The following is a 57,671-nucleotide window of genomic DNA, read 5'->3' on the forward strand; positions in this document are numbered from 1 at the left end:
CGTGACCGCGCACGGTATATGCAGAAAAGAGTTGAAGGGGGTCACCAGATCCGGGGAATGGCCATTGTAAACCCCGAATCACCATGAGGGAACAGGTTCACAGGCCTGAATGGAATGCCTTGCGCAACAGGCTGTGGCATCAGTGGCCGAGAGTTTCTACTCCCGAACAACTCATCGCCGCGAGGCGTGCGCTCAGCGTCGGACGACGCGACGGAAGAATGCACGCCGAAGGGGATCCGTGGGCACGGTCGTAGTGCTGACAGAATTCAAAGCAGGACCCGAAGCTTCGCCGAGTGTTCTGAACATTGCATCAAGTGCGGCCATGGCGGCGGCGCGCGCGGCGGCCTGGGAGGCGATCTGGCTGGGAGGAGCGAACAACGGACAATACTGGTAGGAGGGAATCACTGCTGATGGGCTGTAATCCGCTATGAACTCCAGCGGACCAATTGGGAAATTAATCTGGCAGCGCTCGCCGGAACGTCGGTCGGACCACAGGTTGCCGCCGCCGGGCAGGACAAAAAGATTGATGAACCAAGGTGTAATCACCGCGCCCACCCAGTCACCCAATGCACAGCCCACATCACTGGTACTCGCTGCCAGAAGCGGCGGGTCGACCACGGACGCTTTGCTGGAATTCCAGCGGCGAAAGCCGACCGCCTCAACCGACAAGGCGGCGTTGACAAAAGGCAGATCGCGCATGCTGGTAGTCCAGATATGCAGAAACATCGACTCCAGGCACACTGCCGGGTTCTCGCTGATGGGTGCCGCAGGGGGAGGTTGCGGTGCCTGAAAGGCTGCATTGCGGGAACGCGGGCTCATGGCCGGCTGTTCCAATCGTCTAATCTGCTGCTCAGGTCGGTAAAATGCTGCGATGAGTCGTAGCTGCCTGCCCATGAGGAGGTGAGCGCCGCCAGTGCATCTTCAATCAGCACCCGCTCCTGATCGTCAAGAACTTCCCTGGCCAAGCCGAGGGCGACCAGAATCCATGTCCCTGGCGGCTGCGGGCCAATCAGCATCAGATTGACCTGCTCCCGTAGCAACGAGGTTCCTTGGCGGCGCTCGACAATCGCCAGGTCGGGTCCCTCCAGGGCGACGATCTGCATCGGAATCGACAGACACATCAGGCAGCCTCGGGGGCAAGTGGATGGACGCTGATTCCAAGCTTTGCCAGTTGCGCGACAAGCATTTGCATCAGTGCAGGCATGCTGGCCTCGATTTCGCTGCTGAGTTCCATGCCCAGCGCCAGGGAATACGGTTGCAGGCCCATGATGGTGGTGTCCTTGGGCGCCCGCCCAAGGAACTCGAGCGTTGCCAGGACATCGCATAGCCCGACCTGGTGCGGTGACAATTTGGTCTTGAAGAACACCGGTATGGCGTCGCCGGTGAGCAGGATCGGCGTCCCCGGCGCCTTGCCGGCACGGATTGCATCCACCATGATCAGCGCATCAAGACCCTCGATATCCTCGAGCAATTCCATGCCGCAGGTGCCGCCGTCGATCAACTTCACTTCCGGTGGCAAGGAATAGGAGCGCAGCAGGCGCTCGACCGCACGCACACCCAGCCCCTCATCGCTCAACAGGATGTTGCCAACGCCCAGCACGACGATGCGCACGGTGGTCTACCCGGATGGGAAAGAATGGCCAGGAGAGCATCCTGGCCTTGGTGAATAGAGTGCGAGACCCAGCTCAAGTCTACGCCACTTTGACTTTGACCACCGGATGATTCTTCTCATCGACGACATGCACTGCGCAGGCGATGCAGGGGTCGAAGGAGTGAACCGTGCGCAACACTTCGAGCGGCTGCTCGGCAATCGCTACCGGTGTTCCGGCGAGGCTCGCCTCGTAGGCGCCCGGTTCATCCTTCTCGTTGCGTGGTGCAGCATTCCAGGTGGTGGGAACGACGCACTGATAGTTCCTGATTTTCCCGTCGTTGATTACCAGCCAGTGCGAGAGTACACCGCGCGGTGCCTCGTGTACGCCGACGCCTGAGATTTCGCCCTTCGGAAATACCGGCTTGTTAAAGGTTTTCAGATCACCCTTGGCCATGTTGGCAAGCAACAGATCCCATTGGCGAGCCAGTTCATCGACCTGTACCGCACAGCCGACGGCACGTGCCGCGTGTCTACCAATCGTCGAGTGCAGCGCATCGAGGCCAACCTTGGTCTTGGCGACCGTCGACACCAGTTCAAGTGTATGAGTTGCGTAGTCGATGGCCGGCTGGTATTTGGCGGCAACCATGGCCAGTACGGACGGCAGCGGACCGACCTGCATCGGTTTGCCATAAAAGGTGGGAGACTTCAGCCACGAGTATTTGCCGTTTTCCTGGAAATCGGTGTACTGCGGCCGAGTTTCGCCCTTGTAGGGATGCAGGGGGCCCTTGCCACCTTCGTACCAGGAATGCTTGACCGATTCTTCGACTCCCTCCTTGAAGTATGCGTCGTTATGCGTCTTGATTTCCTTGAAGCTGCTCATGTCGCCACCGGCGATATGACCGCCAGGCAGGGCAAATTGGGTGTTCTTGCCATCGAGCGGAATATCCGGCACCGAGATGTAATCGACAATGCCACGCCCGATCGTCGTCCACTCGGGATAAAAGCCACCGACCACCGCGACGTCGATCAGGTAGACGTTCTTCACGAAGTCACCGAGCCGATCGATCCAGTCCTTCACTGCCAGCAGGCGTTCGACGGTCAGTACCGATTGCGAGTCAATGGACAGTGCGTTGGCGACGCCACCGACGGCGACGTTCTGAATATGAGGTGTCTTTCCTCCGAGAATGCTGACCACCTTGTTGGCATGCCGCTGCACTTCCAGCGCTTGCAGATAGTGCGCCACCGCGATCAGATTGACCTCAGGTGGCAGCCTCATCGCCGGATGACCCCAGTAACCATTGGTGAAGATACCGAGTTGTCCAGTTCCGATAAAGCCGCTTAGGCGTTCCTTGACCTTGGTGAATTCGGCCTTGCTGTTGCCGGACCAGTTCGAAAGGCTTTCGGCGAGGCTGGCTGCCTGACCGGGGTCGGCCTTGAGGGCACTGGTCACGTCCACCCAGTCGAGCGCCGAGAGGTGATAGAAGTGCACGATATGATCGTGCACGGCATGCGCCAGAATGATCATGTTGCGGATGTATTGGGCGTTGACCGGCAGTTCGAGCTGTAGTGCGTTTTCCACGGCGCGGACCGAAGCCAGCGCATGTACCGTCGTACATACGCCACAGATGCGTTGGGTGATCGCCCAGGCATCACGCGGGTCGCGACCGATCAGGATGTTCTCCACACCGCGCCACATCTGGCCTGATGCCCACGCTTTCTTGACCTTGCCGCCGTCGACTTCGACATCAACGCGCAGGTGACCCTCTATGCGAGTGACCGGATCAATGGTGACTCTTTGCGACATCTTGTTGTCTCCTGAAAAGAGCGTTAATTTGAAAGTCGCATCAGCGACTCACGAATCCCTCCTCCCCACTTGCGAGGGAGGACAACGGTCAGGACTGTCATGATGGGGGGTGCCTGGTAAAGTCATGACCGTTGGCTGCGTGCTGGCTGGGCGTACGTTTCTTCACGCGGCAGGACCGGGAATCGGCGGGTGATGTAAATATAGCCGAACACCTCGGCGGCGAAGATCCCGATGGTGACCAGCAGTTCCGGTACGGACGGGAAATAGTTCCAGCCCGGCCCGGTGTCGAAAGCGATCAGGAAGCCGTTGAGTCGCAACATGATACCGCTGAGCATGACCGCAATGCCGGCGAGGAACAAGCGGGCCGGATTACGGCGTGCCTCGGTGGTGCCGATGAGAAGGAATGTGCCCAGCAGACACGCGTTTTCGACCCAGAAAGTCAGCGCGACGTAGGTCGGTGCGAACGCCTGGCCGATGACACCGCGCACGACGAGATCAGTAAAACGCACGACCAGAAACAGGGCCATGATGCCGAGCATTACCCTCGCCATCGGGTTGAGAAGGGAGACCTCGATTTCGCGCCGGTACGCTGAAGCGGCTACGCAGGATTCGAAGAGGATCACTCCGTAACCGAGCATGATTGCCGAAAGCAGGTAGATCAGTGGTTGAATCGGTGTCTGCCAGAGCGGGTTGACCTGGCCGCCCATGACGACCAGCATCGTTCCTAGCGAAGCCTGGTGCATCATCGGCAGGACGACGCCGAGGGCAATGAAGATGAACAGGACCTTCTCGAGTTTCCGGCGGGCATCGCGCAGGCCCAGGCGTTCGAGAAAAACCGGCGAGAACTCGATCCACATGACAATGATGTACAAGGTGATGCAGGCCGCAACCTCGAACATCACCGAGTTGACGTTGAAGTATCCCGGCCAGAAGATATGCCAGAAATTCCACCAGCGACCCAGATCAAAGGTAATGGCCGCTCCGGCCAAGGTGTAACCAAAGAGACTGCCGAGCAAGGCTGGACGTACCAGCGGATGGTACTTGCCTTTGTTGAAGATATAGACCAGCAGCGCCATCGAGAAGCCGCCACAGGCGAGAGCCGAACCGATGAAAACGTCGACCACCACCCATATGCCCCAGGAGTAGCCATCGTTGACGTTGGTCGTCGAACTCAGGCCGAAGAACAAACGGACGAGGATGATGGTTGCGGTGACGGCAATCAGCATGCAGCAGACCAGCGTCGTGGCATTGAACATGCTGCCGCCGATCGGTGCCGGTCTGGCGTGTTGCAGAGTGCTCATGATCACTCCTTCCCGGGTTCGTCCGCCGGCGCATCGTCCTCGTGATGGACGTTGCGCTTGGCGACATAGGTCATCACGCCGAGTACGGCGAACGGTGCCAGCAGTCCACCGTAGAGCGTGTGCTGAATCGTTTCCGAGGTCGACGCCGACGAATTGGGGGACAGATAGGGCATACCGACCTTCTCGAAATCAACGGCCGAGAGCTTGAGCACCTGGGTGCCGCCGTATTCGGTTTCACCATAGATATGCTGTTTGTAGTTGCCGACGTAGCCTTCATAGCTCTGATCTGGTCCGCCGCTCAGGTTGCCGCGCGGATAGGTGGTCACGCTGCCAGGTTTTAGCGCCAGACGTCGTTTGGCTTCGGACAACAGGTCGCTGGTTCGCCCGTAGAGCGTAGCGCCGGTTGGGCAGACCTCGGCGCACGCCGAGTAGTGACCATCCTTGTAGCGATGCCGACAGAGCTCGCACTTGCCTATCTTGCCGGTCGGCGAGTCGTATTGGTATTTGGGAATGCCGAACGGACAGGCGACGACACAATACCGGCAACCAACACAGGCCTCGGCGTCGTAGGCGACGATACCCGTCTTCGGATCCTTGGTCATTGCAGTGACTGGGCAGGCCGAAACGCAGGATGGGTCAGCGCAATGCATGCACGATGTCTTCATGAAAGCATAACCGTTCGTCTCATCGTCCTTGGTCGCCATCGTTCCGCTGCGATACATCTTGATGATGTTGAAGGTATAGCCACTGGTATCGAGCGGGGTATCCCACAGCTTGTCGGTCGTTGAAAATTCGGCCGGGTTGTCGTTGGCTTGCTTGCAGGCGGCGACGCAGGCCTTGCAACCGATGCACAGGGTGGCATCGTAGAGCAGACCGAGTGCTTCGGGTGGGCGCTGGTAGGTATCGCGTGCCTCGACCCGGACGCTGACGGCACTCGCAACCAGTGCGGTGCCGGCGGCACCCAGGCAGCCTTCAAGGAATTTTCGGCGGCAGTTCACCTCGGTTCGGGTATCGGGACTGTTGGCAGGCATCTCACACCTCCATTTTTTCACTCGCGGCCTGGGCCTTGGCAGCCTCCTCGGCCTTGTGGGAAAGCCCAAGATTACGCGCCACCATGGCCGCTCCACCAGCCGCCGCACCCGCCACGGCGGCCAGTACCGCGGCCGACCCCAGTGTCGCGCCTGTTCCTTTTTCTTCGACGATGCGCGGGTACTGCTGCGGAGGTTCGACGTTCTTTACTTTCGCCAGCATGTGAATCGGCTTGCTGAAGCCGACGCCCTGCTCGGTACAGCCAATGCACGGGCAACCGCAGCCAACCGGCCAGGTGCCGGCGCCGGCGTCGCCGAACAGGATGGTCGGGCAATTGGCGTAGGTTTCCGGCCCCTTGCAACCCAGCTTGTAGAGGCAATAGCCCTTGCGGTGGCCTTCATCACCGAATTCGATGGCAAAACGGCCAGCATCAAAGTGGGCGCGGCGCTCGCAGTTTTCATGGATAAGGCGCGAGTACGCAAATTTTGGTCGACCCAGATCATCGACCGCAGGTAAGCTGCCAAATGCCAGAAAGTGCACTACTGCGGACAGGAAGTTATAAGGATTGGGTGGGCAACCAGGAATCGTCACGACCGGCTTGCCTAGGACCGTGGCGACGCCTGAAGAACCCGTCGGGTTGGGATCGGTCGATGGCATGCCACCCCAGCTCGCACAGGAACCAATGGCGATGACAGCAGCCGCATCGGCGGCGCATGCCTGGGTCAGCTCGACCGCAGTCTGGCCGCCGACCTTGCAATAGATGCCGCCATCGCGCGTCGGAATGGCTCCTTCGATGACCAGCAGGTAGCTGTTCTTGTTCTCGGCCATGGCTGTCCTGCGTGCCTGTTCCGCCTGGTGGCCAGCCGCTGCAAACAGCGTTTCATGATAATCGAGCGAAATCACATCGAGAATCAGCTTTTCTAGCGTCGGATGCTCGGAGCGCAGCATGGATTCCGTACAGCCGGTACATTCCTGGAATTGCAGCCAGATGACCGACGGCCGTTTCTTGTCGGCTATCGCCTCGGCAACGGCTGCGTCAGCACCCTGCGGCAAGCCCAGGCTGGCCGCGACGGTTGTGCAGAACTGCAGAAACTCCCGTCGCGACAGGTCAAGTCGTTTGCTCGCCGCGGCGATACGCGAATCACCTTCCAGCTTCAGCAGACCGGTATTTGCCATCTCACTGCCCCCTATCTCGTCGTCCGACCGCTGGCCGGGAGGTTTACATCTGCGCTAATCAGGGGCGATGCAGTCAAAAACCGTGCCAGGGAAGAATAAATATAAAAAACATCGACGTAAGCTTTCCCAATGAGCTCTGCAGGCGAATTTTTCTTTGCATTAATTTTACGAAATGGATACTTTCTTACCGGCCCCATCGATGGAGACCGGTCAAGTCTGTAAACTAATGTAAATAGGGTGACTAACAGGCTGACGGACTTTTAGGCTGCTGAACATTGAGCCGATGTCTTCGCCGCTCGCATGGCCGAACAGATCTTCCCAGATCGAGAACTTACGCCTGGAAATGTTGCGCAGCGCAGGACGGTGGCTCGCGCGCAGATGGGGAAGAAAGATTCGTGAGTCGCTAACGCGACTTCCACATTAATAATAGGACGGTCGCCAGCCTCCATGATCCCTCGGCTTCTTCTCTGCCGATGGCGCAGCGTCCGGGGTCGCCAGGGCAGCGCCGGCAGCGTAGTCGGCCAGTTCGATCCGTTCGCCTCCGATCACCGATCCGCCCTTGCGAACCAGATTTTCCATTGCCAGAAAGCCGCGCATCCTCTCGGGAGCAACCCAGGCCGTGCGGTCGAGCTGAACACCCCTGCCCAGGTCGACGCCGCGAGCTTCGATACGGTAGCTGTCGAAAGTTCCGGCAGGCAAGGTGATCCGCTCGCGTGCAGCGACACGCAACTCGAAGCGCACATTGGCCTTCGTGCCATCCGCTCGGGTGACGATGAACTGTGCCGGCCAGCGCTTGCCGAGCGCGTAGTCGTTGATGAAAAACTGATAGGGCGTCCAGCTTGTACCGTCAGGCGCGCGGACGTTGTTGCCGAACAGATCGCTCACCTTGCTGCCGTCGTTGTACAACACCTCGTCGCCAGCGATCCTGAGAACGGTATCCGTGCTGCGTGCGGTTTCGGTCTGGCTGACGAGATCGACGGTACGATACGTATAACGCTCGCCAGGGCGGAACGAAACCACCTTGCCGCTGTAGGAGGCGGCCTTGCCGTCGGCAGCGCCCGGTACGCACATTTCCGGCCCGAGCGGCGGCGGGGGCGCTGCCTGGACAGGCTTTTCGCCGCGCTCGCGCAGGACCGCGTCGAGTCGATGCTGCGCAAGCTCGGCAAACTTGCCACTTGGCCGCTGCCGGATGAAGGCCTCCAGTGGCTCGGGATCCTTCGCTTCGCGCAGGCTGTTCCAGGTCGCCAGATCGGCTTCGAACTCTTTCTGCTCACGGCTCAGGTCACGACCGCTACCACCGACGAAGGCGAAATCACCTTCCAGCGAGGTGCTCTCCCAAGGAATCTGCGCACCTTCGGATGCCCGTCGCACCGCCAGCCGCACGCGCTTGAAGACATCTTCGACCGGTGCGCCCGGCACTTTCATTTCCTTCAACAGGTTCTCGGTGTACAGCCCGTGCGCACCGTCCCCGTCATCGGCGGTGTTGCCGGGTGCGGTGGCATAGGCCAGCAGCGTGCCGGGCGGCGCGTCGAGCTGCGAGAGCCCCCGGTCATCGGTGCGAAAATCGCTGCCAAAAGGGTTGTTGCGGCAGGCGTCGAGAATCACCAGATTGAGCGGATTGCGCGCACGGCCGAGACTTTCGAGCAAGAGACCGACGTCGACGCCCTGCGCAGCGATATCCGACGGACGGGTGATGCGTACATCCACCGGCAGCATGAAATTTCGCCAGTTGAGCTGGACTCCATGGCCCGCGTAGTAAAAGACACCGACCGCCCGGTTGTCGCGCGCGAGCGCATCGCCGAAGCCGCGGATGGCTTCCTGCAATTCGCGGCGCGGCGAGTCCACCTTCAGCGTCACGCGAAACCCCGCCTCGCGCAGGCGTTCGGCGACTGCGCGCGCATCGCGCGCAGGGTTGACGAGCGGTGAGGCGACATAGGCGCCGTTGCCGATCACCAGGGCAATCCGTCCCGCTGCCGGTTCAGGCGCGACAGCCGAGGCGCTCAGGGGTGCGAGGAGCGCCAAACAGGTATAGAGCGCGGTGGCTTTTTGGGCAGGGCGTGATGGCTTCATGGCAGTCTGGTTTCCTTGGGTTGATGGGCACGCACAGATGGTCAAACGCTGTGGGACCGATTATGCCAGATGCCGCCCGTCACCAACTGCCACTGCGCTCACGCCGATGGCAGACGATAGTCCTTGAACATCTCCCGCAGCCTCAGCTTGTGCAGTTTGCCGGTCGCGGTATGCGGCAGTTCGTCGACAAAGGCGACATCGTCCGGAATCCACCAGTTTGCCACCCTGCCCTGCAGGAACTCGAGCATCGTCTCGCGAGTCAGCGCCTCGCCGGGTTTTCTGACGACCACCAGCAGCGGCCTTTCCTGCCATTTGTCGTGCGCCGCGCCGATCACCGCAGCTTCGGCGACCGCCGGGTGTGCCACCGCGGCATTCTCGAGGGCGATCGACGAAATCCACTCGCCGCCGGACTTGATCACGTCCTTCGAACGGTCGGTGATCTGCAGGTAGCCATCGAGGTCGATGGTCGCGACGTCGCCGGTGTCGAAGAAACCATCGGCATCGACGATGCCGCCGCCCTCGTCCCGGTAGTAGCCGCTGGTGATCCACGGCCCGCGCACCAGCAGGTGGCCGGCGGCCTGTCCGTCCTGCGGCAGGCGCTCGCCCTGATCGTCGACGATCTTCATCTCGACGCCATAGACCGCCCGCCCCTGCTTCTCCTGGATGTCCAGTCGCTGTTCGAAGGTGTAGTCCTCGTGCTTGGGCAACAGATTGCAGACCGTTCCGACCGGCGACATCTCTGTCATTCCCCAGGCATGAACGACGAAAGCCCCGAAGGTGTTCGCAAAGGCTTCGGTCATCGCGCGCGGAGCCGATGAACCGCCGATCACGACGCGGCGCAGGCACAGTTCGTCCCGTGGCTTCAGACCGGCGCCATCGACATGCTGCAGGAGCATTCGCCAGACCGTGGGTACGCCAAGGGCCAGCGTCACCTGCTCGTCGCGCAGCAGTTCATAGACACTCTTGCCGTCGAGTGCCGGGCCGGGCATCACCAGCCGGGCACCGCTCATGGCACCAGCGTAGGGCATTCCCCAGGCGTTGACATGGAACATCGGAACCACCAGCAAAAGGGTTTCCGCAACTCCGATAGCCAGGCCGTCGACCGCGCAGGCGGCCCATGCATGCAGCACCGACGAGCGATGCGAGTAGAGAACGCCTTTCGGGTTGCCGGTGGTTCCGGAGGTATAGCACAGCGACGAGGCGGTATGTTCGTCGAACTGCGGCCAGTCGTAGGCATCGGATGCGGCGCCGAGCAGATCCTCGTAGCAGAGCAGGCCGGGAATGTCGCATACCGGCAGATGCGCCCGGTCAGTCATGACCACGAAACCGCGAACGCCGGGAACCGCCTGCGCCAGCTTTTCGACCAGCGGTATGAAACCGAGGTCGAAGAACAGGAACTGGTCTTCGGCATGCCTGACAATGTATTCGATCTGTTCCGGGAACAGGCGCGGGTTGATGGTGTGCAGAACCGCTCCCATCCCCGACACGCCATAATACAACTCCATATGCCGGTAGCCATTCCACGCCAGGGTGGCGATCCGCTCGCCCGGAACAACCCCTAGTGCGGTCAGTGCGTTCGCCACCTGTCTGGAACGGCGGCAGATGTCGGCATAGGTACAACGATGCAGCGGCCCCTCGCTGGTACGCGAAACGATCTCGGCCTGTGGATGGCAACGTGCCGCGTGTTCGATCAGTGACGAGACCAACAACGGCCGCTCCTGCATGAGTCCCCTGAGCATGAGGTATCCCCCTTGTATCGGTTGGAGTTAATGTAACAGTCGCGTCAACGACTCACGATCTCCCCTCCCCCTCATGGGTCGGGAAAAGTAAACTGTCATGACTTTGATGATGATCCGAAGTGCCTGAAAAAGCCATGACCGTCAAAGTGCTTGCAGTGCCCCAAGAAGTTCCTCAGTGTAGGCGCTGAAGCGATGGACGTCGGCGTGTGCCGCCGCCGGGAGTCGCAGCAGGCGCGCCTGCGATGCGACGGACAACAGTCGTTCGCTATGCGTGACCGGAATTAGCCGATCCTGCTCGCCATGCACCAGCAGCAATGGACCATGCAAAAGCGAGGCATCCTGGCAGGTCGCCAGCGGGTAGCGCAACAGCCAGGTCGGCAGCAGCGGATAATTCGAATGCATGAGCTGGGCCATGCTGCAATACGGAGAGACCAGGATCGTCAGGTCGGGTTGAACCGCTGCCGCCAAGCCCGCAGCCAGCCCCGTGCCGAGAGAGCGCCCAAATATGACCTTGCGCTTGCCGGCGTATTGCGGCGCAACAAAACGCCAGGCGGCCAGCACGTCGGCGCGAAGCTGTGCTTCGCTCTCGATGCGGCCACTACTCTTGCCATAGCCGCGATAGTCCAACATGAACAGATCGTAGTTGGCCTCCCGGTAGAATTCGACATTACTGAACCAGGTCGCCAGATTACCGTTGTTGCCATGCAGATAGAAAACCACTCCGCGTGGATTCGGCAATTGCAAGTGCAACGCCGAGAGCGTCGCGCCGGCGACCGGGATATCCACCTCATGAACATCGGCAAGCGCGAAGCGGTATGTCGCCGGCAGCGGATCGGGTTGAAAGATCAGGGTCTCCTGGTAGCAGTAGACCCATGCCAGCGCTGCCAGGTAAGAACTGCCGGCCAATGCGGCGACAAGCGCCAGCGCGCGCCGCCACAGCGCGCCAATGTCGGCAGCAACCCGGACATTGGCCATGCTCAGCCCGACCATGTCAATCGATCGAGCTGAAGCGATGGATCAGGGGAGGCTGCGCCAGCAGTTCAGCCGCCAGCGTGATCGCCTTGGCCACATGGGCGCTCGCCAGATGGGCGTCAGCGACTGCCTGATCGGTCCACTGCTCGACGGTCACGAACTCAAGCGGATCGTCCTGATTCTGAAACAGCTCGTAGCTCACGCAGCCGCTTTCCTGGCGACTTGGGCCTAGCAAATCCTGCAATACCGACCGCAGTTCGTCCTCTCTACCGGATCGGGCGGTAATTCGGGCCATGATTCTGATCATCGTTTCTTCCTTGTATGGGTGGTCTTGAGAATAGGCACCCGTAGTGCCTCAGTTTTACAGGGGTCGCCGTCCAGTCAGCCCGGCGGGGGCGGCCCGAGCGATTCGATGCGGTAGCCCTGCGGATAATCCGTCCGCGGAATCTGCGTGCGCAGTTTCGGACGCCGGCGGCGTGGCAGCCAGCGCAGGACCCTGGCCCGAAAACGCAGCGCATGTTCGGCAGCCCAGACCAGCCAGCGCGGTGCCGGTTGCAAACCAAAGGCGCTGAGCAGCGGCGGATCGAGCAACGCGTGAATGCTGCTGCGAACGAGCGGGCGCAAAACGGCGGGAAACCAGCCGGCAAAGAGTTCGCGCGTGGCCAGCGCCACCTGTTGATTGGCACTGCTAAAGCCAAAGTTGGCCGCTTCATAGGCGCGGCTGGTGCGCTCGAAGTCGCCGAGATGGTCGGGCAGGTCGCGGATCGACATCCGTTCGCCGAGGTTCCGCCAGAACCAGAACCATGCCTGTTGCTCGAATTCGGTCATGCGACGCCAGCCGAAGCGTCGATTCCAGCGAATCGGCTCGAAGACGAAGGTCGACAGCACGTACAGGAAGTCTTCGTTGGCAATCCTGAAACGCCCATGCAGGGCGTTCATGCGCGCGATGGCGCTGGCACCGCGCGGACTGTCGAAACCGTTTTCGATGATTTCACTGATGATCAGGTCGGTATCATCGTAGCGTTTCCCGGTGCGCTTCTCGAATTCGCCGGTGGCATGCAGCAGACCGCCGATCCGCGCCGACGCGAAGGTGCGGAACAGCGCAAGTTCGAGCGAGCGTGTGGTATCCCAGGGAAAGACCAGCGTCGCCAGATGGCGAACGATCTCCTGGCAATCGCGTCGCGGGTCAGGTGCCAGGCGGCTATTCATCGATTTCCTTTCGGTGGTTCGTATTCATTCGTATTCATCATCCCTTCATACGTGCCGCGCGGGCGATTGGATGCAGCGACATCGTCGATCAGGCGTCGCAAGGGCAAGACGATCCTGCCGGCAAGCTCAGAGGTTGTGAATAAATCTACTGCGCGACCGATCTGCTGCGTTGCTCAGTCGCTCACTCCTCGCCTATCCACTTGATATGTCTCGTCGTTCGCTCCATCGCGCCTTGCATCTCGGCCTGCTCGCGACGATTTCTTCACAACCTCTCAGCGGAACGTGCGCCCGCTTCCTGCCAGAGGTTCAGCGTTCAGCACACCAGCGCCGCCAGACCTCGCGATACGAGGCTTCCAGTTCGCGCGTGAAACCCGCCTGCTCCATCAGCGGCGACTGCAGCAGGCGCGCGCGCATCGTCATGCGTAGGCGGCGCAGGCGATCGGCGTCGTTGGCGAGTGCCAGCGCGGTTTCGACATAATGCTCGGCCGAATCAGCGACCAGGTCGCCGAGGCCGACCTGGTTCAGGATGCTCAGACCCAGTCGCGCGACCTGCCGGCCACCGCAACGCGAGACCACCGGCACGCCCATCCACAGGGCCTCGCAGGTGGTGGTGCCGCCGTTGTAGGGAAAACTGTCGAGCGCGATGTCGACGTCGTGGTAGGTCTGCAGATAGCCTGGGGCCTTGCCGAACGGCCGGAATTCCAGACGGGCGCGGTCGATGCCGAGTTGCTCGAAGAGCGCGATCGCGTGCCCACTGGCTGGACCGGCGTGCATGGCGGCGTTCTGGATCAACAGCCGGGATGCCGGCAGACGGCGCAGAATCTCGGCCCACGCTTCAAGCAGCGGCCGGTTCAGCTTGGGCGCCTGGTTGAGCGATCCGAACATGACCTGGCCGCTACGGTCGAGCGGCAGCGTGCCCACCGGCGGCGAATCCGGCAAGGGTGCGTAGCAGTAGTAGCCATGCGCGAGCCGTAGCGGCACCTCCGACGAGGCGACTGGAGGTGCCGGTGGATCGGGGTCGATCCATTGGTCGCTGATGCGGTAATCGAGCGTGCGAATGCCGGTGCTTGCCGGATAACCAAGGTAGGCGATCTGCACCGGCGCAGGCTTGCGGCCGACCACGAGCAGACGATTGCGATCGGTGTAGCCGGCCAGATCGACGAGGATGTCGATGCCATCCCGACGAATGCGCGTGGCCAGTTCGTCGTCGTCGAGATCGTGGCAATCGACCCAGCGGTCGGCATGCCGGCGGAAAAGCTCGGTCACCTCGTCGGCGCGGTCACGGAAATAGTAGCAGCAGATCTCGAAGGCCTGGTGGTCATGGTGCTCGATGACCGGCAGCAGGAAGTAGCGCACGGCGTGGCGGCAGAAATCACGCGACAGATAGCCGATGCGCAGTCGCCGTCCGGGGTCGGGTGGGTTGAGCGGAGCAACGATCAGGCCGGCCAGCGGCGCGATCATCCGCTCGTCGAACTCGCGATGTGCGGCGAAAACCTCGTCATCCGAGGGTTCGACCGAAAAATTCAACAGCATGGGCCAGTTGCTCTGTACGTAAGGATCGTCGATTGCCCGCGTCGCCGCGCGGTAATGCGGCAAACCCTCGGGGCTGCGCCATTGCGCCAGCAGTACATTGCCGAGGTTCAGGCGCGCCAGCTGGTGATCAGGATCGAGATGCAGCACCGCACGGTAGCTGCGTTCGGCGGCAGCGACCTCGCCCTGCTCCTGCAAGGCCTTGCCGAGGTTGTAATGCGCCTCGACTGCCTGTGGATCGAGTTCGACGGCGCGCTGCAGGTGCGGTAGCGCCGCCATTGGCTGGCCGCTGATGCCAAGAAAGGCGCCGAGCGTCGCCTGCGTGCGTGCGAAGTTCGGTTCGATGGCCAGCGCTTGCCGAACGTGGGCCAGGGCGGCATCACGCCGCTTTAGCGCCCAGCAGACGATGCCACGTTCGAGCCATGCCGGCCAATGTCCAGGCGAGCGCGCAACGACTTCGCCGTAGAGCGCCTCGGCATCGGCCCAGCGGCCGGCGGTGTGCGCCTGCCGTGCGCTCTCGAAAAGTGTCTCGATCGCCGCAGGTCCTGCAGCCGAAGCAAACAGCTCAAATGCCTGTGGCCGCCGTTCCACCGACACCGGATCGAAGCCGGCCTCGGTCAGCCGGCGTTGCAGGGTAGCGGCGCTGAAGCCGGTACGGTGCCCCATGTAGTGTCGTCCGGCAGCGATCGACGCGCGGTGGCCCCAGAGCACGTCGAGCACCGCGATCGACCCGATCGGCGAGCGGTACAATTCGCCCTCCAGGTCGCCACTGGCGATCTTTTCGGCCAGGCTCTGCACATCGGGCACGACGACATACGCCATCCCGCCGGGCCGCAACACGCGCCGGAACTCGGCAAGAGCGGTCGGCACCTCGTGCGGCAGCAGATGCTCGAGGTTGTGGCTCGACCAGATGGCGTCGACGCTGGCGTCACGCAGCTCGGCCATGTCGGTCATGCTGCCGACGAGATCCGGCTGGACGGCGGGATCGATGTCGTAGCGGATCTCGCGCCACTCGGGCGATCGGAAATATGCGGGCAGTGGCGCCCGGCCGCAGCCGACGTGCAGAATGGTTTTCGGCATCAGGGCTTCGCTCATCTATTTCCTCCGCACTTGCATGCCGACATCACCGACCGGACCGGATCGGCTCAGCAAACGCCATAACCAGCCCTGTGCATCCTGGCCGGTCAGGACGTAGTCAAGGACATTACGATTGTCGACAACGAGGTTCTGCGCCATTTTGGCTGCGCGCGTCCCGGCAAACAGCAATTGGTCGCCGGGTTGCAGAAGCATTTCGTCTGCGGGTTGCTGGTGGTCACGACCGTCGCGCAGCAGCAGCAAGGGCATCAGCGGCAGTGTCTCGGTACGCGCCGCCGGATCGTGGCGCAAGCGGCCAAGCGCCATCGGCTTCTGCTCCATCATCAGCCACTGATGCACCGCCGGCGCCTCGGCGGCATTCAGCCTGACTCCCCAGACCAGCGGCACGCGCCGGCCACAAAGCGCTTCGAGTTGCCCGGCGAGTGCCGCCGCACGCGCATCCGGCCAGCCGCGAAGCAGGCCGAAAAAACGGCTCAGCAAGGGTGAGGTAATCAGCGCCAGGCATTCGCGCGCGACGATCTTCGACGGCACCATCGTGAAATCGGCATCGTAAGCGTCGAACAGCACCTGATTGGCCATCCGGTTCTGGCGCAGGACGACGAACAGGTCCGGGTTGAGCTCCTTGGCGGTCATCGCGATCGAAAGGTTGTTGGTATCGTGGTCGCTGCCGGCGACGATTCCGACCGCCGTTTCGATCCCTGCCCGGCGCAGTGGCTCAGCCTCGGTACCCTGACCCACGATGTGATGGACGCTGCTCGACAGGTTCGGATCGGGGTCGATCACCGTCAGGCTCACCCCCTGCCGCTCCAGATTGCGAACCACCGCCTGCCCGAAACGACCATAACCGCAGATCACCCAGTTGCCGGCTGGAGGATCGTGTCGTTCGGAAACTTCCTGACCCGGCAGGCCGGTCAGCAGATCGACGAGACGGTACCAGTTCGGAGAATGGATCGCCTGCGCCAGATAGTCGGCGAATTTCTCGAAGTGATTGACCACGTAATGCGTTCCGAACGACATCATGTTGGCCTCGATCGACGGGCTCGCGACGCGCGCGATGACCATCAGGCTCGGATTCATCAGCCGACTGGCTATCGCCACGGAAAGATTCGCCGCGTCGTCGTCGGTGATCGCCAGCACGCCGCGACAACTGCGGTGCTTGAGGCCGGCCATCAGCAAGTGTTGCGGCTGCGCCGCATCGCCGCAGAGAGCAAGAACGTCGGCAGAGAAGTCTTCGATTTCGAGTTCCTGGATGCGCCCCTCATTGCGTTCGATGGTCACTACCCGGATGCCGTCGCGGTCGAGCGCGCGCGCAATCAGCAGGCCGGTCTCGCCGCAGCCACAGAGGATGTAGAAGGGTTCGCCAAGCTGCCTGACCCGGCGAACGAATCGACCAGTCAGCAACACCTGCTGCAAGCCCCGGTCCTGGACCAGGGCCAGCAGGCTGATGATCGAGTACGACCAGCCAATCACCGAGAGGAAGATCACCACCGTCACCCACATCCGCTGCGCTTCGGAAAACGCGCCGGGCAGTTCGCCGAAGCCGATCGTGCTGGCGGTGTAGCTGACGAAGTAGAAAGCGTGAAAGAAGCTCATCGGTGGCGCTGGCCGCCCTTCTGCGTCGATGCCGGGAATCAGCGTCAGGCCGAGCGTCGACAACGCATAGATGACGATCAGCACGATCAGTGGCGCCCGCATCCGCCGCAGGGCGATGAAAAAGACGCTGGCGTTCATCGTGGAATGCCGTTCAACGCCGCAGCATCACGGTTTCGGCGATCAGCAGGATCACCGAGACGATGTTGGCAAAGAGCGCGCCGCCGCTCAGCGAAACCACACTGATGGTGACATCCGGCGACATGCCTTCGCCGGTGACATGCGCCGCGACGCCCCAGACGCAGGCCGCCGCCACCAGTTGCAGGTCGGCAACCAGGCTGGTCGACAGGTGCACCGCACCGATCTGTGTGCGATCACCGAATTTCAGGACCGTGGCCACCAGGTTGACGGCGATAGCGGCGAACAGCTCGTAGATATGATGGTGATTGGGTTGATCGATGTCGCCGATGAAGAAACCGAAGTTCAGCGTTGCGGCCAGAACGATGAAGAAACCGAAAACCACTTTCTCGAGATTCATGAATCCCCCCAGGTCGGCTACCGTCGCGCCATCGACGATGGTATGGCGCGAGAGGATACGCGCGTGCGCGGGGAATGAAAACCGGCCGCGGCGGTCGGAATGTCAATGAGATTGCCAGAACGCTGTCGCCAAGCGACGTGCGCTCTCGACGAAGACGATGTACTCCTCGTGGCAGGTAAGGCAACGCCGGCCTTGTCAAGCCAGTTGACAGGCCCGACCGGGCTGCCGATACTTTCGGCAGTCCCGTTGGATTCCCGATCCTCCTCAGCCTGCCCCCTGCATCGGTCGGCGCCGTCTGGACGGTGACGATACTGGCCAAAAACTGGCTGCGGCCATGGTGCACGCGCAGGCCCAAACCGCGGGTGGCGGCCGACCGACTCAATCCACGTTCCTGGAGGGCATCACTCCCATGATTCATCGACCATCGATCGTCGCCGGACTGATCGCTGCCCTGTTGGCGGCAGAACCATTCTCGACGGCGGCAGCACCCATTCCGTCACCTGATTCCCCGCGGGGGCAGCCCCCCGGCGCGTCTCCCGCACAAAGCAAGGTGGACGCCGGCTTGAAGGCATTGAACGCTGGCGAACTGGTGGCCGCCGAGACCGCATTCACGGAAGCGGCCCGGGTCGATCCCAAGCTGTCGGCAGCCTACATCGGTCTGGCGGAAGTCGCCGCCCGGCAAAACAAGCCCGCCCGCGTCGAACACTGGCTGAAGCAGGCGCTGACGGCCGATCCGAACGGCGCGCTGACGCAGCGCACCTGGGGCCGCTACCAGTTTCAGCAAGGGCGCTTCGTCGATGCCGAAGCCACTTTCAAGAAAGCAGTCGCGCTCGACCCACGCTCGGTGGATGCGCAGCTCAACCTCGCCGAGAACTATCTGCTCGGCCTCAAGAAGGCAAAACCGGCAGAAGACGCTTACCGTGCGGCCATCGCGCTCGACGCCGGCAATCCGCAGGCACATGCGGGTCTGGCCGCGACGCTGGCGGCGCAAGGCCACCCGGATGCGGCACTCGCCGAGTATGAGCAGGCGGTCAGGCTCGCGCCTGCCGACCCGAAGTTCGCGCACGCCCTCGCCCGCTTCCTGGCGTCACAGGGCAAATTCGATCAGGCTATGGCCGCACAGCAGAAGATCATCGCCATGGCGCCGGATTTTTTCCCCGCCTACATCGATCTGGGTGACCTGTATCTGGCCAAGGGCAACCTCGACCAGGCAGCCAACACCTATCGCTCTGCTACCAAGGTGACCAAAAACCCGGCGCTGGCCTTTTTCAAACTCGGGACCGTGCTCGAAGGTCAACAGCGCTGGGCCGAAGCCGAACAGGCCTATCTCGAGGCCGTGCAGAACGATCCGATGATGTATGGCGCGTACAACAATCTCGCCTTCATGGCCGCGGTGCGCAAGGAGCGTCTCGACGATGCGCTGGTTTGGGCCAGGAAGGCGGTTGAACTGGCGCCCAAGGTGACGACGATCCAGGACACGCTTGGCTGGGTCCACCGGGCCCGCGGTGAACTCGGCCCCGCCGCGCAGGCGATCGAGAAGGCGGTTGCCGCCAACCCCAAGAAGGCCGGTTTCCGCTACCACCTCGGGGTGGTCTATGCCGAACAGGGCAAGAAGAAGGAAGCGGTCGCCGCGCTGCAGAAAGCACTCGAACTCGACCCGAATTTCAACCAAGCGGCCGACGCCAGACAACGCCTGCAGCAACTCTCGGCGAAGTAGCGAGGGCGGGCGGCCAGTGGGGTGGCTGCTCCACAAAAGAAAAGCGGCCCGAAGGCCGCTTTTTTGCCCTACCGATTCGTCCAATCTGCAAGTCGCGTCGGCGACTCACGAATCTCCCCTCTCCACTCGCTGGAGAGGGGTCGGGGTAAAAGTAAAACTTAGACTGAACGACGGCGCGCTGCCCCCAGGCCAAGCAGGCCCATGCCCATCAGGACCAGTGTGGCCGGCTCGGGAGTCTTGAAGCTGTCAAGTTCGCGGGCCACGATCTTGTCGTCGACCAGTGCGAAGGTGACGAAGTCCTTGTCGCCAGCGGCCACACGCGTGAAGGTATAGTCGAAGGTAAACACGCGGTCAACCGAACGGTCGTACGAACCGACCGCGTCGGCACCTGAGCAGGAACCGATGTCGGCGCCCGTGCAGACGGTGGAGACCGCGATCTCGGGCAGCCCGCCGCCGAGATCATCGACCGTCACCTTGCTGTAGGTGGCGAAGCTGGCGGTGATGCCGGCGGTGATCGCCGCGGCGATCGCGTCTGGTGTGGTCGAAGAAGCAAAGACCGAGCCGCCGAGGCCGGTGATGCTGCTGGCGAAGGTCGGAGCCAAGGCGCAGGTGCCGGATGAAGAGCAGAAGTCGATACCGATCACATCGGCACTGATGCCGCCAACTGCCGCCAACGTGCTGGCAAGAGTAGCGGCGCCCGCCTTGAAGCCGGCATCACCGAGCGCGATGATGAAGCGGTTCGAACCGGCACGCCATCCACCGCCAGCCGCCGCAGCGCTGATGCCGTCGTAACCCAGTTCGGCGTAATCACCGCCGCCACTGGCGCCCAGTCCGGTAATGGCGGCCACGGTGGTCGCGGCAGTCGTGTCGACCGGGGCCTTCACTGTACCTGCGCCAGGGTCATTGTAAAAAGCGACTCCACTCGCGACGCTGCCGAATGAACCGAGGCTGGCGAGCAGCCCCCCCGCCATCGTTTTCGCGCCGGCAATCGCGCTACCCATGCTGCCGGTGGTATCGAAAACGAACATCACGTCGATCAGGGCATCCGTCGGTGGCGCTGCGGTGACGGTGACGGTCTTGGTGATGGTCACCGACTCGCCGACGCCAAGGCTGGCGCTGAAGCTGGTGGGCGCAATCGAATCGGCGTAAACGGCGCCGGAGGCCAGGATTCCCAGGGCACCGACTGCAGCGGCGCCGGCTCTTTTAAGGGCTGGAAGAACCGAAGTAAATTGCATTTGATATCTCCTTTGAGAAAGGTTGAAGGGCCTGTCCTGGAGGACTCAAAGGCACCTGCAGAACACGGAGCAAGAGCCGTGCCAGATCACGCCAATAATTTATTAAGTTATTAAAATTAATGATGAAAATAGTCATTTCGGCGGTCACGAAGCATTCTGGCCGGTTTCCTTTGGTTCAAACTGTAAAATTAATCGACACTTACCGCCATAAGGGAGAATGCCGGAAAGCTGCCATTCAGCCCAGCTCACCAGCCGCCCTGCTCACCGCGTGCGCCCCGGCCTGGCGTCTGGCCAGCAGCGTATACACCGTCGGCACGACGAACAGCGTCAGGAAGGTACCGAGCAGCAGCCCGCCGACGATGACCCAGCCGATCTGTTGGCGGCTTTCGGCGCCGGCACCGCTGCCGATCGCCAGCGGAATCGCGCCCAGCACCATCGCGCCGGTGGTCATCAGGATCGGTCGCAGGCGCAGTTCGGAAGCCTCGATCACCGCCTGCCGGACCCCGCGCCCCTGCGCCTGCAACTGATTGGCGAACTCGACGATCAGGATGCCGTGCTTGGTAATCAGGCCCACCAGCGTGACCAGTCCGATCTGGCTGTACACATTGAGCGTCCCGCCGCTCAGAAGCAGCGCCAGCAATGCGCCGGTCATCGACAGCGGCACCGTCAGCATGATGATGAACGGGTCGCGGAAACTCTCGAACTGGGCGGCGAGCACCAGGTAGATGAACGCCAGCGCGAGCAGGAAGGTCAGCGCCAGCGACGATGACGAGAGCTTGAACTCGCGCGACTGGCCCGCATAGTCGATGGCATAACCGGCTGGCAGGAGGAGCCCGGCGGTGCTGTCGAGAAACCGCAGTGCTTCGCCCATGGCGTAGCCTGGGGTCAGGTTGGCGGTCAGGGTGACCGCGCGGCGCTGCCCGAAATGGTTGAGTTCGCGCGGGCTGACCGTTTCGTCGACGCTGAGCAGGTTGGCCAGCGGGATCATGCTGCCATCCCTGGCGCGAACGAAGAGGTCGCCGATGTCGGAAGGCGTCGCACGGTCGGCGTTGGCGACCTGAACGATCACGTCGTATTGCTCGCCCTCCCGCTTGAAACGGGTGACCTGGCGACCACCTAGCATGGTTTCGAGCGTCCGCCCGACGGTTTCGATCTGCACCCCGGTATCCATCGACTTGTCACGATTGACGATCACCGACAGTTCGGGCTTGTTCAGCTTGAGATCGGTATCGACATTGGTCAAGCCCGGGTTCTTCGCCACCTCGTCGAGGAGCCTGGCAGTGATCTTGTCGAGTTCGACGTACGACGCCGAGGTGACGATGACGAAATTGATCGGCCGCTCACGCGGGCTCTGGCCGAGCGACGGCGGCAAAACCGGAAATGCCAGCACGCCGGGAATTCCCGAGAACTTTGGGAACAGTTCCTTGACCACCGCCACCGAGTTGCGCTTGCGCTCCTGCCAATCGGTGAGACCGACAAAGGAGATACCCTGGCTGACAGTCGGGTTGCCGGCGACAACGAAGTAGCGCTCGACATCGGCGGTATGCGCGTAGAGGTCCTCGATCTGCCGGGCATACTTGTCGGTGTAATCAAGCGTCGCGCCTTCCGGCCCGAGAAAGACGCCGATGATGATGCCACGGTCTTCGATCGGCGCCAGTTCGGACTTGAGCGCACCGAGTAGAAAGACGTTCGCCCCCGCGACCAGCACGAAAGCCAGCATCACCAGCCAGCGCTGCGCCAGTGCCGCGGTGAGCACACGGCGGTAGGCCCGCGTCAGCGCTTCCAGGAGGTTTTCGACGGCGACGTAGGCCTTGCCGTGCCGGGCCTCGTGTTTGAGCAGCCGCGAGCACATCATCGGTGACAGCGTCAATGCGACGAAACCGGAAACCAGAACAGCCCCGGCCAGCGTCAGCGCGAATTCGACGAACAGTTTGCCTGTCCGCCCGGTCATGAAAGCGACCGGCGCATACACCGCAGCGAGGGTAATGGTCATCGCGACGACCGCGAAACCGATCTCCTGAGCTCCCTGAAAGGCCGCCTTGCGCCGCGGCATGCCCGCCTCCATGTGGCGGTAGATGTTTTCCAGGACGACGATCGCGTCATCGACGACCAGACCGATCGCCAGCACCAGCGCCAATAGGGTCAGGGTATTGATCGTGAAGCCGAGCACCAGCATCAGCGCAAAGGCGCCGATCAGAGAAACCGGAATCGTCACCAGCGGAATCAGCGTCGCCCGGAAGTTGCGCAGAAAGATGAAAATGATCAGCAGCACCAGCAGCATTGCTTCACCGATGGTCTTGAAGACCGCGTCGATCGAGCGGTCGATGAACACCGACGAATCGTAGGCGATGTTCGCGGTCATTCCCGGCGGCAGTTCGCCGATCACTTTGGGCAGTTCGCCGCGCAGCGCCCGTGACAGTTCGAGCGGGTTGGCGGTGGCCTGCTTGATGACCCCCAGGGCGACCGCCGGCCGACCCTTGAAACGCACGCTGCTGCGCTCGGAAGCGGCGCCGATCTCGACGCGACCGAGGTCGGCGATGCGCACCGGATAGCTGCCCCTGGCGTCTGTCGCCTGCTTGACGATGATTTCAGCGAACTGCGCCGCTTCGCCAAGATCGGTGCGCGCAACCACCGAGAACTCACGGCTCCGGCTTTCGATGCGGCCGGCCGGCACCTCGACGTTCTGCCGACGCAAGGCATCCTCAACATCCTGTGGCATCAGGTTGAAGGCCGCCAGGCGGTCGCGATCCAGCCAGATGCGCATCGCGAACTTGCGCTCGCCGAAGACACGTACGTCGGCAGCGCCGGGCAGTGTCTGAAGGCGCGGTTTGACGATGCGATTGGCGAAGTCGGTGACTTCGAGTGCCGAGTGCTGGTCTGACGAGAAGGCGATCCAGATGATCGGATTGGCGTCGGCCTCGACCTTGGCGATGACCGGCTCGTCGATGTCGGCCGGCAGCTTGTTGCGCACGCGCGAGACGCGGTCGCGGACATCCGACGCCGCCGAATCCGGATGGCGCTCAAGCTTGAAGCGCACCGAAATCTGACTGTTCTCCTGACGCGAGATCGAGGTGATGACGTCGACCCCTTCGATGCCGGCCAGCGAATCCTCGAGCGGCTTGCTGATCTGCGACTCGACGATCTCGGCAGAGGCGCCACGGTAGGTGGTATCGACGGTCACCACCGGTTCGTCGATCTTCGGGTATTCGCGCACCGGCAGACGGGTATAGGAGACCAGACCGACGAGCAGGATCGACAGCGAGAGAACCGTCGCGAAGACCGGGCGACGGATGCACAGGTCGGAAATCTTCATTGGTCCGCCCCCGGCGGCGCCCCGGCTGCTGGCGCCGGTTCGGCCTGGCTTTCACTGACGGCACGTACCGCGGCACCGTCGCGCAGCTTCATCTGCCCGGCGCTGACGACCTCGTCGCCGGCGCGCAGACCCTCGATGACTTCGACCTGACCGTCGCGCCGCAGGCCGGTCCTGATCGGCACACGTTGCACCCGACCATCGACGACACGGTAAACGTAAGGCGCCTTGCTGTCCGCAACCAGCGCCTGTTCCGGGATCAGCAGTACATTGTTGCGTTGCTCGAAAATCAGGCGGACACGCACGAACATGCCGGGACGCAGGCGTGCTTCGCTGTTCGGCAGATGCGCGCGTAGCGAAATCGCACGACCGCCGGCCTCGACCAGCGGATTGATCGCGTCGAGCACCGCGGTGAACCTCTGGCCCGGCAGGGCGTCGCTCGACACCTCGAGGTATTGGCCGGGTTCGAGTTGGCTGAGGTAGGACTCGGGCAGGCGAAAATCGATCTTCAGCGTACGGATATCCTCGATATTGACCAGTTCCTGCCCTTCCTTGACATAGTCGCCGACACTGATGTTGCGAATCCCGACGATGCCGGAGAACGGCGCGCGCAGGCGCATCTTGTCGAAGCGGGCCTGCGCCAGCGCCAGGGCGGCTTCCTGAACCTTCAGCGCGGCCTCGGCGTTGTCGAGCGCCTGCTGGCTGATGAACTTTTTCGCGAACAGATCCTGGGTGCGTCGGTGGTTGGTCTGTGCCAGTCCCAGATTGGCCTTCGCCTGGTCGAGTTCGGCTGCCTGCGTTGCCGCGTCGAGTGCCAGCAGCAGCGAGCCCTTACTGACCGCGACCCCGTCCCTGAAGTGAATCGCGGCGACCCGACCGGGCGTCTCAGGACGCAGAACGACCGACTCGTTCGAGCGTAGCGAACCGACGGCGGTGGCATCAAGGACCAGTTCGACGGCCCGTACGCGCGCCGTTTCGACGCGCAGCGGCCCGCCACCCGGCGGACCGGCAGACGCAGCGGCGCCCGAGCGGCCGGCAGCCGCTCCCGTCGGCAGCGCCATTGTTGAACCAGGCGGCTCTCGAAAACTCGTATACGCGTAGTAACCGAGCCCGACCAGACCAGTGATGGCCGGGATCAGGAGCCAGGAACGCTTTTTCCAGCTCGTCATCTCAATCCGCATCCCCCCGCCGCAACGGGCAATTCAAGTAGGATTCAAGGTCGCCGATCGAGAACGATCGGCAGGGTCAGAGTACAGCGGGCAGATCAACGACCATGGGCGCGCTGCGAAAAACTTGGCAAACAAGCTGCCTGCAACGGTATAACTCTGACAGAGGTAGCGATAAAGTAAAATCGTTAATGGCCGTAGAAACGATTGTATAACCGCCTGCCCGGATTCCATGCCTCGCGAGCACGTGTACAGGACCTGGACTATGAGAATTCCATCTGAATTATTACCGTCGGTCGCTACTCTGACCAAGGAAGTCGACAGGACATCCGGAGCGGTGGAACCAGCTGCCAGACTCACCGACGAACTGGCGGCCTCGCCGCAAGGCCAGCCCCCGCCGTCGAGAAAAAAGGGAGGACAACCACCGCCCCCGACCGCCATCGGTACCGAGGAAGAAAACAAGCCCGCACCGGTAGAACGCAGAAGCAGCGACCGTCGTTCAAAGAACCAGCCGGTCCTGCTCGACACCCGCTCGAACCGGGGACGACGGCGCGCACCGGGCGAAGCCCCGATCAATATCAAGGTCTGAATGCTGCCTGGACCGTGCGATGGCCGGTCAGACGGGGTCCAGCGGTCAGATTCGGTCGCAGGGGTGTGAACGAAAGTGTTGGGAGGAACCGATATACTCCCCTCCCCCGCAAGGGGGGAGGGGCGATCACCGATGTCAACGCATCTCCATCGAACAAGTGACCTCGACCAACACTTTCATTCGCACCCCAACCCCCATAGTTTTTCATCACGTTGGGTAATCATCTCGAGAAAAGCATGCGACTGTTCGAGGACCTCTCCCTATCGGCGCTGATTGCCGGCTTCGTCGCAGTCCTGGTCGGCTTCACCAGTTCGGCGGTGATCGTCTTCCAGGCTGCCCAGACGCTGCAGGCGACGGCTGCCGAGTTGGCTTCCTGGATGTGTGCGCTGGGCCTGGGAATGGGTCTGACCAGCATCGCTCTCTCGCTGCGCTTCCGGGCGCCGGTACTGACCGCCTGGTCGACGCCCGGCGCGGCGATGCTGATCACCAGTGCGGCAGGAATCCCGATGTCCGAAGCAATCGGCGCCTTTCTGGTCTCGGCAGCGCTGATTACCGTCTCAGGGTTCACCGGCCATTTCGAACGGATGCTCGACCGCATCCCAACCTCTATTGCCTCCGGCATGCTGGGCGGCGTCCTGTTGCGCTTCGGCCTCGATGCTTTCGTCGCCCTGCAGAACCAGTTCGTCCTGGTCTTCCCGATGTTCTGCGCTTATCTGTTCTGCCGCCGGTTGCACCCTCGCTACGCCATCGTCGTCACCCTCCTGCTTGGCATCGGCATCGCTGCCGCACAGGGGCTGCTGCAGGTCCAGTCGCTGCGCCTCGAACTGGCCACGCCAGTGTTCACCACCCCGCAATTCTCGTGGCGGGCGCTGATCGGCGTGGCACTTCCCCTGTACGTGGTCACCATGGCCTCGCAGAATGTTCCGGGGGTTGCCGTCATCCGCGCTGCCGGCTACCAGTTGCCGATTTCGTCGCTGATCGGCTGGACCGGCGCGACCAATCTGCTGCTCGCCCCTTTCGGCGGTTTTGCATTGAACCTTGCAGCGATCACCGCGGCCATCTGCATGGGCCGTGAGGCGCACCCGGATGCCGACAAGCGCTACGCCGCCGCCATCGCCGCCGGGACTTTCTACTTGCTCATTGGACTCTTCGGAGCGACGGTCGGTGCACTCCTCCTGGCCTTCCCGAAGGAGCTGGTGCTGGCGATCGCCGGTTTTGCACTACTCGGCACGATCGGCGGTGCGCTTGCCAATGCGCTAGGACAGGAAGCCGAACGTGAGCCGGCCTTGCTGACCTTCCTGGTCACGGCCTCGGGAGTTGCGCTGGCCGGCATCGGTTCCGCTTTCTGGGGGCTGTTGACCGGTCTTGCGGCGCTTTTGATCCTGCGGCCCAGGTCGGCGTAACGGTACCGGCCGGGCGCACACCCGCCCACCCGCCGGGCATACCCGCCCGGAAACCCGCCGGCGAGTGCGCTGGCTAACTCTCGAGGGCTTCCCAGCGATCGAGCAGGGCCAGGAGTTGCTCATCGATTTCGCGCAGGCGCGCCGACAGTTCTCGTGCTGCCTGCGGCTGTGCCTGGTACAGTGCGGGATCGGCCAACCGTTCGCCGATCTGCTTCTGCTCGGCCTCGAGGGCGGCGATGCGTTGCGGCAGTTCGGCGAGTTCCTTGGCCTCCTTCCACGACAGTTTGCTGGCGCTGGCCTTTGGCCGGGTCGGCCTGGCGACCTCTGCCGGTCGCGAATCGCCGCGTTTGCTGCTGCTCTCCATCGTGGAAGCCTCTTCCCTGCGGCAAACGGCCTGATAGTCGGCCCAGTCCTGATAACCACCGGCATACTCTCGCCAGATGCCGTCACCCTCGGCAGCGATGGTCTGGGTCACGACGTTGTCGATGAAGGCACGATCGTGGCTGACCAGAAACAAGGTGCCCGTGTAGTCCTGGAGCAGTTCCTCGAGCAGTTCGAGAGTTTCAATGTCGAGGTCGTTGGTCGGTTCGTCGAGCACCAGCACGTTCGCTGGCCGTGCGAACAGACGCGCCAGCAGAAGCCGGTTGCGCTCGCCACCGGACAGCGAACTGACCTGCGAGCGCGCACGCTGCGGCGCAAACAGGAAGTCCCCGAGATAGCTTATGACGTGTTTGCGCTGATGGGCGATCTCGACGAAATCCGACCCCGGCGAGATCACGTCGATCAGTGTCGCCTGTTCATCGAGCTGACTGCGGAACTGGTCGAAATAAGCCACCTGCACTTTCGTTCCGAGATGCACCTTGCCGGTATCGGGGAGCAACTCACCGAGAATCATGCGCAGCAGCGTCGTCTTGCCGGCGCCGTTCGGGCCGATGATGCCGATCTTGTCACCGCGCTGTACCCGACAGGAGAAATCGCGTACCACCACCTGCTCGCCAAAACGCTTGCCGGCATGCTCGAGCGCCGCCACCAGTTTGCCGCTACGGTCACCGGCATCGAGCGCCAACTCGACCTTGCCCTGGCGCTCACGCCTTGCCGCACGTTCCCGGCGCAGTCGCTCGAGGCGCAGCACGCGCCCTTCGTTGCGGGTGCGGCGGGCCTTGATGCCCTGCCTGATCCACACCTCCTCCTGCGCAAGAAACTTGTCCGCGCGTGCATTGTTCAGCGCTTCGTCGTGCAGGATGGCCTCCTTGCGCATCTGATACTCGCCAAAACTGCCCGGGCAGGAAAGCAGGCGGCCACGGTCGAGTTCGACGATGCGGGTTGCCACCCGTTCGAGAAAACGACGGTCATGGGTGATGAACACCAACGTCACGCCCGAGGCAACCAGCATCTCCTCGAGCCATTCGATTGCGCCGACATCGAGATGGTTGGTCGGCTCATCGAGCAGCAACAGCTCGGGCGAAACGGCCAGGGCCTGTGCCAGCGCCAGGCGCTTTTTCTGACCTCCGGAGAGCGTTCCGACCAGGGCGTCGGCATCGAGCGAGAAGCGCTGGATGACGCGCTCGGCCTGCGCCTCGAACGACCACGCCTGCCGTGCCTCCAGTTCTGTCTGCAGCGCCTGCATACGTTCCAGCAGCTTTTCATGGTCTGCTACAGGGTCGGCAAGGGCGTGCGCGACGGCATGGTATTCGGCAAGCAACGCCGACAACTCGCCCATGCCGGCGACAACGGCAGCGAAGACCGTCAAATCGGCGTCGAAGGGCGGCTCCTGCGGAACATAGCCGATCCGCAGGCCCGGTTGCAGCCACACCTTGCCGTCATCAAGCGCCCCACAACCTGCGAGTGCGCTCAACAGAGAGGACTTGCCGGTACCGTTACGGCCAATCAGCGCGACCCGCTCGCCAGCATCGAGCTGGAAATCCGCATGGTCAAGGAGCGGCACATGGCCGAAGGCAAGGGAAGCGTCGGAGAGAATCAGGTACGGCATGCGTGCGGTTCCCCTTCCTGAGGGATGGTCTGAGCAAATGCGGCGGCGAGTTGGCGTATTCCAGGGTCAGCGGCTACAATACGCGCCCGACTCCTCGTAGCACAATGGATAGTGCACACGCCTCCTAAGCGTGGGATACAGGTCCGATTCCTGTCGAGGGGACACGGCAGGCATCCAAAGCCTTCCGGCATGGTCTATCAATCCGGGGACAATGGGCACTGGAGGCGAACAGTCGATGAATGACATGACCTTGTTTCGGAATGTGCGGTCATTGCGAACCTACCGATCGCTTTCATGTCATGAACAGGGTATCAAGCATCCGGCCCACCACAAAAGCTTCGGCCGCCGCCACGCCGATACTTGCCCCTCGCCATCTCGCCAAGTGCTCGCAGGCCGTGACTGAGCGCGCATGTGGCCAATCCTTCATCTCCAGGGCATAACTGCCGAGCGCGGCCAGTTTGCGATCAAGCGTAGAAGAAATGTCGCAGAAATAGTTCGGCACAAAACCGCTATTCCCTGACATGCGCCACTCGGTACTCGACGGCACCTCGAAAAACAGGACCTGACGCAGTCGGTTTCCCGGTTGTGGACGGCAGGCCGTCTGCACGGCTTCGCTGACAATACGGTGATCGATGTTCAGATCACCAGGGAAATGGGTATAAATGATGTCAGGCTCGGTCATCTTCACATGGGATTCGACGGCCTTGACCACATCGAGCAGATGCACGCCATCCATTCGGTTATCGGGAAAATCGAGCATTGCCAGAGAGGTCGATCCGAGCCGATCGTGCACCTCCCTGGCGGCTGCGGCGAGAACCGACAACTGCTCTGTAGCCGCACTGCGATCACGCTGCTCCGAACGACTGGTGACCCCTTCCGCCAGAATCAGCACATGGACATGATCGCCCCGGGCAAGATGCCTGGCCATGGCTCCCCCGCAACCCAAAACTTCGTCATCCGGGTGGGCGGCAACGACCAGAACACTCTTAAGCATGCGGCTTCCTTGCGACGATGTTCCAGGAGGCGAACTGATGGTTGTCCTGTGGCTCATATCGTCGCATCAGTTTCTCTTCGATGAACAAAATCTCGAAATTCGAAAACAGATCCCGAAGATGGAGTGCATTAGAAAAATGGACTTTTCCTACTCCAGTGAATTGACCCTTGCTGTAAGCTGTTCTTGTAAAATCATCATCAACGGCTTCGCCGGACAAGAAATCACTATGATTCATGGAAAACCAATCAGAACCGATAAATATGCCATCAGGTTTGAGCGCATCCGAAACGATCTGTAATGCACTTCTTATCGACACCGTGTTGTTATGGGTCAACGAAGCCCGGTCGAGAACGAGATCGAATCTTCCCTCGAACGGCTGCCGAGTTGTGAAATCCGCCTCAATGATATTCTGAATCAGATCAGGATAGCGTTGATGCAGTTTTTTAACAATGGTTGGACTACCCTCTATGCCGTAATAGTCCATACCAAGCGAAATGAATAAGGGTATATTAGCCCCCGCCCCTGAGCCGAGTTCAAGAACACGCCCACCGCCCGCCATGAGGATCGGTTTAAGGTGCCGATGTACCAGGCTGACCACATCAGACCAAGGCCATACCGACAGATGAGTGCTTTCCGCGTAACGCTGTTCCCATTCAGAACTAAAACTCATGCCATTTCCCAGTCAATACATGCTGTATATCCGAACCGCAGTTCATCCAGTAATCGACGATGCACATATAGGGTTCGAAATTTCCCCACAACTGGGGATAGGCTGGATGCCGAAAATCCTGGTAATCGATCGTCATTCCGGAGTCTGCAAAAAGATCCTCATCCAGATAGTTTCTCCCCATGGCGCCGGACAAATATTTTCCTGCTCCGAAGTGCTGGCACAGATCCAGGATCAGCTGCGATTTTCTGCTAGTTATCTGAAATTCCGATGCACGAACAATCCTTGTGTTTATCCTGAATTCCGTCACCCAGAATCGAAGCTGCTGCCAGCACAGCTCGGCAAGATTGGATTGCTGAATGGAAAACAACTGTTCAATTTTCGGGAAGCATTCCTTGAATCCCGGCGCCTTTCGGTAATTCATTTCAAGCGACTTCAGGTGCTTGCTGCGCCAGGGTTGAGTATCGTCAATCAAGGTCTCGCGAAGCGATGCCTGAATATGCCCCTTGACCCTGACCGGAATGGTCAGCCATTGTGGTCCTTGTGCTGTTTTTATCTTGTTCCGGTTGATGAAACTGTTCTTTTCGAACTGCACGGTGTCAAGAAAAACGAAGACATCCGCGCGTGCAATCTTGTCAAAATAGCCCAGCCACGGCAGATAGGCCGGCTGATGGGCAGAGAGAATGACCCCCATTAGGCTAGCTGGCGCTGAACAAGGTCTTTGCTATGTCGCCTCTCATCACTATCCAGTCTTCCCGGAACAGCGCCATCACCACCACGCCGAAAACGCCATCATTCCTGTGGATATGTTTCTGAAGAAACCCTTCCTTGTTGAATCCAAAGCGCTGGTGCAGACGTACCACTGCAGTATTGAAATCCAGAACCTCACAGCAAAGCTTCTCGATGGACATTTTTTCAAACACGTGCTCGATGGCAAAGTATTCCATGACTGCACCCAGTCCTTTCTGAAGACTCTCCCTTTCATCGGAAAGATTGAATGCCCACGAACAACGACGATCACGATCATTGATGTCTGTAAAAGACACGAAACCTACAGGCCGGCCCTTTTCCCTGAAAATGAAATGCCGGGACTTCTCATTATTCAACTCCTTGCGGAACCACTTGTCGTGTTCTTCCGGAGTGATCATCCTGGTGTCATACATGTAATGGCGTATCGATTCAGAATTTCGCCATCTCAAGATCAGATCCTTATCCTGATCATCCAGGGCCGTCAGGGAATAATCAGGGTAACTGAACAAGATTCTGGTAACCATTTTTATCCTTAGTTTGAAATATCCGTCAACTGAAGACAGTTTCCCTTCTTGATCCGATGTGCCGCTTTTAGGCCCATCACCCGATCAATCAGCTCTGGAGACAACCCGGCACCGGGTCGCCGCAAGCCGATATTCCCGGCATTCAATTCCTCGCCCATCTCAATGTTTCGTAATGCCACGATGCTCCGTCTTGCCTGCAAGCGCATCGCTCTTTCGGCTTTCGTCGGCATGATCATCGGGCTGCCTAATCTCTCGTGCGCACCCCTGATCATTTGTATCCATTCGCGCAGGCCCTCGCTATCTTCGGCAAACCAGTGATCCGGCCCCGGCAGATAATGGTCCAGCGTGAAATGCTTTTCGAATACCCGTGCTCCCAGGGCAACAGCGAGAGCGGCCGCTAGTGGACCCTGGGTGTGATCCGAGAAGCCGACCACCAGGCCTGGAAAGGCCTGCTGCAGGGTCGTCAGCTTGCGGACATTCACGTCCTGTGCAGGCGTTGGATACTGGGAAGTACAGAGCAACAAGACCAGAGGTTTGCCGGAAAACCATCCGACCGTCTCCAGCGCCTGGTGCACCTCGGCCAGATCACTCATGCCACAGGAAAGAATCAGCGGCAGATTCTCCGCCGCATAGCTTCGGAGCAATGGCAGGTTCGTGAAGTCGTCGGAACCCACCTTGATCGCAGGCACACCGATCGACATCAGCAGATCGAGGTCGGAACGGTTCTGTGGCGTCGAGAAAAAGGTAATGCCGACAGTATCACAGTGAACCTTGATTTCACGCCATTGCTCAGGCGTGAACTCGTAGCGTCTGAACATTTCCAGCATGGATTCGGTGACAGTTTTCCCTTGCGACTGGTAGGTGAACATCTGTTCAGGATCGCCACAAAATTCTTCCGCTTTGAAGGTCTGAAACTTGACCGCATCGGCACCCACCTCTTTGGCGGTTTCTATCATTCGTTTGGCCATGCCAAGATCGCCATTATGATTGATGCCGACTTCCGCGATGCAATAAGGCGGTTCATCGGACCCGATGCTCCGCCCGGCAATAGCCAAGAGGCTTTCATTCATATGCGTTTCCCATTGCAAAGAATTTTTAACACCTCTTCGACACCCGAGCCATCACACACGTTGCTGGCACAGTCGATCATTGACGGCAACTCACCGATCACCATTCCTTCCAGATATTTCGCATAACAGGCGGGGGTCAGTTCGGAGGCCATACCCAAAGTCCGCTGCGTCCCCAGCTGATGCATCATCATGGCGATCGGGCGCTGGTTTTCACCGAGGATGACGACGAGACTGGGCAACCCAAGGATACATTTTTCCCAGGTCACGCTGCCGCCTGCGGTGATGGCCAGATCCGCGGCCGCCATCAATTTCGCCATATCAGGTGTCTGGATGTGCAGCGTGGCTGAAGGAAACTTCGCCAGGGTTTCCTTCAGGGTTTGCAGAGCAGAATAGTTTTCTCCGACGACCACGTCGATATGCTCCCAAAGTTTCCTGGACAGACTCACCCCATCGAGAACCTTCCCGGTTTCATTGTCAGGATCGCTGCCTCCCATGAAAATCAACAATCGGTTCAAATCAGGCATTTTCCGCCGGGCAAGACTGGCTGGCCGAAGCGCTCTGAACTCCGGTCTCAGCAGGGCGTATTGCGGGCCAACCAGGCAGACACAATGGCCGGGCACTTTGCCACGGTAGCGATTGGCCATTCCTTCGACCAGATTCTGATCCAGCAGAAGATCACAAATATGTTCGCGATCGGCAAGATCGTCAATCACCATCAGCTTGCGGTATTTCGTCTTGACCGCGGATTCCCAGCGGGCATCTAGAGCATAATGATCGACGATCAGCCAGTCAGAGACCAAACCCTGCAAAGCCATCTGGGTTTGTCCGGCGTCGGTAGGCCAGTCGGCGCCAAGCCAGTCCGCGTGCGCCGGTTGAAAAGGGTGCTCACGGGCAGCAGGCGAAAGGTCCACCACTATTTCAGGCAAGGCAATCGCTGCATGCCCACGTTGCCGGATCAGTCCAAGAAGATGGCCTGGGTGCTCACGGCAGATAAAACGGCAACTGGCACCCGCTGCCTTTAGGGCATCGGCCAGTGTCAAACAACGCATGACGTGCCCTGTACCGATTTGCAGGGAGGCATCAACGCGGAAAGAAATTTCCTGTCCGGTCATCCTGGTTATCCTGTCTGCAGCGCCTTGAACATCCACTCTGCACGTTCCCAGTCTTCTGGCGTATCGATGTCCTGCACGCGGTGACGGGGCAGAATCACCGGCATTGCATCGCTTGAAAAGATCGGCTTGTCGGCTATCCACGCCGCGGCACGCCCCCAGTAGAACTGGCCGGCATCATGGAAGGCCTGTTCCAGGTCCTGCGAACGGGTGTTGAAATGCTCGGGCTGAAACATCTGAACCCGCCCTTCTTCCGTCAGCTTGATGGCACGCTGAATCGGGAAGGCAAAGCTGGTCACAGAGAAAGCGAAATCCGAATCACTGTCAGCCAGCATTTGCAGTCCCCGTTGCAGATCTGCCGCGTTGACGAATGGCGCTGTCGCATAGATGCAGCAAACCGGGTCTGGCATATCGCCCTGCGCGCGATACCACTGAATGGCATGTGCGACCACGGCGGATGTGCCGGTGTAATCGTCGGAGAGGGCTGGGGGGCGCATGAACGGCACCTCAGCCCCATACGCCTTCGCCACTGCGGAGATTTCAACATCGTCGGTCGAAACGACGATGTGATCGAAAAGTCCTGAGGCGCGTGCCGCATCAATCGACCAGGCGATCATCGGCTTGCCGGAGAACAGTTTGATGTTCTTGCGCGGAATGCGCTTGCTGCCACCACGGGCAGGAATGATTGCCAGCTTCATGCCAGGGCATTCGATAGCGCAGCCACTACCTGGTCCTGCTCAGCGTCTGTCATCGAATAGAACAGGGGCAGACTGATCGCGCCGCGATAGAAATGCTCGGCTTGCGGGCACTTCCCGACGCCAAAGCCAAGCATCCTGTAATAGGGCTGCAGATAGACCGGAAGGTAATGCACATTGGCACCGATGCCTTGGGCGCGGAGTGCGTCGAAGACGACACGACGTTGTTCGGAAGCAACCTGGATCGGGTATAGATGGTAAGCCGAACGGCCGTATTCGGCCTGCCGCGGCAACACCAACGGCAAGTCGGCCAACAGCCGGTCGTAGCGCGCGGCCAGTTCGCGCCGGCGTGCCACGAATTTGCCCAGACTTGCCAGCTGGCTGAGGCCTAGTGCCGCCTGGAGATCGGTGATCCGGTAATTGTAGCCCAGTTCGATCTGTTCGTAATACCAGGCGCCTTCATGCCTGTTCTGCAAATCGGCCGGGTCGCGTGTCATCCCGTGTGACCGAAGACGCTGCAATGCCTGGCGTAATGCCGAGTTATTGGTCATCACCATGCCGCCTTCGGCGGTGGTCAATATCTTGACCGGATGAAAACTGAACACCGTCATGTCGCTATAGGCGCAATTGCCGACCTTGCCGGCCTGGTAGTCGGCGCCAACCGCATGCGATGCATCCTCGATCACCCTGCATCCGTATTGCCGTGCCAGCGCTCCGATCTTCTCCATGTCGCAGGATTGGCCTGCGAAGTGAACCGGGATGAGCACCGCCGGCAGCACACCATCGAAACTGGCCTGTCGCAGTTTTTCTTCCAGCGCTGCCACGCTGATGTTGTAGGTCAGCGGGTCGATGTCGACAAAGTCGACCTGGGCACCACAATACAGGGCGCAATTGGCCGAAGCCAGGAAGGTGTTCGGAGAGGTCCAGACCCAGTCCCCAGGACCGACACCGAGCGCCAGGCAGGCGAGGTGCAGCGCTGCCGTCGCATTGGCCACCGCCACCCCGTGGGCCACACCGCAATAGGCTGCCAGTGCGCGTTCGAAAGCGTCGATACAGGGCCCCTGCGTGATCCAGTCCGAACGTAATACGGCCACGACGGCCGCGATATCCTCTTCAGAAATCGATTGGCGACCGTAGGGAATCAATGCTCGCGTCCCTGTGCGATCAATGCGCGAATGGCCGCAACATCGAGGAACTCGGGATTGGTGCCGGAACTGTATTCAAAGCCACCGCTTACCGGGACACCGATCTCACCCAGCCGATTCTTTTGGTAATCGACTTGCAGGGTGAACGAAATCGCTGGCTTGATCACGAAATGGTCATGAAATTCAAGGGTCAGATGAGAATCGTCGCCTGGGCACATGGTTTCATGCAGCTTTTCTCCAGGACGAATGCCGATGATCTTCAGTGGCAGGTCCGGAGCAATGGCCTTGGCCAGGTCGAGGATGGTGGCCGACGGAATCTTGGGAATGAAGATCTCGCCGCCATGCATGCGCGCAAAATTCCTGATGACAAAGTCGACCCCATTTTGCAGGGTGATCCAGAAGCGGGTCATACGCTCATCCGTAATCGGCAATTCGGTGGCGCCCTGCTTCAGCAACTTCTGGAAAAAGGGAATGACCGATCCACGCGAGCCAACCACATTGCCATAGCGAACGACCGAGAACCGCGTGCGGCGGGCACCCACGATATTGTTCGCTGCGACGAACAATTTGTCGGAGGCCAGTTTTGTTGCACCATACAGGTTGATCGGATTGGCTGCCTTGTCAGTCGACAAGGCGATCACCTGTTCCACTTCGGCGGCGATGGCGGCCTGGATCACGTTTTCGGCCCCATAAATGTTCGTCTTGATGCATTCTATCGGATTGTATTCGGCGACTGGCACGTGCTTCAGGGCCGCTGCGTGGATCACATGATCGACCCCATCCATGGCCTGCCTGAGACGTGGCTGGTCGCGCACGTCGCCAATGAAATAGCGCATCTGCGGCGCATCAAAAATCTGCGCCATTTCATACTGCTTCAATTCATCGCGTGAGTAGATGATGACCTTTTTCGGCTGATAGCGCGCCAGAATGGTTTTCACGAACTGCTTACCGAATGAACCAGTACCGCCGGTAATGAGAATCGTCTTGTTGTCGAGCATGGTCTCTCCCGGTCAAAAGCGGGCGTAAGAACGCCAGGTTATGGATAATCGCGGCTAACGGTCATGACTTTTCCAGCCACCCCCGATCATGAAAGTCATGACCATTTCCCTCTCCCCCGACCCATCTCCCGCGAATGGAGAGGAGAGAGTCGTGAGTCGCTGACGCAACTTCTATAGTAACGTAACGGTCAGGACTTCATCATCCAGGGGGCTCACAAAGCCATGACCGTTACGGTGAAAGTCGGTCAGACCGGCAACCAATCTGGAGCAATCACTTCGGCAATGGCCCATGGGCATTCGTCCGGGAAGGTATCCACGCCGGTTTCCGAGATGGCTTGAGAAACCGCATCTGCCCATACGTCGGACCACCACCTCGGGTCCTTGAGTTTGTCTGACAGGCTGGGAGTTTCCTCCAGTCGCAGCAGAACACGCTTGCGTTGCTCCTTGATCGTCCGGACCCAACTGCTACCGCGTCGATCCGGCTGGTATTGCCATTTGAGCAGGTGGGCCAGGAGGACGGCCATACGGTGGGCCAACTCGCGCTGTTCGCTCTTGCCCACGTCCTCAATCTCCTCCGCAATATGCTCCAGGTCGAGCAGATCAAAGCGACCGGCACGAAGCAGCCGGGCCTGCTCTTTGGCCCATGCCAGCACATCCATCTCATATCTTGTGCCCACTTCACCCTCCTGCACCCGGAATCCTGTTTCGGCATCATGCCGTGCGAACTGCGGCAGCCGCTTGTCGTTCAGGGAAATCGGCATGAAACCGTTCGGCGCCCTGGTCTCCAGTTTTCACTATAGCGCGTATCCTTTTGAATCGCACACACGCGCTGAAAATCCCGTTCAAATTTTCACAATACAAGCGATAATTCAACCCTTTCCTGGCGCATCAAAGGCGCATGCTGAGGCGGTGGCGGCGGGAGCTGCGAACCGGTGATCGCGGCTCTCTTGGACAGGCCAACTGCTCTGACCGAATGAATCAAAAGCTTGCAGCTTCAATCAGGTCGCACCTTGCAGGCCGGCATGGGCTGTGGACCCTGCTTTGTGCACAGGCACTGACTGGCTGCATCAGCCTGCAAGGCGGCTACCTCATACCCGAGGTTTCCCTGCCCGCTCAGTACCAGGATGCGGCCCGAACCGGGACGGCCCCGTCCACTTCAGGGCAGACCGCTGTTACGCCTGCGGAAACCAGTCCGTCGCACCCATCGGAACCGGCCCCTGCCAAGACTCCGGTAGATTGGTGGCGTGACTTCGGAAACCGTGAACTCCAGGGTCTGATTGATCGTGCGCTCGCCAACAATCCGGATATCCGGATTGCGCTGAACCGTATCGTCCAGGCCAAGGCGAGGGCAGAGCAGGCGGCTGCAGGGAAATATCCAGGCCTTTCCGCTCCCCTGGTGATTGCGCAACAGTCTCCCGGTGGCGTGACGGTCGGAACGGCTCCGGCTGGCGGCATTTCCAATGTGGGCAGCAACAGAACTTCGCAACGCACCTATCAGGCCAGCATCCGGGCGGACTGGCGGCTGGACATCTGGGGCGAGCAAAGCGCCCTGGCGGAATCCGCCCACTTTCAGCTCTGGCGAGCCGTCCATGAACGGGAAAACGTCCAGAGAAATCTGACGGCCAGCCTCGCTACCCACTACGTCGAATTCCTGTCCCTCAATGATCGCCTCAGAATCGCAGTCGAGACCGAAGAAGTCCTGAGCGCAACCCTGGCCGCCATCGAGAAACGGGTCAAGGCTGGCGACGCCACCCTTTCCGAACTCGAGCAGCAACGGGCGGCAATTTTCGCCATACGCGCAACCATCCCCACCCTGGAACAGCAGAAACTCGACACCATTGGCGCCATGGCGTTTCTTCTGGGTACGGTCCCCGGCAAACTCAAGCTCTCCAATGACGGACTGGACTCCCTGAGCATTCCAGGTGTGGCTCCCGGCCTGCCCTCGGCCCTGCTGCTACGCCGGCCCGATGTGCGTGTCGCGGAAGCCCAGCTGCTGGCCGCGAATGCCGACGTGAACGTCGCCCGGGCGCGCATTCTCCCCCCCATGGACCTGTCTGCACAGATCGGCTACAGCGGCATTGCCCTGTCGCAACTGTTCCAGCCCCAAACCTTGTTCTGGAATGTCGTGGACAACCTGGTCGTCAGCATTTTTGATGGTGGCAGGAAGCGGAACGAGCAGCTGTTCTCACAAGCCGTCCGTGAAGAAATGGTGGAAAGCTATGCGCGCACTGTCTACCAGGCCATGAAGGAAGTGGAAAGCGCTCTGACTTCTGTTCGCCTGGCTGAACGACGCCTGACTGCCCAACGGGAAGCCAGCAAAGCCGCCCGCCGTGCCTGGGATATCAACACCAGGGTTTACGCGGTGGGCGGAATCGACTATCTGAGTTTGCTGGAAACCCAACGCAGTTATCACCGCTACCTGGACGACTACCAGAAGATCCGAATGGAATTCTTTCGAGGGTACATCAGCCTGTTCCAGGCTCTGGGCGGCGGCTTGAATTCGGAGCGCCGGGCACCGGCTGACGACGAAGCCATCCCGGTGGTGTACGAGGGTTTGCAAGCCAACACGGATACTTTCTGGCAGGTGGAGCTGGCCGGGCTCTATCATCGCTCGACGATCGACGCAACCTGGCGTGACCTGCGCAACCGTTATCCATTTTTGATGGAAGGGCGCAGCCTCCAGCCGCGGCTCAAGGGTCGCATCGAGGAAGGTGACGACGTTCAGCAATCCTGGTATCAGTTGTACATCGCGAACTTCAACAGTCAGGTGGAGGCGGAAGAATATTGCCTCACCCTGAAAACCGATCAACAACGCTGTCGGGTGGTCTCTCCGGAGACGGACACCACGGTCCTGGATAATGCGCGCCCCCGGCCCCCTGGTACCTAGCGGCAGAATTCCCGGGCGATTCCGATCCCGACGTTCATCGGTCGGCCTGCCGTTTGGAGCCTGTTCATTGCCGGAAAATGGTAAAGTCGCCGCTGCCTCGGGCAGCATGCAAGCCTATCGACAATTCAATGACACCTTGGCCTCTGGCCTCACGTCAGCAACTTCCTGGCAATGACTGAAAAATTCTCGCACAGCGTTGTTCAGTGCCTCGCCGCGATTGCCCAGAATCAGGGGATCAGGATCAATCCTGAACGCTTGATCCACGATTTCGCCCTGGCGGATGAAGAACCGGCTGCGCCCCTGGTGTTGCGGATGGCTGCCGACATCGGCATGAAAGCGAAGGCGGACAGACTGACCTGGAGCCAACTCGTCGCCCAGCAAGGGGTGTTCCCCGTGCTGGGCCGCCTCAACAGCGGGGCCGGCGTGATCGTGGTCGGGATCCGGCAGGAGGGAGAGAGCAAACAGGTGGCGGTCGTCGATCCCTGTGCCGCTGCCGTGGCGATCACCTTTTATTCCGAAGAGGCGTTTGGCGCGATCTGGAGCGGCGATGTCATCCTGCTCAAAAAGGCTCATTCGATCTTCGATGCGCAACAGCCTTTCGGCCTGCGCTGGTTTATTCCGGAGATCCTGAAGCAGCGCACCGCCTTCCGTGACGTGTTCATCGCCGGCATGGCGATGAACGTCCTGGCCCTGGCCTCCCCCCTGTTCTTCCAGGTAGTGATCGACAAGGTGCTGGTACACCAGAATGCATCGACCCTGATGGTGCTCACCGCCGGGGTGATCATTGCCATGCTGTTCGATGCGGCCTTTGGCTATCTGCGCCAGATACTGCTATTGGCAGCGACCAACAAGATCGACATGCATGTCACCCGCCGGGCTTTCGGCCACCTGCTCTCCCTGTCGATCGACTTTTTCGAGCTTTCCACGGCCGGAGTGGTCACCCGCCAGATGCAGCAACTGGAAGGCATCCGCCATTTCCTCACCGGCCGTTTGCTGTTTGCCGGCATGGATGCCCTGGCCCTGGTGATCTTCCTGCCCCTACTGTTCACCTACTCCTTCAAGCTGGCGCTGATCGTACTGGGATTCGCTCTCATCATCGCCCTCATCATCACCATTTTGCTACCCACTTTCCGCAAACGTCTGGACCGGCTCAACAGCGCCGAGGGCGTCCGCCAGGCGCTATTGGTGGAGACCATCCACGGCATGCGGACGGTCAAGGCCCTGGCCATCGAACCGGTGCAGCGCAAGGCCTGGGACCAGTTGTCGGCGGAAGCCATCAACGCCCATTTCCAAGTCGGCAAGCTGTCGATTGCCGGCAACCTGGCCACCGAATTCCTGGGCAAGCTGATGCCGGTGGTCATCGTCTTCATCGGAGCCCAGAGCATCTTCGATCAGACCATGAGCGTCGGGGTGCTGATTGCCTTTCAGATGCTGTCGGGACGAGTGATCAATCCGCTGATCCAGATCGTGAGCCTGATCAACGAATATCAGCAGACGGCCGTATCCGTGCGCATGCTGGCGGAGATCATGAACCGGCCACCGGAAGGACGGATCGGCGCCGGCGGCCTGCGCCCCCTGTTGAAAGGACAGATCAGCTTCGAGGAGGTCACCTTCCGCTACCCTGGCGCCAGCGTCAATGCCCTGGACCGGACCAGCTTCACGATTCCGGCGGGCGCCGTCGTGGGTGTCGTGGGACGCAGTGGTTCAGGAAAAACCACCCTGACCAAGCTGATCCAGGGCCTCTACCCGGTGCAGGAAGGCCTCGTCCGCTTTGACGGCATCGATGCCCGGGAAATCGACCTGTCTCATCTCCGCCGCCAGATCGGGGTGGTCCTGCAGGAGAATTTTCTTTTCCGCGGCAGCATTCGCGACAATCTCACCATCACCAAGCCCGATGCCACCATCGAGGAAATCGTCGCCGCCGCCCAGGCAGCCGGGGCCGACGAATTCATCGAACGAATGCCGCAAGGATACGACACGCTGCTGGAGGAGAACGCATCGAATCTGAGTGGCGGGCAGAAGCAGCGTCTGTCAATCGCCCGTTCCCTGCTGGCCAGGCCCAACATTCTGATTCTCGACGAGGCCGCCAGCGCCCTCGACCCGGAGAGCGAAGCGATTTTCATCCGAAATCTCTCCCGGATCGCCGTCGGCAGAACGGTGATCATGATCTCCCACCGATTGTCCACCCTGGTTAACGCCGATGTGGTTCTGGTCATGCAAAATGGCCGCTTGTCGGATTGGGGCACGCACACACAACTGCTCTCCCGCTGTGAGACCTACCAGCATCTATGGAACCAACAGACAGGCCATCTTTGATCCGCCGGCTGTGGTCCCGGCAGACGCCTGATCAGCCGGCTCTGGATTTCCTGCCTGATGCGGACGAAATCGAGCGGCGGCCACTGCCCCGTTCGGCCAGTTTCACCCTGCACCTCCTCGCTCTGGCATTGCTTGTCTTCCTCCTGCTGGCGACCTTCTCGGACATCGACCTGGTGATCACCGCCCGTGGAAGATTGATCACCCCGCTGCCGAATATCGTGCTGCAACCGCTGGACACCGCCATCATCCAGCAGATCAATGTCAAGCCCGGGCAGACCGTGAAAAAGGGGGAGCAGCTCGCCACCCTTGACCCGACCTTTACCGAAGCGGATGAAACCCAGTTGAGAACTCGCCTGGGCAGCCTCGATAACGAACGTGCCAGACTGGAAGCGGAACTGTCGGGCAAAACCGTCACTGCCGATGCCTTGGCCAGTGATGACAAAAAGATCCAGGGCCGCCTGGCCGACGAAAGACAGGCCAGCTATCTCGCCCAGATGCGACGACTGGATGAAAATATCGCCCGCATCCGGGCGTCCCTGGAAACCAACCGCCGCGACCAGACCGCGATGAACTCCCGCGTCCAGGTACTCCGGGAAATGGTCGCCATGCTCGAACCCCTGGTGGCCCAGCAATATGCGGTGCGCGCCCGCCTGCTGGACGCCCAGGACCGCCTGCTCGAAGCGGAGCGAGGCGCCCAGATGGCCCGCAGTCGGGAGCAGGAACTCCAGAAGGAACGGACTGGACTGGAAGCCGAACGTCTGTCCTTCCAGACCGGCTGGCGACAAAAAATCATGGAGGAACTTCTCGCCCTGTCCCGTGAGCGGGATTCGGTCAACGAGCAGTTGCAGAAGGCGGACAAACGTCACCAGTTGGTCATCCTGACCGCACCCTCCGACGCCGTGGTGCTGGAGGTCGCCAAGCTCTCCGCCGGTTCCGTCGCCAAGGCAGCCGAAGCCTTGTTCACCCTGGTTCCCCTGGGAGAGAGCCTGGAGGCTGAGGTCCAGATCGAATCGGCGGATGTGGGTTATGTCAAACTCGGCGACCGGGTGCACATGAAGGTGGATGCCTATCCCTTCCAGTTGCACGGTGCCCTGGATGGCGAACTGCGCACGATCAGCGAAGATGCCTTTCGTCGCGAGAACGTCGCTGTTGGTGGCAGCGAGGCCTACTACCTGGGCCGTATCCGCTTGACCACGACCCAGCTCAACCGGTTTCCAAAACACGCTCGCCTGCTTCCCGGCATGACCATCAGCGCCGAGATCACGGTGGGCAAACGCTCGGTGATTTCCTATTTGTTATGGCCGTTGATCAAGGCACTCGATGAATCGGTCCGCGAACCGTAAGGGATATTCCGGGAGAGTGCATCTTCGCGAAACCTGCGCATACGATCTCTCATTCAGATCAGAAGAAAGTCACCATGCTCGAGTGTGGGATGAGTGGAAAGACCCAACACCGCAATTTCCACCGCTGCGCCCTTGCCGCTGCCATCGGCATCGTAGTACAGGGATCCTGTGCTCGTGTTATAGATTACCCGGTCATCCGCATCGTGCCCCTTGACCGCATCGGCAGCCGCCCAGAACTGCGCTTCGCCCAAGACGCCGGTCGTCTTTCCCAGTCCCTTGAACACCAGCAGGCTGAGTTCGATATGGTCTGCTCCTGACTCGAAATCGACGAGCACATCCCGGTTGTTGGCAGCATTCGCTGCGGTGTTGAGCACGAAATGATCTTCGCCCTCGCCGCCGGTCAGGGTATCGTTACCCAGGCCTCCGAACAGCGTGTCGTTGCCGCTGCCACCGAACAGCTGATCGGCGCCACCGCCGCCTTCGATCCGGTCAGCAAATTCCGTTCCCGTCAAGATGTTGGCACCGGCATTGCCGACCAGGGTGATGGCGTTGACCAATGCCGAGGCATCGGCATTGAGTGCTGCCGAACCCGTGCTCGTGGCCACCGCGCCGGTACCAGTGCCCAGGACCACCCGCTCGATGCCCGTATCGCCCGCAAACAGTGTCAGGGTACTGGCAGTGGTGGCTGCAAAACGCACTTCGTCAACGCCGGAGCTACCAGTATCCGCAATCTCGGCGGCAGTATGAGCGGCGGCGAGACCGATCAGGTAGATATCGGAACCCTCCTCACCATCCATCAGGTCGATACCGGCCTGGCCGTTCAGCAGGTCGTTGCCGCTGCCGCCATCCATCTGGTCAGCGAAGGCCGTTCCGGTCAGGATGTTCGCACCAGCATTGCCAATCATGGTGATGGCGTTGCTCAACGGCGACGCATCGACATTGAGTGCGACGGTACCCTCACTGTTCGCCACCGCGTCGGTGCCCGTACCAATCACCACCCGCTCGATGCCCGTATCGCCGGCATACAGCTTCAGGGTGCCGGCACCGGTGGCCGTGAAACGCACTTCATCAACTCCGGTGCTGCCGGTATCGGCGATCTCGGCCGACGAATGCTCGGCAGGTAGTCCAAACAGGTAAAGGTCGGAACCCTCACCACCATTCAGGCTATCGACTCCGCCCAGACCATTCAGGACATTATTACCACTGTTGCCGGTTATGATGTTGGCGAGCGTATTGCCCGTTCCCATGAGATTGGCCGTCCCGGTCAGTTCGAGCTTTTCGACATTGGCTCCCAGGGTCCAGGAGACCGATGCTTTTACCAGATCCTTGCCGTCCGCGGCGCTGCTTTCGATAACGACATCGGAGACGTTATCCACCAGGTAGATGTCGTCGCCCTTCCCACCGGCGAGCTGGTCCATGCCAGCACCACCGTCAAGCAAGTCGTTGCCCATTCCGGCGTTCAGCGTATCGTTGCCGCCAAGACCATACAAGGAGTCATTTCCTGCCGTGCCGGTAAGGACATTGACCGTATCATCGCCTTCGATCGTCAACCCGGAACAGGGAACCGCACTGATCAGGTAACTGCCGGTGGACTGGGCGCGATCCTTGGCGGCCAGGTAATAGGTTCCGCCGGCTGTCGGCGTATAAATGATCTGCGAATCGGTGGTTGACAGGCCGGCATTATCATTCTGCGTAATGACTGCCAATTTGGAGGAATACAGCTCAAGGTAGGGATCGAGACTCCCGCTGACCCGGGCCAGTTTGAAGATATAGCTGTTGTTGGCCTTCAGGGTGACCTTGAAGAGGTCGCCGTCGGACGCCTGCTCAATGACGCCGGATACGGCCGCACCCCCGACGGTAATCGCTCCGCGCGTATTCGTCGTCATGGGATAGTCGTCCGGAACGGCAGTGACGTCATCGTTGCGGATCGTGCCCGCCGCACTTGCCGTACCCAGCACCAGTCCTGAAGAGGGGTTGCTCAGGCTGAGGGTAAAACCCTCGTCAGACTCGACGACCGTGTCCCCGACGACCAGCACCTGGATCGTTTTCGTCGTTTCGCCGGGCTGAAAGGTGACGACACCGGAAGTGGCCCCGGTAAAGTCGGAAGAAGTGGCTGGGGATGCACCGGAGCCGTCCAGCCTCCAGTCCACGGTTTGCGTGGTCTCGCTCGCTTTGCTGAGGCTGACATTGAAAACGTAGGCCGTGGATCCACTATTGCCTTCGGCGATCGAAGCCGCGCCAGCAGCGATCGATACCTGCACCGATCCAGGATCAGGGTCAGATGACGCATCTGCCGACAACTCGCTGGCGGACTTGGTCACATTCGAGAAAACAAAAGTTTCGACATTCTTGATCAAGTCGGAACCGGAGCCGCTACTCGCAAAGGTGAAGCCCTGATTGATGGTATAAGAGAACGTATACTCCGAAAAAGTACCGGCAAACACCACCGTATCATTGCCGCCCCCACCGTCGAGGGCATCGTTGCCGGCTCCCGCCACGAGCGTGTCGTCGCCCGCCCCTCCAGTCAATGAATCGTTTCCGGAACCACCGTCGAGATAATTATTCAGGGAATTGCCGGTAATCGTATCGGCACCGGCGCCACCAATCGCGTTTTCGATATTGCAGGTATACGCGATGGCGATGTTGTAGGTCATGCTGTTGCATGAGGAATAGGCGCCAGGCGCAAGATCGATCAGGCTCGGCGTTGACCATCCGCTCAGGTTGAGCGTATCGGTTCCAGCGGAGTCATAAATCGTCAGGATCGGATGAAGGTTGACCGAGAAATTGTAGATTGCGGACAGGGTACCGAAATCGCTGCTGCCAAATCCGTAGGTGGTATCCTCTGTGCGGGTCGTGGTTTCGGCACCGTACATGCTCTGCATGGCCATGATGTCATTGAGCATCGGCGTCTGCGGCGAATACAGCTTCCCGTCCGCACCGACCCAGTCGGCCCAGGCCACCAGGCCCACCCCACTGGATGAGCCCGAACCCCAATTGGGACCAAAGTAGGACATCACCGAATAGACACCACTGTCCTGGTAGCTCGAGGGTGTCCAGGAACCCCCGCCATTGTAGTCGCCCATGTGATCCAGCCCGAAAGCATGGCCGATCTCATGCACGTAGCTCAGAAACGAATGCGCGCCCACCTGGGGGTTCATCAGGTCGGAGTAGGCACGACTGAACCACACGCTGCCAGTCGTCGGGAAGTAGGCATGTGCGTACTCAACGCCAGTGGACGAAGTCCCGAATTCGATATTGGACGAACCAGACGTGACCTTGGCCAGATCCGGGGTGATGAGATCATCCCAGGTCTGCAGCGCAAGTGTGGCGGCCGCCTGCTGGACGGAATTCAACCCCTGAAATCCGGCCTGTTCCTGACTACCGTAGAGGCCGCTCGATGAGGTCGGGAAGGCGTAGGTGACTGTGCTTCCGGACCAATGAGAACCGGAATCAAGCTGCGCAAGAATTTGCTGCTGTGTCCAGGATGCGAGTGCCACGTAACCAGCCCTTCATTTAAGAAGGCGGCAAGGTCGAGGGCAAGCAGAAATTGAACAGCAGAAATCGCTGAATCTATGCAACCCGGCCACCCTTCCTGACGATCAGGTTAGGGCCCTCGGCTTTGCGTCCGGAGATTTCTCCCCGTTTGCCTTTGGATAAGATGTGGCGAATAATACACGTGACGATTGTTTTGTCAAGAACTTATTCGGCAAAGTATAGGGAGGAACATGCCCAAAGCACCCGTTAACCCGCAAAAGAATGCGGTCGCTCTTGCCTATAGCCAAACCGACACCGCACCTCGCGTGGTAGCCAGAGGGCGGGGCTTGGTGGCCGAGCAGATCATCGCGCGGGCGCGTGAGCACGGCATTTATGTTCATGAATCAGCCGAACTGGTGTCCCTACTAATGCAGGTCGATCTCGACCAGCACATCCCGCCGCAGCTCTATCTGGCAGTGGCCGAACTGCTGGCATGGCTCTACCGGCTGGAAAATGGCCAGACAATGTCACCGCCGCCACGCCTCCCGGCTGCGGCTGAAGCGACACTGAAGCCATGAGCCCACCCTTGTCTGCGTCGTTCATTACCTCGCTTACGGTTTTGCTTTAAACTGCCTGTTCCAGCCGATTCCGGGAAGGACAATGGAAAACACGGATGTTCAAGCACAACAACAGGCACCGCTGCAATTCGAAATAGAACAACCTAAAGAATATGGTCAATACCTGTTGCATTCCAAAGTCGAGATTGCCGCGATCCTTCGCGCCCTGATGCAGAAAAGGGCCTTGATCAGCGCCTACTTCAACAAAAACAGGTCTTTCCTGCTGACCGCGGTGCTGGCCGTGGACACGGCGGCTGGCAAACTGGTTCTCGATTATGGTCGAGAGAACGAGACCAACCGCCTGGCCTTGCTGGCGGAACAATTCTTGCTGACCGCTGCGGTCGACAAGGTGAAGGTGCAATTCACCCTGGGTAAACTCTCGGAGACGCAGCATGCTGGGCTGCCTGCCTTCAGCGCTGCGCTACCCGACAAGCTGTTGAGACTACAGCGGCGCGAGTGTTTCCGCCTCTCGACGCCGATCACTAAACCGGTCAAATGCACCGCTACGATCAGGCGCGAAGATGGAAGCACCTGCCTGCTCGAAGCACCATTGCTGGATATCAGTGGCGGCGGGATCGGGCTGATGGCGCCGCCGAGTCTGGCTGCCCTGCTGCAGCGCGGCGCCATCATGAGCGATTGCAAGGTCAGTCTGCCTGATGAGGGTCTCCTGGTTGCCAGTCTGTGCGTACGCAACAAACTGGACTCGACGACCAGGGGGGGGTCCCACTACGTTCGTATCGGCTGCGAGTTCATCGCCTTGCCCGGTGCCAGGATGAACATGCTGCAACGCTATATCAACCGCATTGAGCGCGAGCGCAAGGCACGGCTCAGTGGCATGTCCTAGTGAACGAAGTGCGCGGTATCGAGCTTGTTACGCTACCGGAGGGCGCCAAACCGAAAAGACTCCCCAGCGACCAAGCCCCCCCTGCCAGGACTAATGGTCATGACTTTTCCAGGCACTCACGATCATGAAAGTCATGACCGTTTCCCTCCCTTGCAGGGCGCATTCCGGCTTGCACGCCGGAATCGTTCGAGGGGCGCAGAGCAGGCTCTGCGAATTCCCCCTCTCACCCCCCGCCCCCTCCCCCACGAGTGGGGAGGGGAGATTCGTGCGTCGCTGACGCGACTTTCACATTAAAAGCCAATCCGCAGCAACGCGAAGGCGGCGAGCAAGGTTCCCAGCATCGCCAGCCCGTAGCAGATCAGCTTGGCACCGGTACCAGCGTGTATACCGATATCGTGCAGGCTGTGATAGATCCGGTGCGCGGCGTGCCAGAGGAATAGCGCGATGATCGCAAAGATGAAGCCCTTACCGATTATATTCTGGGCGAAAGCGAGCATGCGCGGGTAGCTCATGGTGTCCGGCGGCAACAGCCAGGCGAGTGGCACGGCAAGACCAGTGATGAATACCAGCATCGGACCCAGCAGCGCCGAGAGCATGCCGCCGGCACCGAACAGCGCCCAGAAGATTGGGGCGTTAGAACGTTTCAGCGTTGGTTTCATCGTGCCATCCCCCATACCAGAGCAAGCAAACCAAGACAGGCAGCGCTAGCGACCGCCAACCCGCTGCCGGTAATGGCGCAGGCTGAAAGCCGTTGGCCTCCGACTACCACTGGCGGCATCGTCCGCGGCATGATCTTGAACCAGGTGTAAGTGTGATAAGTCAGCGCAATCAGTGCAAGGACGTGAAAACCGATGTAAAACGGGCTCTTCAGGGCCGCCAGCCAAGCATTCCAGGCGGCTTCACCCTGCGACAGGTGCAGCAGCCCGTTGAGCAGAATACCGGCATAGGCAGCGACGAAGAGGGCTGTTCCCTCGTGAATCATGTACTCGACGAAGTACGGATTCCTCCGCCACCAGCCATCCATCGAGCGCACATAGGGACGACGCTTGTTCACTTGGCACCTCCCTTCGGGGTAATGAAACGCAGGAAATAATCGGCTGCACTGTTGGTCTTGTTCTGGTTGACGGCATTGGCCGGGTCGACATGCTTGGGACAAACCTCGGAGCAGTAACCCACCGCCGTGCAATTGAATACCCCTTCTTCGGAATTGATGAGTTCCATACGCTCGGCCTTGCCGCCATCGCGAGAATCGACGTTGTAACGATGCAGCAAAGCCGTCGCTGCCGGCCCGATGAAGCTCGGGTTGAGGCCGAACTGCGGGCAAGCAGCGTAGCATAGCAGACAGTTGATGCACGAACTGAACTGCTCATAGGCATGCAGTTGTTCCGGTGTCTGCAGATACTCGCCCTGGGCCAGTTTGCGTGGCTCCTTTGGAATGATGTAGGGCTGAATGCTTTCCAGTTTCTCGATGAAACCGTCCATGCTGATCACCAGGTCGCGCTCGATCGGGAAGTGCGCCAGGGCTTCAACACGCACCCGCGCCGGATAGAAGTCGCGCAGGAAAGTCTGGCACGACAGGCTCGGTTCGCCGTTGATCATCATGCCACAGCTGCCACAGATCGCCATCCGGCATGACCAGCGAAAACTCAGCGAACCATCAAGGTAGTCCTTGATGTACTGCACGCCTTGCAGAACCGACATATCGTCGGTAAACGGGACATCGAACACCTGCCGATGCGGTTCTTTGTCCTTCTCGGGATGATAGCGCAGAACTTCGATTTCGATCGTCTTTTCAGCCATGGGAAGCCTTCCTTTCCTGCTCCGCCTTCTCGCCGGCAGCGCCATAGGCGCGCGTGCCAGGCTGCGACTTGGTAATCTTGACAGGGCCGTAATCGATGCGCGGAGCGCCGTCAGCGACATAGTGCGCCTGTGAGTGCTTCAGGAAGTTGACATCGTCGCGCTGCTCGTAGCCGTCGAGGCGCTGGTGAGCCCCCCGCGACTCGCGCCGATGCAGCGCCGAATAGGCCATCGTCTGGGCAACGTCGAGCTGGTACTCGAGTTCGATGGCCAGCAACCACTCGGTATTCCAAACGCTCGACTTGTCCTCGACATTGACGTTCCTGAAGCGCGCCTTTAGCTCGTCGAGTTTGTCGCAGGTCTTTTGCATGGTTTCTGCCAGGCGATAGATGCCGCAACCCTCCTCCATGGTCTGGGCCATTTCCTTGCGCAAGACAGCAATGCGTTCGTTGCCGCCGGTTTTCAGCTTCAGGCCAAGAACCCGTTGCTCGACGGCCTGTGCCTGCTTCTGCAGCTTGGCCGAATTGCCGGGCACCACCGATCTTGCAAAGCGAGCGGCTTCGACGCCCGCCACCTTGCCAAACACGCAGAGCTCGGAGAGGGAATTCGATCCCAGCCGGTTGGCACCATGAATGCCGACGCTGGAACATTCGCCGGCCGCATAGAGACCGGGCAGCGGCGACGCGCAGAGACCGTCAACAAGGATTCCGCCCATCGTGTAATGTACCGCCGGCCGCACCGGGATCGGAGCCCGCGCAGGATCGACGCCAAGAAACTGCTCGGCCAGTTCGTAGATCTGCGGCAATCGCTCGCGCAGCTTGGCTTCGCCGAGATGGCGCAGGTCCAGATGCACGACCGAACCGTGTGGGCCCTCGATGGTGCGACCCTTTTGCTGCTCGTACCAGAAGGCCTGACTGAGACGATCACGTGGCCCGAGTTCCATTGCCTTGTTGCGCGGCGAAGGCTCGGCCGGGCCAAGACCATAGTCCTGCAGGTAGCGATAGCCATCCTTGTTCACCAGGAAGCCTCCCTCGCCCCGACACGCTTCGGTAAATAGCAGACCGGTCCCCGGCATGCAGGTAGGATGATACTGGACAAATTCCATGTCGCGCAGCGGCACGCCGTGGCGATAGGCGAGCGCCATGCCATCGCCGGTGACGACACCGCCGTTGGTGTTCTCGCGGAACACGCGGCCAGCACCGCCAGTGGCGATCACGACCGAGCGAGCTTCGACCAGAGTGAACTCTCCCGAACCGATCTCGATCGCGACGACCCCCTGCACACGGCCATCCTCAACCACCAGATCAACGCAAAAATGTTCGTCGAAGCGCTTGATCGACGGATACTTGATCGATGTCTGAAAGAGGGTGTGCAACATGTGGAAACCGGTTTTGTCGGCGGCAAACCAGGTCCGCTCGATCTTCATGCCGCCGAAAGCCCGCACGTTGACATGCCCGTCCGGGGTACGACTCCATGGGCATCCCCAGTGCTCGAGCTGGGTCAGTTCCTCGGCACAGTGTGCCACGAAATACTCGACCACATCCTGCTCGCACAACCAGTCGCCCCCACCCACCGTATCGTTAAAGTGATACTCGAGGCTATCGGTGGACAACTTCACCCCCGCCGAACCGCCCTCGGCGGCGACAGTGTGACTACGCATCGGATAGACCTTCGAGACCAGCGCGATCCTCAGTGCGGGATCGGACTCCGCGACGGCAATCGCTGCCCGCAGACCTGCCCCGCCACCCCCGACGATCACCACGTCCGCCTTGTATATCTCCACGCTTTTTCCTTTCTCGCGCCCAGCATTGCTGGCGACGATTCACATCCCCCAAAGCCCCACCGAAAAAGGTCCGGCAGGACCCACTGATCAGCTACTCACCGGCTGGTTGATCCTTAGTTGTTTCCACTACCTTGAGCGTTAACATCTGATACATGCCACCAAAGAAGCGTTGCTTGCCGAGCGTAACGAAGCCCCCATCTTTTGGCAACCAGGCCATGACTTCCTCACTGAAAAGATCGCGGGCAAAGGGCTCCAGCCGGTCTAGAACCGGCTTCCAGAAGTAGCGCAACGGATTGAAGCGGCTCGGCGGCGCATAGTCTACGATGGTCAGTGTCCCGCCGGGACGGACGACCCGCAGCGCCTCGGCCAGCGTTCTTTCGCGCACGGCCTGCGGCTGTTCGTGCAGCAGGAAAAACAGCAGGGCCCGGTCAAAGCTCGCGTCGGAAAAACCGAGCGCCGCCGAATCCATGCAATGCAACTTGATTGGCGCCTGCGGGCCCAGCTTGCCGGCGAGATTCTCCAGCTGGATCGGCAGAATGTCGGCAATTTCCAGCGCCCCTCCCGGTGCCACGCAGGCCGCCAGTCGCGGCGTCAGATCGCCGTAGGCACAGGCGATCTGCAAGGTTCGGCCCGGGAGCTGGTGACCGTAATCATGCAGCACCGCATTGCAGAGACGCTTGTAGTTACCCCAGAGAATCAGATTGACCAGCCATTGCCGCTCGAAGACATGCACTGCACGCGGATGAACATACGCCCACCAATAGTGGGCCTGCAAGTACTGAGGAATGGCAGGCAGAACCTTCTTGACCGCCACACAGGTGGAAACGGGTGCATCGAAGTTATTTTTCATATGGTTAGAGAAAGTACGAACGTCTATGTTCGGAACATGCCTGTTCAAGATCGGTCAGCCTGGACAAAGTGTCTGCATTGATCCTGCCCTGGCAGAAAATTCTTTCGTCATGTTCCACTGATTCGGTGACCCGCCGCCCACCCGCACGGAAGGTACGCAACCCAAAGCCCTCAGGCCGTACCCTACCCGATCAGTCAGCCGAGCGCAACCGAGGCAGCACTTCCAGTGCGTTGAACGCCGTTACCTTGGCCAGTTCGCTCGCGTCGATGCCGCGCAACTCCGCCAACATTGCGTTGATCCGCGACAACTGTTCGGGCGTGTTGCGGCGACCAGCCAACCAGGCTGGTGGCATGTCCGGTGCGTCGGTTTCGAGCACGATCGCATCCAATGGCAGCGTAGCGGCCAACCGGCGGATGCGCGTCGAGCCAGGGTAGGTCAAAGCACCACCAAAGCCCAGTTTGAAGCCCAGTCTGATGAATTCTTCCGCCTGTTGTCGGCTGCCATTGAAGGCGTGCGCGATGCCGCCGGTCACCCTGATCCGGCGCAGATTCTTGAGTACCTGATCGACCGCCCTGCGGACATGCAGGAGCACCGGCAACTCCAGGTCGCGGGCGATTCTCAGTTGTTCGACGAAGAATGACTCCTGCCGCTCGTCCTGCCGATCGGCAACGAAGAAGTCGAGGCCGATCTCACCTAGCGCCAGCGGCCGCTGCGGCCCTTCAGAAGCGCGCGCCAGCCAGTCGCGCAAGGTCGCCAGATCATCAGGGCCAGCATGCTGTACATAAAGCGGGTGAATGCCGTAAGCCGGGGCACACCCGGCGTAACGGGCGCAGCAGTCGTGCACCTTGGCAAAGCTCGTCACATCGACCGCCGGCACGACGATGGACGACACCCCGGCCAGCCGCGCCATCTCTACCAGCATGTCCCGGTCAGCCGCGAATTCAGCCGCTGCGAGATGGCAATGGGTGTCAATCAGCATTGCCAGGCGTCAGCCAGGGTGAATCAGAGGAACCGAAAGCCTGGCTCAGGCGGACGGCCGCTGATGATATCCGCCAGTGCGGCGCCGGAGCCGCAAGCCATCGTCCAGCCGAGCGTACCGTGGCCGGTATTGAGATACAGATTGGGAATCGTCGAGCGGCCGATCAGCGGCACGTTGGAAGGCGTCGCCGGACGCAGACCACACCAGAACCGAGGTTCATCGGCCGGTCGCAAAGCCGGAAAAAGCTCGCTGGCCCGCTCGATCAGGGCCCGGCAGCGCACCGCATTGAGGTCGGTATTATAGCCATTGAATTCAGCCGTACCGGCAATGCGCAAGCGTTGACCGAGACGCGAAAAAACGATCTTGTAACCGTCGTCGGTGAGGCTGACACTCGGTGCGATGCTATCCGCGGACAGGGGAAAGGTGGCCGAATAGCCCTTCGCCGGGTACACCGGCAGACGCAGGCCGATGAGACGCAGCAACAAAGGGGTATAGCTACCGAGCGCAGCGACATAGGCATCGGCCTGGTGCAACTCGCCGGCAGCGATTACGCCAGCCACTCGGCCGGCCACCATACTCAAACGATCGACCGTAACGCCGTAACGAAAAACGACGCCGCGTGCCGTACAAAGGGCCGCAAGCTGTTGTGTGAAGCGGTGGGCATCGCCGGATTCATCGGCGGCCGTGAAGTCGCCGCCGACCAGCCGCTGCCTCACCGACGCCAACGCCGGCTCGATGGCGATGCACTCGTCGACATTCACAGTGCGTCGCTCACAGCCAAACTCACGCATCACCGCGGCAGCTTCCATGGCAGTTGCGTACTCGCGGCGGTCGGTGTAGATGTGCAGGATGCCGCGTTCGAGATGATCGTAGGCCAGCATGGTTTCAGCGCGCAGTGCCTGCAACTGACGACGACTGTAAAGCGCCAGGGTGACAATCTGGCGAATGTTGTCACGCGTTCGCCGCGCCGTGCATTCGCGCAGAAAACGCAGGCTCCAGTCAAGCAGCGTGGCATCCCAGCGCGGACGAAAGAGCAGCGGCGCATCCTCGCGCCGCATCCAGGCCAGCGCACGTAACGGCGCGCGCGGGTTCGACCATGGTTCGGCGTGCGAAACCGAAATCTGGCCACCGTTGGCGAAGCTGGTTTCCAATCCGGCGGCAGTCTGACGATCAAGTACTGTCACCTGATGTCCTGCCTTGGCCAGATACCAGGCGCTGGTGACCCCCACGACACCTGCACCCAGGACGATAACCTTCAAGCAGTCAACCCCTGATCACGGGTGATGCGCACCACCTCGGGAATGCGCCGCAGACTGCGCATCAGACGCGCCAGAGAAGTGCGACTGGCTACCTGCACCGTAAAACGCAGCGTCGTGTACAGTCCGGGTCGCTTCTCTTCCATGTTCACATGTTCGATGTTGATGCCGGAGGTCGAAATCTCGGTGGCGATCCGCCCCAGTGCGCCAAGCGTATTCTGCACCACGATCAGCAGGCGCACGCTGAACAGTTTGCCGGGCTCCGGCTCCCACTCGACGTCGATCCATTTCATCGGTTTGGCGGTACGCGCCTTGCGAATGGCGGGGCAATCATGCGTATGGATCACCAGACCCTTGCCCTTCCAGATCGAGCCGATGATCGGGTCGCCGGGGATCGGTTGGCAGCAGGGCGCGAACTGAACAGCCATGCCTTCGGTACCGCGAATCACCAGCGAAACGGGCGCCCGTTCAGCCGGCTGTGGTGTTTCCTCGCGCGCTAGTAGGCGACGAGCAACGACCCCGGCAAGGCGAAAACCCAGTCCGATGTCGGTGTAAACCTCCTTGATCAATTTGTTTCCGGAATCGCGCAGCACGTTCTTCCAACTCGAAACCGGCAGTTCGGAGGCGACTACGCCCAACGCCCGCAACTCCTGGTCGAGCATCTTCTCGCCGAGCGCCGTCGACTCGTCATGGTGGACGCTCTTCAGGTAATGTCGGATCTTGCTGCGCGCCCTGCCGGTCTTGACGGTCGTCAGCCAGGCCATATCCGGATGAGCATCGGCAGCGGTGACGATCTCGACGCGGTCGCCGTTGGTCAACTCGGTCATCAGCGGCAGCGGCTTGAAATTGATCTGGGCGGCGACACAATGATTGCCGATATCGGTGTGTATCGCGTATGCCAGGTCAACCGCCGTAGCCCCACGTGGCAAGGCGATGATCTTGCCTTTGGGCGTGAACACGTAGATTTCATGGGGAAACAGATCGACCTTGACATGCTCGAAGAACTCCGAAGAATCGCCGGTCGCGCTTTGCAGGTCGAGCAACGAGTGAAACCAGGTGGTCGTCTTCTGTTGCAGATCGGCACCAAAGTCCTCGCTGTCCTTGTACAGCCAGTGCGAAGCAATGCCCTCCTGCGCCACGTTCTCCATCGCTTCGGTACGAATCTGCAGTTCGAACGGGGTGCCGTGCGGCCCGATCAGAGTAGTGTGCAATGACTGGTAGCCGTTGGGCTTGGGAATCGCGATGTAGTCCTTGAACTTCCCGGGAACCGGCTTGAACAATCCGTGCAGCGCACCGAGGGCAAGGTAGGCGGTCGGCACATCCTGTACCAGCACACGGAAACCATAGACATCGAGCACCTGCGAAAATGACAAGTGCTTGTCGATCATCTTGCGATAGATCGAATACAGGCTCTTCTCGCGACCAAAGACCTGCGCCTGCACGCCGGCTTCACGCAGCTTGCCGGTGATGCCTTCGAGAATCCGCGACAACAGCTCACGCCGGTTACCGCGCGCCGCCTTGAGCGCGCGCGCCAGCACACGCGCACGCATCGGATAGATGAGCTCGAAAGAGAGATCCTGCAACTCGCGAAAAAGCTTGTCGAGGCCAAGCCGGTTGGCAATCGGCGCATAAATTTCGAGCGTCTCGCGAGCGATGCGGCGGCGTTTATCGGCACGCACCGCAGCCATCGTCTGCAGATTGTGATGGCGATCGGCGAGCTTGATCAGTACCACACGCAGATCGCGCGCCATGGCCATCAGCATTTTGCGAAAATTCTCCGCCTGCGCTTCTTCCTGAGACTGAAACTCGATCTTGTCGAGCTTTGACAGGCCATCGACGAGATCAGCGACGGGTTTACCGAAACGATCGGCAATTTCGCTCTTGCCAACCGACGTATCCTCCATCACGTCATGCAAGAGCGCCGCCACCACGCCCTCGACATCCATTTGCCATTCGGCGATGGCACCGGCCACGGCCAGGGGATGTGTGATGTAGGGCTCGCCCGACAAGCGCTTCTGCCCACGATGCGCCTTCTCGCTGAACAGATACGCCTCGCGCACGCGCTCGATCTCTTCCGGGGGAAGATAGCTCAGGCTATCGATGAAGACCTGGAAAGCCGGATCGTCCTCGGGAAGAGGTAAATCAGGGGTCATGCCAGCCGCCGGCGATTCAGCGGACAAGCTGGCGGCAATCACGGGATCCATGATCTCGTCCTGCGCCACTGCTGGATTGAGGTCAGGCCTGACCGCGGTTGAGGACTTCCAGGCCGACCTTGCCGACGGCAATTTCACGTAGCGCGATCACCGTCGGCTTGTCCCGACCGGCGTCGATCAGAGGTGACGCGCCGGCCGTGATCTGACGGGCACGATAGGTGGCCGCCAGAGTCATCTGAAAGCGGTTTGAAATACGCTGCAAACAGTCGTCTACGGTTACTCGTGCCATACAAATCTCCCAGGGTAATCAGAGCATTGTTGCGAAAAGGATGGAATGTCGCTGACGCTGCGCAGCGTAACGAAGCC

Annotated in this window: 48 protein-coding genes, 1 tRNA gene and 1 riboswitch (1 of these 50 running past the window's edge); of the genes, 9 read left to right on the forward strand and 40 right to left on the reverse strand. The window is 60.4% G+C overall.

Translation table 11 applies throughout. The features are described 5' to 3' along the window. Positions 1 to 192: 192 nt before the first annotated feature. The 15 genes from hybE to AW06_RS08440 all read right to left on the reverse strand — a co-directional run bounded on the left by hybE (position 193) and on the right by AW06_RS08440 (position 17,644). A complete protein-coding gene (hybE, locus tag AW06_RS20210; protein ID WP_171047295.1) occupies positions 193 to 819 on the reverse strand; it encodes a [NiFe]-hydrogenase assembly chaperone HybE in 627 nt (208 codons plus the stop codon). Next, complete coding sequence (locus tag AW06_RS08375) at positions 816 to 1,121, reverse strand: HypC/HybG/HupF family hydrogenase formation chaperone (RefSeq protein WP_034948626.1); 306 nt, start codon at positions 1,119 to 1,121, stop codon at positions 816 to 818. Before AW06_RS08375 ends, hybE begins: the two co-directional genes overlap by 4 nt. Next, entirely contained in the window at positions 1,121 to 1,612 is a 492-nt protein-coding gene (locus tag AW06_RS08380; protein ID WP_034948629.1) for a HyaD/HybD family hydrogenase maturation endopeptidase, read from the reverse strand. The genes AW06_RS08375 and AW06_RS08380 overlap by 1 nt, the downstream gene beginning before the upstream one ends. A 79-nt stretch (positions 1,613 to 1,691) precedes the next feature. Continuing rightward, the gene (locus AW06_RS08385) at positions 1,692 to 3,395 is read right to left on the reverse strand and encodes a nickel-dependent hydrogenase large subunit (RefSeq protein ID WP_034948632.1); all 1,704 of its coding nucleotides are present in this window, start codon (positions 3,393 to 3,395) and stop codon (positions 1,692 to 1,694) included. Between the two features lie 122 nt (positions 3,396 to 3,517). Then, positions 3,518 to 4,696: a Ni/Fe-hydrogenase cytochrome b subunit gene (hybB, locus tag AW06_RS08390; RefSeq protein ID WP_046535455.1), complete on the reverse strand. Its 1,179-nt coding sequence runs from the start codon at positions 4,694 to 4,696 to the stop codon at positions 3,518 to 3,520. A 2-nt stretch (positions 4,697 to 4,698) separates the two neighbouring features. Next, positions 4,699 to 5,727, reverse strand: coding sequence for a hydrogenase 2 operon protein HybA (gene hybA, locus AW06_RS08395; RefSeq protein WP_046535456.1), 1,029 nt, complete (start codon positions 5,725 to 5,727; stop codon positions 4,699 to 4,701). A 1-nt stretch (position 5,728) separates the two neighbouring features. Beyond that, a complete protein-coding gene (locus AW06_RS08400) occupies positions 5,729 to 6,901 on the reverse strand; it encodes a hydrogenase small subunit (RefSeq protein WP_034948634.1) in 1,173 nt (390 codons plus the stop codon). Positions 6,902 to 7,321: 420 nt separating this feature from the next. Further along, positions 7,322 to 8,971, reverse strand: coding sequence for a caspase family protein (locus tag AW06_RS20215; protein WP_138677948.1), 1,650 nt, complete (start codon positions 8,969 to 8,971; stop codon positions 7,322 to 7,324). A 98-nt stretch (positions 8,972 to 9,069) separates the two neighbouring features. Continuing rightward, positions 9,070 to 10,710, reverse strand: coding sequence for a 3-(methylthio)propionyl-CoA ligase (locus AW06_RS08410; protein ID WP_034948635.1), 1,641 nt, complete (start codon positions 10,708 to 10,710; stop codon positions 9,070 to 9,072). Positions 10,711 to 10,851: 141 nt separating this feature from the next. After that, positions 10,852 to 11,700 carry an alpha/beta fold hydrolase gene (locus tag AW06_RS08415; RefSeq protein WP_273704521.1) on the reverse strand — a complete coding sequence of 283 codons (849 nt, stop codon included), beginning with the start codon at positions 11,698 to 11,700 and terminating at the stop codon, positions 10,852 to 10,854. 1 nt (position 11,701) lies between these two features. Continuing rightward, complete coding sequence (locus AW06_RS08420; RefSeq protein ID WP_034948636.1) at positions 11,702 to 11,989, reverse strand: putative quinol monooxygenase; 288 nt, start codon at positions 11,987 to 11,989, stop codon at positions 11,702 to 11,704. A gap of 74 nt (positions 11,990 to 12,063) precedes the next feature. Then, complete coding sequence (locus tag AW06_RS08425; RefSeq protein ID WP_034948637.1) at positions 12,064 to 12,891, reverse strand: oxygenase MpaB family protein; 828 nt, start codon at positions 12,889 to 12,891, stop codon at positions 12,064 to 12,066. Between the two features lie 306 nt (positions 12,892 to 13,197). Then, positions 13,198 to 15,516, reverse strand: coding sequence for a tetratricopeptide repeat protein (locus AW06_RS08430; protein WP_273704522.1), 2,319 nt, complete (start codon positions 15,514 to 15,516; stop codon positions 13,198 to 13,200). Beyond that, complete coding sequence (locus AW06_RS08435) at positions 15,517 to 17,247, reverse strand: NAD-binding protein (RefSeq protein WP_273704523.1); 1,731 nt, start codon at positions 17,245 to 17,247, stop codon at positions 15,517 to 15,519. It lies immediately after the preceding gene. 13 nt (positions 17,248 to 17,260) lie between these two features. Next, positions 17,261 to 17,644, reverse strand: a complete 384-nt coding sequence (locus AW06_RS08440; protein WP_034948640.1) for a DUF6394 family protein — start codon at positions 17,642 to 17,644, stop codon at positions 17,261 to 17,263. Between the two features lie 409 nt (positions 17,645 to 18,053). Between AW06_RS08440 and AW06_RS08445 the strand changes: the two genes are divergently transcribed. Continuing rightward, a complete protein-coding gene (locus AW06_RS08445) occupies positions 18,054 to 19,361 on the forward strand; it encodes a tetratricopeptide repeat protein (protein ID WP_034948644.1) in 1,308 nt (435 codons plus the stop codon). Between the two features lie 158 nt (positions 19,362 to 19,519). Here the strand turns inward: AW06_RS08445 and AW06_RS08450 are convergent, their stop codons facing one another. The 3 genes from AW06_RS08450 to AW06_RS08460 all read right to left on the reverse strand — a co-directional run bounded on the left by AW06_RS08450 (position 19,520) and on the right by AW06_RS08460 (position 25,075). Next, positions 19,520 to 20,596, reverse strand: a complete 1,077-nt coding sequence (locus tag AW06_RS08450) for a PEP-CTERM sorting domain-containing protein (RefSeq protein WP_034948648.1) — start codon at positions 20,594 to 20,596, stop codon at positions 19,520 to 19,522. Positions 20,597 to 20,831: 235 nt separating this feature from the next. Further along, positions 20,832 to 23,909: an efflux RND transporter permease subunit gene (locus AW06_RS08455; protein ID WP_034948651.1), complete on the reverse strand. Its 3,078-nt coding sequence runs from the start codon at positions 23,907 to 23,909 to the stop codon at positions 20,832 to 20,834. Next, on the reverse strand, positions 23,906 to 25,075 hold the full coding sequence (locus AW06_RS08460; protein WP_034948754.1) for an efflux RND transporter periplasmic adaptor subunit: 1,170 nt from the start codon (positions 25,073 to 25,075) through the stop codon (positions 23,906 to 23,908). Before AW06_RS08460 ends, AW06_RS08455 begins: the two co-directional genes overlap by 4 nt. A gap of 262 nt (positions 25,076 to 25,337) precedes the next feature. Between AW06_RS08460 and AW06_RS08465 the strand changes: the two genes are divergently transcribed. Both AW06_RS08465 and AW06_RS08470 read left to right on the forward strand, forming a co-directional pair. Continuing rightward, on the forward strand, positions 25,338 to 25,661 hold the full coding sequence (locus tag AW06_RS08465; RefSeq protein ID WP_138678897.1) for a hypothetical protein: 324 nt from the start codon (positions 25,338 to 25,340) through the stop codon (positions 25,659 to 25,661). 236 nt (positions 25,662 to 25,897) lie between these two features. Then, a complete protein-coding gene (locus AW06_RS08470; protein ID WP_034948657.1) occupies positions 25,898 to 27,064 on the forward strand; it encodes a benzoate/H(+) symporter BenE family transporter in 1,167 nt (388 codons plus the stop codon). Between the two features lie 73 nt (positions 27,065 to 27,137). Here the strand turns inward: AW06_RS08470 and AW06_RS08475 are convergent, their stop codons facing one another. After that, a complete protein-coding gene (locus AW06_RS08475; RefSeq protein WP_034948660.1) occupies positions 27,138 to 29,054 on the reverse strand; it encodes an ATP-binding cassette domain-containing protein in 1,917 nt (638 codons plus the stop codon). 90 nt (positions 29,055 to 29,144) lie between these two features. Between AW06_RS08475 and AW06_RS08480 the strand changes: the two genes are divergently transcribed. Beyond that, positions 29,145 to 29,216 (forward strand) — tRNA-Arg (locus AW06_RS08480). Positions 29,217 to 29,346: 130 nt separating this feature from the next. On the opposite strand, the gene AW06_RS08485 is transcribed toward AW06_RS08480, so the two are convergent. From AW06_RS08485 to AW06_RS08530, 10 genes are all read right to left on the reverse strand, one after another. Beyond that, the gene (locus AW06_RS08485) at positions 29,347 to 30,048 is read right to left on the reverse strand and encodes a PIG-L deacetylase family protein (protein ID WP_034948663.1); all 702 of its coding nucleotides are present in this window, start codon (positions 30,046 to 30,048) and stop codon (positions 29,347 to 29,349) included. Further along, the gene (locus AW06_RS20220) at positions 30,041 to 30,718 is read right to left on the reverse strand and encodes a class I SAM-dependent methyltransferase (protein WP_046535241.1); all 678 of its coding nucleotides are present in this window, start codon (positions 30,716 to 30,718) and stop codon (positions 30,041 to 30,043) included. Before AW06_RS20220 ends, AW06_RS08485 begins: the two co-directional genes overlap by 8 nt. Beyond that, entirely contained in the window at positions 30,708 to 31,409 is a 702-nt protein-coding gene (locus AW06_RS08495) for a WbqC family protein (RefSeq protein WP_034948667.1), read from the reverse strand. Before AW06_RS08495 ends, AW06_RS20220 begins: the two co-directional genes overlap by 11 nt. Before the next feature lie 4 nt (positions 31,410 to 31,413). Continuing rightward, complete coding sequence (gene pseH, locus AW06_RS08500; RefSeq protein ID WP_034948670.1) at positions 31,414 to 31,989, reverse strand: UDP-4-amino-4,6-dideoxy-N-acetyl-beta-L-altrosamine N-acetyltransferase; 576 nt, start codon at positions 31,987 to 31,989, stop codon at positions 31,414 to 31,416. Between the two features lie 8 nt (positions 31,990 to 31,997). Then, positions 31,998 to 33,059 carry an N-acetylneuraminate synthase family protein gene (locus AW06_RS08505; protein WP_034948672.1) on the reverse strand — a complete coding sequence of 354 codons (1,062 nt, stop codon included), beginning with the start codon at positions 33,057 to 33,059 and terminating at the stop codon, positions 31,998 to 32,000. After that, positions 33,056 to 34,171: a UDP-2,4-diacetamido-2,4,6-trideoxy-beta-L-altropyranose hydrolase gene (gene pseG / locus AW06_RS08510; protein ID WP_034948675.1), complete on the reverse strand. Its 1,116-nt coding sequence runs from the start codon at positions 34,169 to 34,171 to the stop codon at positions 33,056 to 33,058. Before pseG ends, AW06_RS08505 begins: the two co-directional genes overlap by 4 nt. Before the next feature lie 5 nt (positions 34,172 to 34,176). Further along, entirely contained in the window at positions 34,177 to 34,866 is a 690-nt protein-coding gene (gene pseF, locus AW06_RS08515; protein ID WP_034948677.1) for a pseudaminic acid cytidylyltransferase, read from the reverse strand. After that, a complete protein-coding gene (gene pseC / locus AW06_RS08520; RefSeq protein ID WP_034948679.1) occupies positions 34,863 to 36,008 on the reverse strand; it encodes a UDP-4-amino-4,6-dideoxy-N-acetyl-beta-L-altrosamine transaminase in 1,146 nt (381 codons plus the stop codon). Before pseC ends, pseF begins: the two co-directional genes overlap by 4 nt. Then, positions 36,005 to 37,006 carry a UDP-N-acetylglucosamine 4,6-dehydratase (inverting) gene (gene pseB / locus AW06_RS08525; RefSeq protein WP_034948682.1) on the reverse strand — a complete coding sequence of 334 codons (1,002 nt, stop codon included), beginning with the start codon at positions 37,004 to 37,006 and terminating at the stop codon, positions 36,005 to 36,007. The genes pseC and pseB overlap by 4 nt, the downstream gene beginning before the upstream one ends. A gap of 245 nt (positions 37,007 to 37,251) precedes the next feature. Continuing rightward, positions 37,252 to 37,683 carry a DUF29 domain-containing protein gene (locus AW06_RS08530; RefSeq protein WP_034948755.1) on the reverse strand — a complete coding sequence of 144 codons (432 nt, stop codon included), beginning with the start codon at positions 37,681 to 37,683 and terminating at the stop codon, positions 37,252 to 37,254. 296 nt (positions 37,684 to 37,979) lie between these two features. Between AW06_RS08530 and AW06_RS08535 the strand changes: the two genes are divergently transcribed. The 3 genes from AW06_RS08535 to AW06_RS08545 all read left to right on the forward strand — a co-directional run bounded on the left by AW06_RS08535 (position 37,980) and on the right by AW06_RS08545 (position 43,552). After that, positions 37,980 to 39,893, forward strand: a complete 1,914-nt coding sequence (locus AW06_RS08535) for an efflux transporter outer membrane subunit (RefSeq protein ID WP_273704524.1) — start codon at positions 37,980 to 37,982, stop codon at positions 39,891 to 39,893. 171 nt (positions 39,894 to 40,064) lie between these two features. After that, a complete protein-coding gene (locus tag AW06_RS08540; RefSeq protein WP_034948688.1) occupies positions 40,065 to 42,209 on the forward strand; it encodes a peptidase domain-containing ABC transporter in 2,145 nt (714 codons plus the stop codon). Beyond that, entirely contained in the window at positions 42,182 to 43,552 is a 1,371-nt protein-coding gene (locus AW06_RS08545; RefSeq protein ID WP_034948691.1) for an HlyD family type I secretion periplasmic adaptor subunit, read from the forward strand. Before AW06_RS08540 ends, AW06_RS08545 begins: the two co-directional genes overlap by 28 nt. A 53-nt stretch (positions 43,553 to 43,605) precedes the next feature. On the opposite strand, the gene AW06_RS08550 is transcribed toward AW06_RS08545, so the two are convergent. Then, positions 43,606 to 46,905 (reverse strand): M10 family metallopeptidase C-terminal domain-containing protein, encoded by a 3,300-nt coding sequence (locus tag AW06_RS08550; protein WP_034948694.1) that lies wholly within the window; start codon positions 46,903 to 46,905, stop codon positions 43,606 to 43,608. A 217-nt stretch (positions 46,906 to 47,122) separates the two neighbouring features. Continuing rightward, positions 47,123 to 47,210, reverse strand: a riboswitch (cyclic di-GMP riboswitch). Positions 47,211 to 47,253: 43 nt separating this feature from the next. On the opposite strand from AW06_RS08550, the gene AW06_RS08555 reads away from it, so the two are divergent. Together AW06_RS08555 and AW06_RS08560 are read left to right on the forward strand one after the other, a co-directional pair. After that, on the forward strand, positions 47,254 to 47,604 hold the full coding sequence (locus AW06_RS08555) for an EscU/YscU/HrcU family type III secretion system export apparatus switch protein (RefSeq protein WP_273704526.1): 351 nt from the start codon (positions 47,254 to 47,256) through the stop codon (positions 47,602 to 47,604). 82 nt (positions 47,605 to 47,686) lie between these two features. After that, on the forward strand, positions 47,687 to 48,487 hold the full coding sequence (locus AW06_RS08560) for a flagellar brake protein (protein ID WP_034948700.1): 801 nt from the start codon (positions 47,687 to 47,689) through the stop codon (positions 48,485 to 48,487). A gap of 290 nt (positions 48,488 to 48,777) precedes the next feature. Here the strand turns inward: AW06_RS08560 and frdD are convergent, their stop codons facing one another. The 10 genes from frdD to gmk all read right to left on the reverse strand — a co-directional run. After that, complete coding sequence (gene frdD, locus AW06_RS08565) at positions 48,778 to 49,146, reverse strand: fumarate reductase subunit FrdD (RefSeq protein WP_138678827.1); 369 nt, start codon at positions 49,144 to 49,146, stop codon at positions 48,778 to 48,780. Further along, the gene (locus AW06_RS08570; protein WP_034948703.1) at positions 49,143 to 49,541 is read right to left on the reverse strand and encodes a fumarate reductase; all 399 of its coding nucleotides are present in this window, start codon (positions 49,539 to 49,541) and stop codon (positions 49,143 to 49,145) included. Before AW06_RS08570 ends, frdD begins: the two co-directional genes overlap by 4 nt. Continuing rightward, a complete protein-coding gene (locus AW06_RS08575) occupies positions 49,538 to 50,287 on the reverse strand; it encodes a succinate dehydrogenase/fumarate reductase iron-sulfur subunit (RefSeq protein ID WP_034948706.1) in 750 nt (249 codons plus the stop codon). Before AW06_RS08575 ends, AW06_RS08570 begins: the two co-directional genes overlap by 4 nt. Next, positions 50,280 to 52,067 (reverse strand): fumarate reductase (quinol) flavoprotein subunit, encoded by a 1,788-nt coding sequence (gene frdA / locus AW06_RS08580; protein WP_034948709.1) that lies wholly within the window; start codon positions 52,065 to 52,067, stop codon positions 50,280 to 50,282. Before frdA ends, AW06_RS08575 begins: the two co-directional genes overlap by 8 nt. Positions 52,068 to 52,158: 91 nt before the next feature. After that, positions 52,159 to 52,917 (reverse strand): rhodoquinone biosynthesis methyltransferase RquA, encoded by a 759-nt coding sequence (gene rquA / locus AW06_RS08585; protein WP_046535247.1) that lies wholly within the window; start codon positions 52,915 to 52,917, stop codon positions 52,159 to 52,161. Between the two features lie 190 nt (positions 52,918 to 53,107). Next, on the reverse strand, positions 53,108 to 53,896 hold the full coding sequence (locus tag AW06_RS08590) for a TatD family hydrolase (RefSeq protein WP_034948712.1): 789 nt from the start codon (positions 53,894 to 53,896) through the stop codon (positions 53,108 to 53,110). A 23-nt stretch (positions 53,897 to 53,919) separates the two neighbouring features. Further along, positions 53,920 to 55,155, reverse strand: a complete 1,236-nt coding sequence (locus tag AW06_RS08595) for a D-amino acid dehydrogenase (RefSeq protein WP_034948714.1) — start codon at positions 55,153 to 55,155, stop codon at positions 53,920 to 53,922. Beyond that, positions 55,152 to 57,305: a bifunctional (p)ppGpp synthetase/guanosine-3',5'-bis(diphosphate) 3'-pyrophosphohydrolase gene (locus tag AW06_RS08600; protein ID WP_273704527.1), complete on the reverse strand. Its 2,154-nt coding sequence runs from the start codon at positions 57,303 to 57,305 to the stop codon at positions 55,152 to 55,154. The genes AW06_RS08595 and AW06_RS08600 overlap by 4 nt, the downstream gene beginning before the upstream one ends. A gap of 82 nt (positions 57,306 to 57,387) precedes the next feature. Further along, positions 57,388 to 57,594 (reverse strand): DNA-directed RNA polymerase subunit omega, encoded by a 207-nt coding sequence (gene rpoZ, locus AW06_RS08605; protein ID WP_034948717.1) that lies wholly within the window; start codon positions 57,592 to 57,594, stop codon positions 57,388 to 57,390. Between the two features lie 18 nt (positions 57,595 to 57,612). Further along, positions 57,613 to 57,671, reverse strand: the end of a protein-coding gene (gene gmk / locus AW06_RS08610) for a guanylate kinase (protein ID WP_034948720.1). It continues 550 nt past the right edge of the window; only the last 59 of its 609 coding nucleotides appear in the window; its start codon lies beyond the right edge, outside the window; the stop codon is at positions 57,613 to 57,615.

This window comes from Candidatus Accumulibacter cognatus, assembly GCF_000584975.1.
Lineage (GTDB): Bacteria > Pseudomonadota > Gammaproteobacteria > Burkholderiales > Rhodocyclaceae > Accumulibacter > Accumulibacter cognatus.

Excerpts from the sequence above, each read along its gene's own strand:
- hybE (WP_171047295.1), bottom strand. The coding sequence starts at position 819 with ATGAGCCCGCGTTCCCGCAATGCAGCCTTTCAGGCACCGCAACCTCCC.
- AW06_RS08375 (WP_034948626.1), bottom strand. The coding sequence starts at position 1,121 with ATGTGTCTGTCGATTCCGATGCAGATCGTCGCCCTGGAGGGACCCGAC.
- AW06_RS08385 (WP_034948632.1), bottom strand. The coding sequence starts at position 3,395 with ATGTCGCAAAGAGTCACCATTGATCCGGTCACTCGCATAGAGGGTCAC.
- hybB (WP_046535455.1), bottom strand. The coding sequence starts at position 4,696 with ATGAGCACTCTGCAACACGCCAGACCGGCACCGATCGGCGGCAGCATG.
- hybA (WP_046535456.1), bottom strand. The coding sequence starts at position 5,727 with ATGCCTGCCAACAGTCCCGATACCCGAACCGAGGTGAACTGCCGCCGA.
- AW06_RS08400 (WP_034948634.1), bottom strand. The coding sequence starts at position 6,901 with ATGGCAAATACCGGTCTGCTGAAGCTGGAAGGTGATTCGCGTATCGCC.
- AW06_RS20215 (WP_138677948.1), bottom strand. The coding sequence starts at position 8,971 with ATGAAGCCATCACGCCCTGCCCAAAAAGCCACCGCGCTCTATACCTGT.
- AW06_RS08410 (WP_034948635.1), bottom strand. The coding sequence starts at position 10,710 with ATGCTCAGGGGACTCATGCAGGAGCGGCCGTTGTTGGTCTCGTCACTG.
- AW06_RS08415 (WP_273704521.1), bottom strand. The coding sequence starts at position 11,700 with ATGGTCGGGCTGAGCATGGCCAATGTCCGGGTTGCTGCCGACATTGGC.
- AW06_RS08420 (WP_034948636.1), bottom strand. The coding sequence starts at position 11,989 with ATGATCAGAATCATGGCCCGAATTACCGCCCGATCCGGTAGAGAGGAC.
- AW06_RS08425 (WP_034948637.1), bottom strand. The coding sequence starts at position 12,891 with ATGAATAGCCGCCTGGCACCTGACCCGCGACGCGATTGCCAGGAGATC.
- AW06_RS08430 (WP_273704522.1), bottom strand. The coding sequence starts at position 15,516 with ATGAGCGAAGCCCTGATGCCGAAAACCATTCTGCACGTCGGCTGCGGC.
- AW06_RS08435 (WP_273704523.1), bottom strand. The coding sequence starts at position 17,247 with ATGAACGCCAGCGTCTTTTTCATCGCCCTGCGGCGGATGCGGGCGCCA.
- AW06_RS08440 (WP_034948640.1), bottom strand. The coding sequence starts at position 17,644 with ATGAATCTCGAGAAAGTGGTTTTCGGTTTCTTCATCGTTCTGGCCGCA.
- AW06_RS08445 (WP_034948644.1), top strand. The coding sequence starts at position 18,054 with ATGATTCATCGACCATCGATCGTCGCCGGACTGATCGCTGCCCTGTTG.
- AW06_RS08450 (WP_034948648.1), bottom strand. The coding sequence starts at position 20,596 with ATGCAATTTACTTCGGTTCTTCCAGCCCTTAAAAGAGCCGGCGCCGCT.
- AW06_RS08455 (WP_034948651.1), bottom strand. The coding sequence starts at position 23,909 with ATGAAGATTTCCGACCTGTGCATCCGTCGCCCGGTCTTCGCGACGGTT.
- AW06_RS08460 (WP_034948754.1), bottom strand. The coding sequence starts at position 25,075 with ATGACGAGCTGGAAAAAGCGTTCCTGGCTCCTGATCCCGGCCATCACT.
- AW06_RS08465 (WP_138678897.1), top strand. The coding sequence starts at position 25,338 with ATGAGAATTCCATCTGAATTATTACCGTCGGTCGCTACTCTGACCAAG.
- AW06_RS08470 (WP_034948657.1), top strand. The coding sequence starts at position 25,898 with ATGCGACTGTTCGAGGACCTCTCCCTATCGGCGCTGATTGCCGGCTTC.
- AW06_RS08475 (WP_034948660.1), bottom strand. The coding sequence starts at position 29,054 with ATGCCGTACCTGATTCTCTCCGACGCTTCCCTTGCCTTCGGCCATGTG.
- AW06_RS08485 (WP_034948663.1), bottom strand. The coding sequence starts at position 30,048 with ATGCTTAAGAGTGTTCTGGTCGTTGCCGCCCACCCGGATGACGAAGTT.
- AW06_RS20220 (WP_046535241.1), bottom strand. The coding sequence starts at position 30,718 with ATGAGTTTTAGTTCTGAATGGGAACAGCGTTACGCGGAAAGCACTCAT.
- AW06_RS08495 (WP_034948667.1), bottom strand. The coding sequence starts at position 31,409 with ATGGGGGTCATTCTCTCTGCCCATCAGCCGGCCTATCTGCCGTGGCTG.
- pseH (WP_034948670.1), bottom strand. The coding sequence starts at position 31,989 with ATGGTTACCAGAATCTTGTTCAGTTACCCTGATTATTCCCTGACGGCC.
- AW06_RS08505 (WP_034948672.1), bottom strand. The coding sequence starts at position 33,059 with ATGAATGAAAGCCTCTTGGCTATTGCCGGGCGGAGCATCGGGTCCGAT.
- pseG (WP_034948675.1), bottom strand. The coding sequence starts at position 34,171 with ATGACCGGACAGGAAATTTCTTTCCGCGTTGATGCCTCCCTGCAAATC.
- pseF (WP_034948677.1), bottom strand. The coding sequence starts at position 34,866 with ATGAAGCTGGCAATCATTCCTGCCCGTGGTGGCAGCAAGCGCATTCCG.
- pseB (WP_034948682.1), bottom strand. The coding sequence starts at position 37,006 with ATGCTCGACAACAAGACGATTCTCATTACCGGCGGTACTGGTTCATTC.
- AW06_RS08535 (WP_273704524.1), top strand. The coding sequence starts at position 37,980 with ATGAATCAAAAGCTTGCAGCTTCAATCAGGTCGCACCTTGCAGGCCGG.
- AW06_RS08540 (WP_034948688.1), top strand. The coding sequence starts at position 40,065 with ATGACTGAAAAATTCTCGCACAGCGTTGTTCAGTGCCTCGCCGCGATT.
- AW06_RS08545 (WP_034948691.1), top strand. The coding sequence starts at position 42,182 with ATGGAACCAACAGACAGGCCATCTTTGATCCGCCGGCTGTGGTCCCGG.
- AW06_RS08560 (WP_034948700.1), top strand. The coding sequence starts at position 47,687 with ATGGAAAACACGGATGTTCAAGCACAACAACAGGCACCGCTGCAATTC.
- frdD (WP_138678827.1), bottom strand. The coding sequence starts at position 49,146 with ATGAAACCAACGCTGAAACGTTCTAACGCCCCAATCTTCTGGGCGCTG.
- AW06_RS08575 (WP_034948706.1), bottom strand. The coding sequence starts at position 50,287 with ATGGCTGAAAAGACGATCGAAATCGAAGTTCTGCGCTATCATCCCGAG.
- rquA (WP_046535247.1), bottom strand. The coding sequence starts at position 52,917 with ATGAAAAATAACTTCGATGCACCCGTTTCCACCTGTGTGGCGGTCAAG.
- AW06_RS08590 (WP_034948712.1), bottom strand. The coding sequence starts at position 53,896 with ATGCTGATTGACACCCATTGCCATCTCGCAGCGGCTGAATTCGCGGCT.
- AW06_RS08600 (WP_273704527.1), bottom strand. The coding sequence starts at position 57,305 with ATGACCCCTGATTTACCTCTTCCCGAGGACGATCCGGCTTTCCAGGTC.
- rpoZ (WP_034948717.1), bottom strand. The coding sequence starts at position 57,594 with ATGGCACGAGTAACCGTAGACGACTGTTTGCAGCGTATTTCAAACCGC.